General features: G+C 67.6%; 57 protein-coding genes (1 of these 57 running past the window's edge). 30 read left to right on the forward strand and 27 right to left on the reverse strand.

Annotation, left to right across the window (positions count from 1 at the left end):
• The coding region (locus tag IB256_RS29315) for an OprD family outer membrane porin (protein ID WP_192404889.1) at positions 1-268 on the reverse strand (268 nt) is incomplete at its 3' end.
• A 193-nt stretch (positions 269-461) separates the two neighbouring features.
• Between IB256_RS29315 and IB256_RS29320 the strand changes: the two genes are divergently transcribed.
• Positions 462-752: a DUF6021 family protein gene (locus IB256_RS29320; protein ID WP_192294915.1), complete on the forward strand. Its 291-nt coding sequence runs from the start codon at positions 462-464 to the stop codon at positions 750-752.
• Between the two features lie 213 nt (positions 753-965).
• Here the strand turns inward: IB256_RS29320 and phnX are convergent, their stop codons facing one another.
• The 7 genes from phnX to phnD all read right to left on the reverse strand — a co-directional run bounded on the left by phnX (position 966) and on the right by phnD (position 8,017).
• Positions 966-1,793, reverse strand: coding sequence for a phosphonoacetaldehyde hydrolase (phnX, locus tag IB256_RS29325; RefSeq protein WP_192404890.1), 828 nt, complete (start codon positions 1,791-1,793; stop codon positions 966-968).
• A gap of 102 nt (positions 1,794-1,895) precedes the next feature.
• Positions 1,896-2,756: a LysR substrate-binding domain-containing protein gene (locus tag IB256_RS29330; RefSeq protein WP_151187626.1), complete on the reverse strand. Its 861-nt coding sequence runs from the start codon at positions 2,754-2,756 to the stop codon at positions 1,896-1,898.
• 56 nt (positions 2,757-2,812) lie between these two features.
• Positions 2,813-4,108 (reverse strand): MFS transporter, encoded by a 1,296-nt coding sequence (locus tag IB256_RS29335; RefSeq protein ID WP_081518509.1) that lies wholly within the window; start codon positions 4,106-4,108, stop codon positions 2,813-2,815.
• A 110-nt stretch (positions 4,109-4,218) separates the two neighbouring features.
• The gene (gene psrA, locus IB256_RS29340; RefSeq protein ID WP_192295080.1) at positions 4,219-5,307 is read right to left on the reverse strand and encodes an iron-containing alcohol dehydrogenase PsrA; all 1,089 of its coding nucleotides are present in this window, start codon (positions 5,305-5,307) and stop codon (positions 4,219-4,221) included.
• Between the two features lie 225 nt (positions 5,308-5,532).
• Positions 5,533-6,351: a phosphonate ABC transporter, permease protein PhnE gene (gene phnE / locus IB256_RS29345; RefSeq protein WP_192404891.1), complete on the reverse strand. Its 819-nt coding sequence runs from the start codon at positions 6,349-6,351 to the stop codon at positions 5,533-5,535.
• Complete coding sequence (gene phnC, locus IB256_RS29350; RefSeq protein WP_192404892.1) at positions 6,348-7,148, reverse strand: phosphonate ABC transporter ATP-binding protein; 801 nt, start codon at positions 7,146-7,148, stop codon at positions 6,348-6,350. The genes phnE and phnC overlap by 4 nt, the downstream gene beginning before the upstream one ends.
• Positions 7,145-8,017 carry a phosphonate ABC transporter substrate-binding protein gene (gene phnD / locus IB256_RS29355; protein ID WP_192404893.1) on the reverse strand — a complete coding sequence of 291 codons (873 nt, stop codon included), beginning with the start codon at positions 8,015-8,017 and terminating at the stop codon, positions 7,145-7,147. The genes phnC and phnD overlap by 4 nt, the downstream gene beginning before the upstream one ends.
• Before the next feature lie 111 nt (positions 8,018-8,128).
• Here phnD and IB256_RS29360 point away from each other — a divergent pair, with 111 nt between their 5' ends.
• The 4 genes from IB256_RS29360 (at position 8,129) to IB256_RS29375 (ending at position 11,633) form a co-directional block, all read left to right on the forward strand.
• Positions 8,129-8,986, forward strand: coding sequence for a LysR substrate-binding domain-containing protein (locus IB256_RS29360; RefSeq protein WP_192294910.1), 858 nt, complete (start codon positions 8,129-8,131; stop codon positions 8,984-8,986).
• 86 nt (positions 8,987-9,072) lie between these two features.
• Positions 9,073-10,200, forward strand: a complete 1,128-nt coding sequence (locus tag IB256_RS29365) for an MFS transporter (protein ID WP_192294909.1) — start codon at positions 9,073-9,075, stop codon at positions 10,198-10,200.
• A 39-nt stretch (positions 10,201-10,239) separates the two neighbouring features.
• Entirely contained in the window at positions 10,240-10,617 is a 378-nt protein-coding gene (locus IB256_RS29370) for a c-type cytochrome (protein WP_192404894.1), read from the forward strand.
• A 119-nt stretch (positions 10,618-10,736) separates the two neighbouring features.
• Positions 10,737-11,633 (forward strand): sterol desaturase family protein, encoded by an 897-nt coding sequence (locus tag IB256_RS29375; protein ID WP_192404895.1) that lies wholly within the window; start codon positions 10,737-10,739, stop codon positions 11,631-11,633.
• 236 nt (positions 11,634-11,869) lie between these two features.
• Here IB256_RS29375 and IB256_RS29380 read toward each other — a convergent pair whose 3' ends face one another.
• On the reverse strand, positions 11,870-12,553 hold the full coding sequence (locus IB256_RS29380) for a helix-turn-helix transcriptional regulator (protein WP_192404896.1): 684 nt from the start codon (positions 12,551-12,553) through the stop codon (positions 11,870-11,872).
• On the reverse strand, positions 12,550-13,440 hold the full coding sequence (locus IB256_RS29385; protein WP_192404897.1) for a LysR family transcriptional regulator: 891 nt from the start codon (positions 13,438-13,440) through the stop codon (positions 12,550-12,552). The genes IB256_RS29380 and IB256_RS29385 overlap by 4 nt, the downstream gene beginning before the upstream one ends.
• A 169-nt stretch (positions 13,441-13,609) precedes the next feature.
• On the opposite strand from IB256_RS29385, the gene IB256_RS29390 reads away from it, so the two are divergent.
• Positions 13,610-14,599, forward strand: coding sequence for a zinc-dependent alcohol dehydrogenase family protein (locus IB256_RS29390; protein WP_192404898.1), 990 nt, complete (start codon positions 13,610-13,612; stop codon positions 14,597-14,599).
• Here IB256_RS29390 and IB256_RS29395 read toward each other — a convergent pair.
• Genes IB256_RS29395 through IB256_RS29405 form a run of 3 tightly spaced genes read right to left on the reverse strand, consistent with a single transcriptional unit; the run spans position 14,589 to position 16,847 of the window.
• Positions 14,589-15,665 (reverse strand): flavin monoamine oxidase family protein, encoded by a 1,077-nt coding sequence (locus tag IB256_RS29395; RefSeq protein WP_151187616.1) that lies wholly within the window; start codon positions 15,663-15,665, stop codon positions 14,589-14,591. The genes IB256_RS29390 and IB256_RS29395 overlap by 11 nt on opposite strands.
• Before the next feature lie 58 nt (positions 15,666-15,723).
• Positions 15,724-16,059 (reverse strand): carboxymuconolactone decarboxylase family protein, encoded by a 336-nt coding sequence (locus IB256_RS29400; protein ID WP_192404899.1) that lies wholly within the window; start codon positions 16,057-16,059, stop codon positions 15,724-15,726.
• Positions 16,060-16,073: 14 nt separating this feature from the next.
• On the reverse strand, positions 16,074-16,847 hold the full coding sequence (locus tag IB256_RS29405; RefSeq protein ID WP_192404900.1) for an SDR family NAD(P)-dependent oxidoreductase: 774 nt from the start codon (positions 16,845-16,847) through the stop codon (positions 16,074-16,076).
• A gap of 179 nt (positions 16,848-17,026) precedes the next feature.
• Here IB256_RS29405 and gcvA point away from each other — a divergent pair, with 179 nt between their 5' ends.
• Complete coding sequence (gene gcvA / locus IB256_RS29410; RefSeq protein WP_192404901.1) at positions 17,027-17,959, forward strand: transcriptional regulator GcvA; 933 nt, start codon at positions 17,027-17,029, stop codon at positions 17,957-17,959.
• Here gcvA and IB256_RS29415 read toward each other — a convergent pair.
• The 7 genes from IB256_RS29415 to IB256_RS29445 form a co-directional block, all read right to left on the reverse strand.
• Positions 17,948-18,589 carry a cupin domain-containing protein gene (locus tag IB256_RS29415; protein WP_151187613.1) on the reverse strand — a complete coding sequence of 214 codons (642 nt, stop codon included), beginning with the start codon at positions 18,587-18,589 and terminating at the stop codon, positions 17,948-17,950. The genes gcvA and IB256_RS29415 overlap by 12 nt on opposite strands.
• Positions 18,586-19,329: an SDR family oxidoreductase gene (locus IB256_RS29420; protein WP_192404902.1), complete on the reverse strand. Its 744-nt coding sequence runs from the start codon at positions 19,327-19,329 to the stop codon at positions 18,586-18,588. Before IB256_RS29420 ends, IB256_RS29415 begins: the two co-directional genes overlap by 4 nt.
• A 113-nt stretch (positions 19,330-19,442) precedes the next feature.
• Positions 19,443-20,393, reverse strand: a complete 951-nt coding sequence (locus IB256_RS29425; protein WP_192404903.1) for a LysR family transcriptional regulator — start codon at positions 20,391-20,393, stop codon at positions 19,443-19,445.
• A gap of 49 nt (positions 20,394-20,442) precedes the next feature.
• The gene (locus IB256_RS29430) at positions 20,443-21,417 is read right to left on the reverse strand and encodes a quinone oxidoreductase family protein (protein ID WP_192404904.1); all 975 of its coding nucleotides are present in this window, start codon (positions 21,415-21,417) and stop codon (positions 20,443-20,445) included.
• Positions 21,418-21,531: 114 nt separating this feature from the next.
• On the reverse strand, positions 21,532-21,876 hold the full coding sequence (locus IB256_RS29435) for a bleomycin resistance family protein (RefSeq protein ID WP_192404905.1): 345 nt from the start codon (positions 21,874-21,876) through the stop codon (positions 21,532-21,534).
• 45 nt (positions 21,877-21,921) lie between these two features.
• Entirely contained in the window at positions 21,922-22,332 is a 411-nt protein-coding gene (locus IB256_RS29440) for a hypothetical protein (protein ID WP_192404906.1), read from the reverse strand.
• Positions 22,333-22,426: 94 nt separating this feature from the next.
• A complete protein-coding gene (locus IB256_RS29445) occupies positions 22,427-23,086 on the reverse strand; it encodes a hypothetical protein (protein ID WP_192294894.1) in 660 nt (219 codons plus the stop codon).
• A 276-nt stretch (positions 23,087-23,362) separates the two neighbouring features.
• Here IB256_RS29445 and IB256_RS29450 point away from each other — a divergent pair, with 276 nt between their 5' ends.
• Both IB256_RS29450 and IB256_RS29455 read left to right on the forward strand, forming a co-directional pair.
• Positions 23,363-25,291 (forward strand): LTA synthase family protein, encoded by a 1,929-nt coding sequence (locus tag IB256_RS29450; protein ID WP_192404907.1) that lies wholly within the window; start codon positions 23,363-23,365, stop codon positions 25,289-25,291.
• 88 nt (positions 25,292-25,379) lie between these two features.
• A complete protein-coding gene (locus tag IB256_RS29455; protein WP_192404908.1) occupies positions 25,380-26,306 on the forward strand; it encodes a LysR family transcriptional regulator in 927 nt (308 codons plus the stop codon).
• Here IB256_RS29455 and IB256_RS29460 read toward each other — a convergent pair.
• Both IB256_RS29460 and IB256_RS29465 read right to left on the reverse strand, forming a co-directional pair.
• Positions 26,297-26,740 carry a GlcG/HbpS family heme-binding protein gene (locus IB256_RS29460; RefSeq protein ID WP_192294891.1) on the reverse strand — a complete coding sequence of 148 codons (444 nt, stop codon included), beginning with the start codon at positions 26,738-26,740 and terminating at the stop codon, positions 26,297-26,299. The genes IB256_RS29455 and IB256_RS29460 overlap by 10 nt on opposite strands.
• 2 nt (positions 26,741-26,742) lie before the next feature.
• A complete protein-coding gene (locus IB256_RS29465) occupies positions 26,743-28,086 on the reverse strand; it encodes a metal-dependent hydrolase family protein (RefSeq protein ID WP_192404909.1) in 1,344 nt (447 codons plus the stop codon).
• A 261-nt stretch (positions 28,087-28,347) separates the two neighbouring features.
• On the opposite strand from IB256_RS29465, the gene IB256_RS29470 reads away from it, so the two are divergent.
• Positions 28,348-28,728, forward strand: coding sequence for a nuclear transport factor 2 family protein (locus IB256_RS29470; RefSeq protein ID WP_192404910.1), 381 nt, complete (start codon positions 28,348-28,350; stop codon positions 28,726-28,728).
• Positions 28,729-28,985: 257 nt separating this feature from the next.
• Here IB256_RS29470 and IB256_RS29475 read toward each other — a convergent pair whose 3' ends face one another.
• The gene (locus tag IB256_RS29475; RefSeq protein WP_192294889.1) at positions 28,986-30,143 is read right to left on the reverse strand and encodes an alpha/beta hydrolase family protein; all 1,158 of its coding nucleotides are present in this window, start codon (positions 30,141-30,143) and stop codon (positions 28,986-28,988) included.
• A gap of 181 nt (positions 30,144-30,324) precedes the next feature.
• On the reverse strand, positions 30,325-31,263 hold the full coding sequence (locus IB256_RS29480; RefSeq protein WP_192294888.1) for a LysR family transcriptional regulator: 939 nt from the start codon (positions 31,261-31,263) through the stop codon (positions 30,325-30,327).
• 281 nt (positions 31,264-31,544) lie between these two features.
• On the opposite strand from IB256_RS29480, the gene IB256_RS29485 reads away from it, so the two are divergent.
• The 18 genes from IB256_RS29485 to IB256_RS29570 all read left to right on the forward strand — a co-directional run bounded on the left by IB256_RS29485 (position 31,545) and on the right by IB256_RS29570 (position 50,656).
• On the forward strand, positions 31,545-32,486 hold the full coding sequence (locus IB256_RS29485; RefSeq protein WP_081518486.1) for a VOC family protein: 942 nt from the start codon (positions 31,545-31,547) through the stop codon (positions 32,484-32,486).
• Positions 32,487-32,489: 3 nt separating this feature from the next.
• Entirely contained in the window at positions 32,490-32,837 is a 348-nt protein-coding gene (locus IB256_RS29490; RefSeq protein ID WP_138214667.1) for a Rieske (2Fe-2S) protein, read from the forward strand.
• A gap of 140 nt (positions 32,838-32,977) precedes the next feature.
• A complete protein-coding gene (locus IB256_RS29495; RefSeq protein WP_192404911.1) occupies positions 32,978-34,102 on the forward strand; it encodes an FAD-dependent oxidoreductase in 1,125 nt (374 codons plus the stop codon).
• Between the two features lie 99 nt (positions 34,103-34,201).
• Positions 34,202-35,872 carry a DUF1302 domain-containing protein gene (locus tag IB256_RS29500; RefSeq protein WP_192404912.1) on the forward strand — a complete coding sequence of 557 codons (1,671 nt, stop codon included), beginning with the start codon at positions 34,202-34,204 and terminating at the stop codon, positions 35,870-35,872.
• A gap of 14 nt (positions 35,873-35,886) precedes the next feature.
• Positions 35,887-37,254, forward strand: a complete 1,368-nt coding sequence (locus tag IB256_RS29505; RefSeq protein ID WP_192404913.1) for a DUF1329 domain-containing protein — start codon at positions 35,887-35,889, stop codon at positions 37,252-37,254.
• Positions 37,255-37,380: 126 nt separating this feature from the next.
• Entirely contained in the window at positions 37,381-38,442 is a 1,062-nt protein-coding gene (locus tag IB256_RS29510; RefSeq protein ID WP_192404914.1) for a WD40/YVTN/BNR-like repeat-containing protein, read from the forward strand.
• A gap of 3 nt (positions 38,443-38,445) precedes the next feature.
• Entirely contained in the window at positions 38,446-40,932 is a 2,487-nt protein-coding gene (locus IB256_RS29515; protein ID WP_192404915.1) for an efflux RND transporter permease subunit, read from the forward strand.
• Between the two features lie 119 nt (positions 40,933-41,051).
• On the forward strand, positions 41,052-42,236 hold the full coding sequence (locus IB256_RS29520) for an MFS transporter (protein WP_192404916.1): 1,185 nt from the start codon (positions 41,052-41,054) through the stop codon (positions 42,234-42,236).
• 28 nt (positions 42,237-42,264) lie between these two features.
• Positions 42,265-43,329: a Rieske 2Fe-2S domain-containing protein gene (locus tag IB256_RS29525; RefSeq protein ID WP_192404961.1), complete on the forward strand. Its 1,065-nt coding sequence runs from the start codon at positions 42,265-42,267 to the stop codon at positions 43,327-43,329.
• A complete protein-coding gene (locus IB256_RS29530) occupies positions 43,322-44,275 on the forward strand; it encodes a PDR/VanB family oxidoreductase (RefSeq protein WP_192294882.1) in 954 nt (317 codons plus the stop codon). The genes IB256_RS29525 and IB256_RS29530 overlap by 8 nt, the downstream gene beginning before the upstream one ends.
• A 10-nt stretch (positions 44,276-44,285) precedes the next feature.
• Positions 44,286-45,350 (forward strand): aromatic ring-hydroxylating dioxygenase subunit alpha, encoded by a 1,065-nt coding sequence (locus tag IB256_RS29535; RefSeq protein WP_192294881.1) that lies wholly within the window; start codon positions 44,286-44,288, stop codon positions 45,348-45,350.
• Positions 45,347-46,120: an SDR family NAD(P)-dependent oxidoreductase gene (locus IB256_RS29540; RefSeq protein ID WP_192294880.1), complete on the forward strand. Its 774-nt coding sequence runs from the start codon at positions 45,347-45,349 to the stop codon at positions 46,118-46,120. Before IB256_RS29535 ends, IB256_RS29540 begins: the two co-directional genes overlap by 4 nt.
• Positions 46,121-46,131: 11 nt before the next feature.
• Positions 46,132-46,704, forward strand: a complete 573-nt coding sequence (locus IB256_RS29545) for a cupin domain-containing protein (protein WP_192404917.1) — start codon at positions 46,132-46,134, stop codon at positions 46,702-46,704.
• Positions 46,701-47,693 carry a fumarylacetoacetate hydrolase family protein gene (locus IB256_RS29550; RefSeq protein WP_192294878.1) on the forward strand — a complete coding sequence of 331 codons (993 nt, stop codon included), beginning with the start codon at positions 46,701-46,703 and terminating at the stop codon, positions 47,691-47,693. The genes IB256_RS29545 and IB256_RS29550 overlap by 4 nt, the downstream gene beginning before the upstream one ends.
• Positions 47,684-48,667, forward strand: coding sequence for an NAD-dependent epimerase/dehydratase family protein (locus IB256_RS29555; protein ID WP_192294877.1), 984 nt, complete (start codon positions 47,684-47,686; stop codon positions 48,665-48,667). The genes IB256_RS29550 and IB256_RS29555 overlap by 10 nt, the downstream gene beginning before the upstream one ends.
• Positions 48,664-49,464: a cyclase family protein gene (locus tag IB256_RS29560; protein WP_081518472.1), complete on the forward strand. Its 801-nt coding sequence runs from the start codon at positions 48,664-48,666 to the stop codon at positions 49,462-49,464. Before IB256_RS29555 ends, IB256_RS29560 begins: the two co-directional genes overlap by 4 nt.
• An 85-nt stretch (positions 49,465-49,549) precedes the next feature.
• Positions 49,550-49,894, forward strand: a complete 345-nt coding sequence (locus IB256_RS29565) for a cupin (RefSeq protein ID WP_192404918.1) — start codon at positions 49,550-49,552, stop codon at positions 49,892-49,894.
• 99 nt (positions 49,895-49,993) lie between these two features.
• Complete coding sequence (locus tag IB256_RS29570; RefSeq protein WP_192294875.1) at positions 49,994-50,656, forward strand: VIT1/CCC1 transporter family protein; 663 nt, start codon at positions 49,994-49,996, stop codon at positions 50,654-50,656.
• 79 nt (positions 50,657-50,735) lie between these two features.
• Here IB256_RS29570 and IB256_RS29575 read toward each other — a convergent pair whose 3' ends face one another.
• Complete coding sequence (locus tag IB256_RS29575; protein ID WP_192294874.1) at positions 50,736-51,386, reverse strand: HAD family hydrolase; 651 nt, start codon at positions 51,384-51,386, stop codon at positions 50,736-50,738.
• Positions 51,387-51,537: 151 nt separating this feature from the next.
• The gene (locus tag IB256_RS29580; protein ID WP_192404919.1) at positions 51,538-52,437 is read right to left on the reverse strand and encodes a LysR family transcriptional regulator; all 900 of its coding nucleotides are present in this window, start codon (positions 52,435-52,437) and stop codon (positions 51,538-51,540) included.
• Positions 52,438-52,576: 139 nt separating this feature from the next.
• Between IB256_RS29580 and IB256_RS29585 the strand changes: the two genes are divergently transcribed.
• Together IB256_RS29585 and IB256_RS29590 are read left to right on the forward strand one after the other, a co-directional pair.
• A complete protein-coding gene (locus tag IB256_RS29585; protein WP_192404920.1) occupies positions 52,577-53,230 on the forward strand; it encodes an NADPH-dependent F420 reductase in 654 nt (217 codons plus the stop codon).
• 79 nt (positions 53,231-53,309) lie between these two features.
• Complete coding sequence (locus tag IB256_RS29590) at positions 53,310-53,954, forward strand: DUF998 domain-containing protein (RefSeq protein WP_192404921.1); 645 nt, start codon at positions 53,310-53,312, stop codon at positions 53,952-53,954.
• A gap of 58 nt (positions 53,955-54,012) precedes the next feature.
• Here the strand turns inward: IB256_RS29590 and IB256_RS29595 are convergent, their stop codons facing one another.
• A protein-coding gene (locus IB256_RS29595) for a TonB-dependent siderophore receptor (protein WP_192404922.1) crosses the window boundary here: on the reverse strand, positions 54,013-55,394 show its 3' portion. Its footprint extends 1,099 nt past the window's final position; only the last 1,382 of its 2,481 coding nucleotides appear in the window; its start codon lies beyond the right edge, outside the window; its stop codon occupies positions 54,013-54,015.

Genomic DNA, 55,394 nt, shown 5'->3' on the forward strand with positions numbered 1-55,394 from the left:
GGGCATCGACACCGAAGCCGACGGTGCCTTCGGTGTAGCCCGACTGCAGGTTGAGAATGAAGCCCTGCGCGGTTTCCTCGCGCTTGGAGGCACCCTGCGGGTTGGACGAGCTGCCGTCGCGGAAGTCGCGGTTGAAGTAGAAGGTGCGCGACTCCAGGCGCGCGCTGCTGTCCTCCAGGAAGTCGGCGCTGGCCGGGGCGGCGATGCCACCGAGCAGGGCGAGGGCGCTCAGGCGGGCGAGCGGGCTGGAGGAGAGGGGCGAGGGCATGCGGTGACTCCGGGGGCGCTAAAAAAGCGCGCGAAGGTGTCACAGATGGGCGGTCGGGTCTTTGCGACCATGGTCTAGATCGGGGTTTTCGCCTGGGCGAATCCACCGGCGGTACCGTCGGACAATCGGCTGAAACCTTCGGCGCAGTCCCGCGTCCACCGTCATGCCATTACCCGAACCGCTGGAGGTGAACATGAAAGGCCACGGTGAAATCACAGAGCGCCCGGGCGTTGCCCCTGAACGCTGGCCGGACAGGTCCAGCCCCGGGGACAAGCGCGGGCTGCCCGGCTACCCGCAGCGCCAGGTGCCCCTGGGTGGTTCGCGGCATATTGATCCGGAGCTGGGTTTCGACCCGGATTCGCCGGACCTCGCCGACCCGCAGATCGACCCGCCGCATCCGCCCCACGTTCCCCACGACGGCCCGGACCCGCAGCGCCAGCGGCGCGTGCCGGGGGACAAATATCCGCCGTATTCGGGGCACTAGAGCAACGGCAACGGCCCCTCACCCCCACGCCGTAGCTCCCTTGAAAGCACTTGTGGGATGGGTGGAGCGCAGCGATACCCATGCTGATGGCGTGTGGGTGTGATGGGTATCGCTGCGCTCCACGCCATCCTACGTCGAGTTCAGCCGGCGATTAATCAGCGGGCCGGTGTTCGCCGGGCAGTCAATTGCCGGATGGGATCAACTGGCGAGTGCTCAGCAGGCCTGCGGCATATCACCCCGCGCCAGGCGTGCATCGATGTCGGCAAGCACCGCTGGCAGTTCGGCGATGGTGTCGATCAGGTAGTGCGGGCGCGAGCCTTCGAACATCTGGCCGATGCGGCGACGTTCCTGCTCCAGCTTCTCCGCCGGCAGCGCCTTGTACTGCTCATAGGTCAGCCCCAGGGCGTTGCCCGAGCAAGTCAGCGCCACGGTCCACATGCCGGCACTGCGGCCTTCGAGGATGCCCGGCCAGGTGTCATCGACCTTCACGCAGGCCGCCACGTCGTTGATGCCCAGGGCAATCACGTTGGCCAGCGCCTGTGCCGGGTGCGGGCGGCCGTTGGGCACTTCATCGGTAGCGACCACGTGGTCGGCGACGTAGCCGTTGGTCTTCGCCAGGGCAACGACCTTCTCCATCACCACCGCCGGGTAGCCGGAGCAGGAGCCGATCTTCAGCCCTTGCTTGCGCAGTGCGGCGATGGCGTCCAGAGCGCCGGGAATCAGCGCCGAGTGCTCGGCGATCTTCTCGATCTGCAGCGGCATAAAGCGCTCGTAGATGGCGGTGACGTCATCGTCGCTCGGTACGCGGCCGAACTTGGCCTTGTAACGTTCGGCGATGGCCGGAATGTCGCACAGGGTGCGGATGTGGTCCCACTTGCCCATGCCCATCGGGCCGCGGGCCTCTTCCAGGCTGACCTGGACGCCGAACTCGGCGAAGGCCTCGACGAAGATCTGCGTCGGTGCAAAGGAGCCGAAGTCGACCACGGTGCCGGCCCAGTCGAGGATGACGGCTTGCAGTTGCTTGGGTTGCTGGTAGTGCATGGTGATGCTCCTGTGAGGGGATTACTTGTGAAGTCGAAGGTGAGCGCAGCCCGCCCGGCGTGGTGGCAGGCTCGCGGTTTCAGGGTTGGTCCGGGTTGAAGGTCAGGCCGTGGAGTCGAACAGCTCGGCGATGATCGGTCGCTTGCGGCGGATGCCCAGGCAGCACAGGTAGTAGCTGATGTGGAACGGGTCCTCGGCGAAGGCGATGGAGCGCGTGCCCGGCCGGTCGGCGTACTCCACCGCCGAGACGAAGCCCACGCCGATGCCGTGTACCACCGCATGCACGATGGCCTCGCGGCTGTTCAGCTGCATCGCGCAGTCCAGTTCCACGCCGTGCTGGCGACAGCCTTCCTCCACCAGCTGGCGGGTACGCGAGGCCGGCTCGCGCAGTACCACACGCTCCTTGGCGATCTCCTGCACGCTGACCGATTCCTGCCGTGCCCAGGGGTGGTCGTCGCGTACCACGGCGAGGATCGGGCAGGTGCGGTACAGCTGGGTACTCAGGCGCTGGTCGAACTCGGAGAGGGCGAGGATCGCCACGTCGATGTCGAAGTTGTACAGCCGCTCCAGGGTGCCGGCCTCGCTGGTGAAGGAAGTCTCCAGTTCGATGTCCGGGTAACGCTGCATCAGCGAGTAGGTCAGGCTCATGGCGATCGGCGGCGACACCGCGCCGAGGCGCAGCATGCCCTGCTTGCGCTGTTGGAAGCTCTGCAGCAGTTGCAAGGCTTCGTCCTCCTGGCCGAACAGGCCCTGGGTGATCGCGTAGAGTTGCTGTCCGGCCGGGCTCAGCTCGATGAAGCGGCCGCGGCGGTGGAACAGCTCCACGGAAAAGCGCTTCTCCAGCCCGCTGACCTGCTCGCTGATGGTCGGCTGGCCGACGCTCAGCAGCGCCGCGGCCTGGGTGAAGCTGCCGGTGCGGGCCACGGCATGAAAGGAGCGCAACCACTTGTGGTACTGGTACATGGCTTCTCTTTTTATCGGGGGCGTCTGGCATCGGGGCTTGCCACATGGCCGTGCCCTCAGCGCCGGACGAACAGGGCGACCACCGCACTGCACACGCAGGCCGTGGTGACCACGATGAAGATCAGTGAAGTATTGCCGGTCGTGTCCAGCATGCGACCGATCAGGGGTTCGGCCAGACCCGCAAAGAGGTAGGAGGAGAAGTTCATGATCCCGGTGGCGGTACCGGCGCGGCGCGCGCCGACCAGGTCCGGGCAGAGCGCCCAGAAGCTCGACGCCGGGCCGTAGACGAAGAAGCCGCAGAGGAACAGCGCGAGCAGGCCGACGCCGCTGTGTGCCGGCAGGCTCCACATCCACAGGCTGGTGAGGGCGCCCAGCACCATGTAGAGCATGATCGCGCGGTAGCGCTTGCTGCCGAACAGGCGGTCGGATACCCAGCCGTTGCTCAGCGCGCCCACGGCCATGCCGACGGGCAGGGCGATGGTGATCCATTTCGGGTCGATGAAGCTCTGGCCCTTCTGCCAGTCGGCGCCGAGGAAGTGCACCGGCACCCAGACGATCAGCCCGTAGCGCGCGGCGTTCTGGAAGCCCAGCGACAGCGCCGCCACCAGCAGGCGCGGGTTCTTCAGCACGGCGAGGTAGCGTTGCGTCGAGGTCTCTTCCTCGCCGTGGGCGGCTTCGCTGGCGCGGTCCTCGGCGTTGGCCACGCCGGTGTCGGCCAGCGGTTCGAAGCCCATGTCCTGTGGGCGTTCGCGGGCCACCAGGTAGAACACGATGCCGCCAGCGAGCATCAGCAGCACCGGCAGGCGGAAGATCCAGCGCCACTCCAGGTGCATCACGTCGATCACTATCACCGAGGTGACGTAGGACAGCACCGACGCGCAGCCGGCGGCGAACACATAGAAGCCGTAGACCTTGCCGCGCTCAGCGGCGCTCCACCAGTTCGACAGGAGGCGGCTGCCCGGCGCCCAGCCCAAGGCCTGGAAGTAGCCGTTGATGCCCCAAGGCAGCACCAGGCTGACGAAGCCGCCGGCGAAGCTGGTGACCCAGTTGGCCCCGCAGGACAGCGCTGCGCCGAGGCTCATGATGCGCCGGCCGCCGAACTTGTCGGCGAGATTGCCGTTGATGGCCTGGCCGATGGCGTACATCCACAGCATGGCGCTGGAGGCCCAGCCGAGGGTTTCCTTGCTCAGGCCGAACTCGGCCTGGATGCCGGGGATGGCGAAGCCGAAGGTCTGGCGGCCGGTGTAGAAGAACAGGTAGCAGAACATCGCGGCCAGCAGCATGCGCCACTGGGCGAGGCGAAACGGGGTGACGGCGGAGACTGGCCCAGACAGGGTTTGTGCACGGTTCATGGTGTTTTCCTTCTTGTTCGCTCGCGCCGGCTGGAAGCTCGGCGTGTCGGCACTCTTATTCGGTGCAACAGGAAAAGGCGGCCGCCAGGGCCGCCCGGTGAGGAGCGGCGTCAGGCGGCCTGGGAGCCGATGAAGTTGCGGCCGCGGGCACCCTGCATGGCAAAGTCGATCATCGCTTCGGCTTCGGCGGCAGTCACGCCGTAGTCGCCGAACTCGGTCTTGACCCCGAGGCGATGGAGGAATTCACGCAGGCGCTTCTGCGCGCCGGCAAGGTCGTGGCCGAACACCCGCTGCAGGGTGCGGTCGCGGTCGGCGTCGCGGCCCCAGGCCAGGCCCAGCACCAGCGGCAAGGTGAAGGAGCAGGCGATGCCGTGGGGCAGGCCGTGGCGCAGGGTCATCTCATAGGAGATGGAGTGGGCGAGCGCGGTCTTGGTGTTGGAGAAGGCCATGCCGGCCTTCAGCGCGGCCAGGGCCATGCGCGAGCGCAGTTCGCGGTTGGAAAGGTCCTGTTGCAGGCGTGGCAGGCAGTCGAGGATGTCCTCGATGGCGGAGAGGGCGAAGGTGTCGGAGATGGGGTTGGCGTTGTGGTTCCAGATCGATTCCAGCGCGTGGGACAGCGCGTCCAGCCCGGTGGAAACCGTCACCCCGGCGGGCACGCTGAGCATCAGGTCCGGGTCGATCAGCGCGACCTTGGGCCAGGTGCAGTCCAGGTGCAGGGAATACTTCTTCTGCTGCTGCGCGTCCCAGATGGTCGCCCAGGGCGTGACTTCGCTGCCGGTGCCGGCGGTGGTCGGCGCGGCGATCAGTGTCTTGCTGCGCGCCGGAGTGAAGGGCTTGCCGGCGGCCAGCAGATCGAGCAGTTCGTCGAAGTGCCCGGATGCGGTGCCGACGATCAGAGCCTTGGCGGTGTCGATGGCGCTGCCGCCGCCGAGGGCGAAGACGGTGCTGCAGTCGGCTGCTTCACGCCAGAAGCGCTCGTGCACATCGCGCAGCCAGGCGACGTCGGGGTTGGGCTGCACGTTGTCGATGACGTAGGCGAGGCGGTCGCCGAGCAGGTTGCGAACACGGTCGATCAGCCCCAGCTGCGCAGCTTCGGGGAAGGTCACCAGGGCGACCTTGCCTTCGCACAACTCGGCGATGTGGTCCAGGCTGCCGCCGCCGAAAACGGTGGCGACCGGATTATGGAATCGGGCAGGCATGGGCAGTTCCTTGTTGTTGTTTGAACGTGCGGCCATGCTCGGGGCCTCTTCGGTTTCGTTCCAATCGATTGATCGCAGGTGGGCATCGGCCAGACCGATAACGGCGGGTGCGGGCATTTGTGCAAACTCCGGGCGTGCGCCTGCCCGGCGCGCGCCCTCCAGGCTGAAATAGCAGGCGCACGCGGCAGGGGGTTGGGGCGGAAGGGAGAGGCAGGTGCCGGGCGGTCAGTGCCGCCCTTTACCCTGGATGGCGTGGCGCAGGCGGTTCGAGAGCAGGTCGGCAAGCACCACCATGACGGTGATGACGACGATGCAGGTGGCGGTCTCCTGGTATTTGAACAGCTTCAGGCTGCTGACCAACTCGAAGCCCAGGCCGCCGGCGCCGACCATGCCGAGCACGGTGGCCGAGCGCAGGTTGACCTCGAAGCGGTAGAGCACCACCGCGATCCACGCGGTGATCACCTGCGGCAGCACGCCGAAGACGATCACCTGCAACGGCCGCGCACCGGTGGCCTGCAGCGCCTCGATGGGGCCCTGGTCGATCTCCTCGATGCTCTCGGCGAAGAACTTGCCGAGCATGCCCACGCCGTGCAGTGCCAGGGCCAGCACGCCGGGGAAGGGCCCCAGGCCCACGGCGGAGACGAACACCAGGGCGAGGATCAGTTCGTTGATGCTGCGGATGACGTTGAGCAGCTGGCGCGTGGCGAGGTACAGCCAGCGGTTGCCGTGCAGGTTGCGTGCGGCGAGAAAGCCCAGCGGCACGGCGAGCACGATGCCCAGCAGGGTGCCCCAGAGGGCGATCTGCAGGGTCTCCAGCGCCGGGCCCCAGAGGCTCGGCAGGATGCTCAGGTCCGGCGGCAGCGAACGGCTGAGGAAGTCGCCGATCTGCGGCAGGCCGCTGGCCAGTTCGCTCCAGCTCAGCTGCGCGCCTTCGGCGCTCCAGTGCAGCAGGTAGAGCACCGCCAGCACGGCGGCGCCGGTGGTCAGCCAACCGCGCTTGGTGTGCGGGGATTCGACCATCCAGTGGTGGCTGCGCAGGTTCATGCTCCGGCTCCTGTTTCGCTGGCGTAGACCGCGCGGGCGGCGGTCTGGTAGGCAGTTGCCTCGCTGCTCGGACGTTGCTGGTAGATGCGCCGCAGGGCGTCGTCATCCAGTTGTTCGCGGCTGCCGTCGAACACCAGACGGCCGTTGGCGAGGCCGACGATGCGGTCGCCGAACTCCCGCGCCAGGTCCACCTGGTGCAGGTTGCACACCACGGTGATGCCTAGCTTGCGGGTGGCCTCGCGCAGGTAGTGCATGACCAGTTGCGCAGTCTTCGGGTCGAGGCTGGCCACCGGTTCGTCGGCGAGGATCACCTGCGGCCGCTGGGCCAGCGCACGGGCGATGCCCACGCGCTGCATCTGTCCGCCGGAGAGGGAATCGGTGCGCGCTTCCGCCTTGTGCTCCAGCTCCACCCGGCGCAGGCATTCGCGGGCCAGGGCGACGTCGTCGCGGCTGAACAGCTGCAGCACCGAGGCGAGGGTGCCGACGCAGCCCAGGCGCCCGGTGAGCACGTTCTTCAGCACCGACAGGCGCGGCACTACGTTGTGGTGCTGGAAGATCATCGCCACCCGCCGCCGCAGCTCTCGGGTATCGCGCGCCTGCATGGCGTCGACGCCGGCCACCTGCAATTCGCCGCCGTCGGCCTGGGCCAGGCGGTTCATGCAGCGCAGCAGGGTGGACTTGCCGGCGCCGGACTGGCCGAGGATCACCACGAACTCGCCGGCCTCGATGCGCAGGTCGATCCCGCGCAAAACCGGGTTGTCGCCGTAGCCCTTGGTCAGTTGGGCGACGCGGATCATTTCAGGCTCCGCAGGTCGAGGTCGAGCACCTTGGCGGTGTCGCGCACGACGTTGTAGGCGGCGTCGTTGGTGGGCTGGAAGCCATTGAGCTGGCCCTGGTCGCCCCACGGCACGTCCTTGATCGAGGCGAACGCGGCGACCAGTTTCTTCTGCAGTTCCGGGTCGAGGTTCTTGCGCCAGACCATGGGCGATTCGGGGATGTCGTCGGACTTCCACACCACCTGTATGTCGTCCTGCTTGACCTGCCCCGAGCTGATGGCGCCGGCGAGGATGCGGTCGGCCACGGCGGCGGCGTCCACCTTGCGGTTCGCCACGGCGAGGATGCTGGCGTCGTGGGAACCGGAGAAGATCACCCGCGAGAACAGCGCCTTCGGGTCATGGCCGGACTGCTCCAGGCCAGCCTTGGGGAACAGGTGGCCGGAGGCGGAACTGGGGTCGACGAAGGCGAAGGTGTGGCCCTTGAGGTCGTCGAGGCTGCGGATGCCGCTGTCCTGACGGGCGATGATCAGGCTGTGGTAAGCGCTGGTGCCGGTCTTCTTGGTCACCGCCACGGCGAAGGCGTCGGCACCGGCGACCTGATGCGCCAGCACGTAGGAGAACGGGCCGAGGTAGGCGACGTCGAGCTTGCCGGCGCGCAGCGCTTCGATCACGCCGTTGTAGTCGGTGGCCACGAAGGGCTTCACCGGCATCCCCAGGCGTTCCTGCAACTGGTCGAGCACCAGCTGGCTGCTCTTGATCATGGCCTGGGAGTCCTCGGAGGGAATCAGGCCGACGGTGAGGGCGTCCTGCGCCTGGGCGGTCGGCAGCAGGGCGGAGGCGAAGGCGAGCTGCAGCACGGCGAAGCGGAACAGTCTGGTCAGCGAAGTCATGGCGTTACCCGGAGGTTGTGTTCGGTAGCGCCAAAGCTAGGGCTGTCATGTGACAGTCACGCCATCAAATCAATATGGGTTAAAGCACTAATCCATTGATAGGAGCTATGGATGTCCACCGCCCGCCTGCGCACCTTCCTCGCCGTGGCCCGCCACGCCAGCTTCAGCGCCGGGGCCAGGGCCATCGGCCTCAGCCAGCCGACCGCGACCACGCAGATCCAGGGCCTGGAGCGCGAGTTCAACGTGGAGCTGTTCCACCGCCGTGGTCGGCGCATCGAGCTGACCGCCGTGGGCCGCGCGCTGCTGCCCATCGCCCAGCAGATGTCGATGCTCGAATCCGAGGCGACCAACCTGCTGCGCGATTCCGGCCAGCTCAACCGCGGGCAGCTGAAGGTCGGCGCGGTGGGGCCGTTCCATGTGATCGAGATGGTCGACCTGTACCGCCGCGACTACCCGCAGATCGACGTGTCGATCCGCATCGGCAACTCGGCCTCGGTGCTGGCCGACCTGGAAAACTATGTCACCGACGTCGGTGTGCTCGCCGGGCTGCATGACGATCCGGCGTTCGTCGCGCAGTTGTATGCGCGCCATCCGGTGATCCTCTTCGCCCACATCGACCACCCGTTCGCGCGTAACCACGAGGTGCGCCTGCAAGCCTTGCAGGGCCAGCCGCTGCTGCGCCGCGAGCAGGGCTCGACTACCCGCGTGGCGCTGGAGCGCGAGCTGGACAAGGCCGACGTGACGCCGCGCATCGCCATGGAGATCGGCAGCCGCGAAGCCCTGCGGGAGGCGGCGATCCGTGGCATCGGCATTGGTGTGGTGTCCGAGGCGGAGTACATCGCCGACCCGCGGCTGAAGGCCATCCGCATCAGTGGCGACCCGGTGTGTACCGAGACCTACCTGTACTACCTCGCCGAGCGCCGCAGCAGCCAGGTGATCGCCTCCTTCCTGCGCTCGCTCGCGCAATAGCACAGCTGCCGGCGCCGGCGTAAGGCTTGTCCTGCGGGGCGGGGCGCGGGTTATCCTGCGGCCCCCGTCGTTGTCACGAGGCTGTCATGTCGTCCGCTTCCGCGCCTGCCCTGCAGCGAGCCGACCGAGATTCGCGCAACTCCGCCCAGGTACTCAGCCTGTGCCTGCCCAGCGACGTGCTGCTGTACCTGCTGCTGCCGATGTACGCTGCCGATTTCGGTGTGACCCTGGTGGAGGCGGGCATCCTGCTGGCGGCCAACCGGCTGGTGCGCATCGTCGGCTATGGCTGGGTGGTGCGCTTCTACGGCCGCTACGGCGACCGCGCCGCGTGCAGCCTTGCGGCCTTCGCGGCGGCGGCCTGTGCGCTGGGCAACGCGACCCTGTCCGGCTTCGCCGCGCTGCTGGTCCTTAGGCTGGTCTGGGGCCTGTGCTTCGCCACGTTCAACCTCAGTACCCAGACCCTCGCCACCGCTGAAGCACAGGGCGCTGCACGCCGCGCCGGGCGCTCGCGGGCGACCCTCTCCATCGGGCCGATGCTGTTCCTCCCGCTGGGCGCGGTGATGGCCCAGTCGCTGGGCCCGCGCAGTATCTTCTTCGTCCTCTGCGTCAGCGCCCTGTGCGGCCTCTGGCGTGCCCGCGCGCTGCCCGACAGGGGGCACGACATCCCTTCCAATAGCGGCCGCCGCCTGCGCCTGCCGGACAGCATCGCCACCTGGTCCTTCATCGAAGGCGTGACCCTCGACGGCCTGTTCATCTTCGGCCTGTCGCTCTACGCGCAGACTCACCTGGGCGGCACCGGCGTGCTGGTGGCCGGTGTGCTGATGGCGGTGCGGTATCTCAGCGAGATGCTCTTCAGCCCCTTCGGCGGGCGCCTGGCCGATCGCTTCGGCGCACTGCGCATGCTGGTCGTGCTGTCGCTGGCCACCTCGCTGGCGCTGCTGATGTTCGGCAGCTACTGGCTGTTCGTCGGTGCCTTCTTCGTGCTGGTGCTGCGCGCGTTGCAGCTGCCACTGGTGGTCACGCTGGTGGCGCAGCGCAACCCGCAGGCGCGTATCCAGGCGCTGGCGGGCAACGCGGTGTGGCGCGATATCGGTGCGGGGCTCGGGCCGATCCTGGCCGGCGTGCTGCTGCCGCAGGTGCCGGCGCTCTGGGCCTACGCGGGTGCGGCTGCGATACTGGCGCTCAGCGCGCTGGGCTGTGCCTGGCGACGTTGATTGAATCAGGATGGATTGGCACGGCAAGGAAGCAGGAAAGTGAAAGCATTATTCATCGGTCTGACCGGGATTCTGTCGCTCGCGCAGTCAGCGCCAGCCCTCGCGGACAACCTCAACGGCAAGAACCTCTTCACCCAGCGCTGCGCGGTCTGCCACGGTGCAGACATCAAAGCGACCGGGCCGCTGGCCCGCAAGAGCAACCCGCCCACGCCCGATCTCACGACGCCCGCGTTCAAGAAGCGGCTGAGTGACTATCCGGGCGTCATCGTGTCTTCGGTGGTGTTGCGCCCCAACGGCAGCCTGATCCCCCGGACCCTGCGCGAGAACGGTGTGAAGCTGCCGCCGCACGCCTGGAACATCGATGACCTGCGCGATCTGAACCAGTACATGGTCGCGGTGATTTCCAAGAGTCGCTGAGGCTGCCCGTGGGGCACGGAAATCCGCGCGCGGTGTCGGCGCCGAATGCGCGGATTGTTCAAGCGCGGCTTGTGGCTCGGCGGGAACACTGGCGGCTCCCACCGTACTGGAGCTGCCTCATGCGATACCTCTATGCCCCTGCATTCTTCTTCGGCTTCATCGGCCTGGCCCTGTACCTGGTCGGTGAAGGCGTCTCGCTGCTGTGCCTGCCGGCGCTGTTGCCGCTGGCGATCCTGCTGGCCTTTCTCGCCGAGCGATTCTGGCCCTATCGCGCAGGCTGGAACGAGAGTCGCGGCGACGGCGCCCGCGATCTCATCCACGCGCTGGTCAACGAGACGTTGAATGCGCTGGGCATTGCGGCGATTCCGTTGATGGCCCTGTGGTTACCGCACTTCGAACTGTGGCCAACGGATTGGCCACTGGTGCTGCAATTGCTGGCGGCGCTGCTGATCGCCGACCTCGGCATCACCCTGGTGCACTACGCCAGCCACCGTTCGCCGCTATTGTGGCGCCTGCATGCGGTGCACCACAGCGTCACGCGCATGTATGGCTTCAACGGGCTGATGAAGCATCCGCTGCACCAGATGCTGGAAGCCCTCGGCGGCACGCTGCCGCTGCTGTTGCTGGGTATTCCCGTGGAGGTCGCGGCGCTGCTGGCGTTCGCCATCGCTATCCAGCTGTTGCTGCAGCACAGCAATGTGGCCATGCGCATCGGCGCGCTGCGCCACCTGTTTGCCTGGGCGCCGCTGCATCGCCTGCACCACTTGAAATACGGCACGGCAGGGGACGTGAATTTCGCGCTGTTCTTCAGCTTCTGGGATCGCCTGCTGGGCACTGCGTTGCATCTGCCTGACTACGCGCTGGCGGAGGATGACCTGGGGATCGGCGACCGCCCTGACTACCCAATGGCGTACTTCGATCAGCTGGCCGAGCCGTTTCGCCGCGTGGCGCTGGCGCATCCGTCGGCGCCGTTGCCGGCGGAGCTGCGGCGTGCGGGAGTGGGTGGGCGTGGATAGCCCGGCTCGCGGAAAAGGTCCGCTTCAACCAGAGACTCCTGCGCTCGGATCGGCCCTCACCCTAACCCTCTCCCAAGGGGAGAGGGGACTGTGCGGTGCAGGATGAAACCACAGCGTCAGCCGGCACCATCTGCTCCCTCTCCCTTTGGGAGAGGGCTGGGGTGAGGGGAAAACGCAAACACCGATCTATCCGGGGAAAGGCAATTGGTCCTACCAATCCGCACAGGCGGTCGGGCTTAGCTGAGCAAGCGCAGCTTCAGCTGGCGCAATGTCAGGTCGGCGCGAATCCCGAACTGGCTGCGCACGCTACGGGAGAAGTGCGCGGAATCGGCGAAGCCCGCGGTGACGGCAGCAGTGGTCAGGCTGTCGCCGGCCATGGCCAGCCGCAGTGCCTGGCGCAGCCGTTGCCAGAGCACCAGCCGGCGCACCGACAGGCCCAGCGTGCCGCTGAACAGCCGTTCCAGCTGGCTCAGCGAGAGTGAGGCTGCCTCGGCCAGCGCCTGGGCGGGCAGGGCGCCGTCGTCCAGCGTGCGGATGCGTTGCAGGGCTTTCTTCAGGCGTGGGTCGAGCTGTCGGCGCGGCAGTTCGCGCAGGCCTGATGTGAGCCCCTGCAGGTCGGGCCCGGCCTGCCGGCAAAGCTGCTCCAGATCGGCCAGCCCGAACGCCAGCGGCTCGGCGAACAGGGTGACGGCGCGCTGGTCGCTGTCGAGGATCGCGTGGCGCTGGTTGGAGGCGATCACCAGCAGCGCAGCCTGCTGCGGCTGCTCGTCGATCAGCGCGTTCACTTCACCTTCGCAGGCCATCAGCAACTGGTGCGCGTAGTGGGCGTGGGGGCGCGCATGGCCTGTGGTGCCGGCCACGAGGCAGAAGTCCGCGCCCAGCCAGAGCTCGCCCTGCCAGGCCTGCTCACGAGCGCTCATGCGCTACGACCGAAAGCGGCGATGGCGAAGTCGAGGAAGCTGCGCAGCTTGGGTGTGAGGCGCCTGTCCGGGGCGTAGAGGATGTGCATCGGCGAGGTCGGCACGCTGTATTGCGGCAGCAGCTGCACCAGCGTGCCACTGCGCAACGCGTCACCGACCAGCTCCTGGGGTTGCTGCACCACGCCCAGCCCGGCCACCGCCGCTGCCAGCAGCGGGTCACCCTGATTGATCGTCAAACGGCTTGTAATCGGCACCTCGATGCGTCCGTCCGGCCCATCGAAGGTCCAGCTGGAGCGGCCATCGGAAAAGGCGAAGCCCAGGCATTCGTGCTGGCTCAGGTCCTCGGGAGTGCGGATCGCCGGGCGCCGTGCGAGGTACGCCGGCGCGGCGCACAGCACGAGCCGGTAGGGCGCCAGTGGCACGGCCTTGAGGCGGCTGTCGGCCAGTTCGCCGATGCGGAAAACCACGTCGTAGCCGTCGTTGACCAGGTCCACCAGGTCGTTGGAGAGCGTCAGGTCCACCGCCACTTGCGGGTAACGCACCATGTACTCGAGCAGGCGTGGCGACAGGACGCGCATGCCGAAGGTCACCGGCGCGTTGATCCGCAGCCGCCCGCTGGGTGTGCCACGGGTGACGGCGGCGAGGCTTTCCGCCGCCTCCATGTCCGCCAGGATCAGTTTGGCGCGCTGGTAGAAGGCCCGGCCGAAGTCGGTGAGGCTCTGCCGCCGCGTGGTTCGGTTGAGCAGGGACAGGCCCAGGTGCTGCTCGAGCATCTTCACCTGCTTGCCCACCAGTTGCGACGACATCTGCAGCTCTTCGGCCACCGCGCTGAAGGAGCCCAGCTCCACTGCCCTGACGAAGATGGCCATCTGTTCGAGACGGTCCATTGCAAACCCTGTGTTTCAAGTGTCTGGCCATCCTAGGCCTTTATCCGAGCCCAGCCAACGCCTAGATTTTCCCCCTGTCGCGAACGGTCGAGCACTGCTGCCGCGACTTTCTACACTCCCATTCCGGCCTGCGCTTTCACGCTGGCCCCAGCTCTGAAGAGAGGTTTCCATGGCCCGCATTGTCAGAATCCACCAATACGGTGACGCCAGCGTCCTGAAGCTGGAGGCGGTGGACGTGCCCGCCCCGGCAGCGGACGAGGTGCAGATCGCGGTCAAGGCCATCGGCCTGAACCGCGCCGAAGTGATGTTCCGCAACCACGCCTACCTGCAGGAAGCCGAGTTCCCCAGTCGCCTGGGCTACGAGGCGGCCGGTGTGGTGAGTGCGGTGGGCAGCTCCGTGAAGGCGGTCGCGGTGGGCGATGCAGTGAGCCTGATCCCGCCGCTGGATATCGCCCGCTGGGGCACCTACGGAGAAGTGGCCAACGTGCCGGCGCACCTGGTGGTGAAGCATCCGCAGAACCTCAGTTTCGAACAGGCCGCGGCGTCCTGGATGCAGTACGTCACTGCCTGGGGCGCGCTGGTGGAGCAGGCGAAGCTGGCCCGGGGCGAGTTCGTGCTGGTCACGGCGGCATCCAGCAGCGTCGGTCTCGCAGCGTTCCAGATCGCCCGCATGGTCGGCGCCACCTCGATTGCCGTGACCCGCACCCAGGCCAAGAAGCAGGCATTGCTGGAAGCTGGCGCCAGTCATGTGATCGTCAGTGACGACGAGGACATCGTCGAGCAGGTGATGGCGCTGACCGGAGGGCAGGGCGCGCGCGTGGTGTTCGACCCGATCGGCGGCCCCGGCTTCGAGGTGCTCACCCAGGCCATGGCGCGGGGCGGCATCCTCCTCGAGTACGGCGCGCTGAGCCCGGAACCGACGCCTTTCCCGCTGTTCACCGTGCTGGGCAAGAGCCTGACGCTGAAGGGCTACCTCTACGCCGAGATCGTTGCCGACCCGGCGGCGCTGGAGCGCGCCAAAGCGTTCATCGTCAAGGGACTGGAGTCCGGCGCGCTGAGCCCGGTGATCGCGCGGACCTTCACGCTGGACGAGATCCAGGACGCGCATCGCTTCCTCGAAGCCAACCAGCAGGTGGGCAAGATCGTCGTCACGGTCTGAGGCGTTCATCCGACGGCAGTGCCTGGACGGCGCGCTCGACAGCCAGCAGCGCGCCTTCCATGTAGCCGGCCTGCTCGCCACCGGCTTCGCTGCCGATCAGGCGCAGGCGATGCTGTGAATGCCTGTCCAGCAGGCCGGTCAGGTCCTGCAGACCGTGCCAGCGTGGCGCAATCTGGTCGTCCTCGGTGGCAGTCAGTGGCTCCTGCGCCCAGTCCTGCAGGCTTTCGTCGATGGGGTGCGCAGCCGCTTCGCCGAACAGCCGGACCAGCTGCGCACGGCAGGCCGCCATGAGCGCCGGGCCATCCAGCGCCCGGCGCTGTGCGGCGCTCGGTCCAAGGAAGCCGAACAGCGCGGCGCCACCCGCGTGGCCGGCGTCATGTACCTCCGCGAGCGGGCCGGTGCCGCTGAAGGCGTCGCCGGAGAGCCCCGACTCACGCCAGAACGGCCGCGCATAGCGGGCCACGTACTTGGCGTGGGAGGCCATCCAGGTCGGTACTTCGACGAGCCTCTTCACCACGTCGGCCGGCAACGCCGGGGTAAAATGCAGGCGGGCCGCCAGGCGCGGCGGAATGGCGAGCCAGACGGCGCGGAAACCTTCCCGCACGGGGCCGGAGCAGGCAAGGCTCAGGCGCGCGCCGCTGTTCTCGAGCACGATCTGTTGCAGTTCGCTGTGCAGGAAAAGCCGTTGCGCGGGCAAGCGCTCGGCCAACGCCTGAACCAGGCGGCCGGTGCCGCCTTCGATGCGCAGCGAGAGGTTCCCGGAGGTGTAGCCCGGTCGGCGTTGCACCTGGGTACCCCAGCGCTCGATCAGCGCATCGCCGTCTTCATATTGCGCAAACGTTTCCAGCCCCAGCTCGCTTGCGAGATCTTGCAGGCGTGGCTGGCAATCCGGCCAGAACCAGGTCGGGCCAAGGTCGATGCCGCCAGCCGGCGTTGACAGGATGCGCCCGCCAAGGCGCGGGCGCGCCTCGAACAGCTCCCAGTCGATACCCAGCCGTTGCAGGCGATAGGCCGCGTACAGGCCGGCCAGCCCGCCACCGACAATGGCGATCTTGCGTGAGGACATCAGGGCTCTCCGCTCGGGTCGATTCGCAACCGGGGCGCCATCTGGCGCCCCGGCTCGTTCAGGATTTGTCGAACGCCGCCACGGCGTCGAACACCCGTGCCGTGTAGGTCAGAGCGGCGCCGGCGTTCAGCGCGATGGCCACACCCAGTGCTTCGGCGATTTCCTCGCGGGTTGCGCCGTGCTTGAGCGCCGCCTGTACGTGGGTGGCGATGCAGCCATCGCAGCGGGTGGTGATGGCCACCGACAGGGCGATCAGCTCATGCACCTTGGGCTCCAGGTGCGTGGCTGGCAAGTTGCCCAGGGTGTTCAGGCCGCGCATGGCCGCCGGGGCCAGGCCGGCGAACTCGCCGACGCGTTCGATCAGGCTGGTGAAGTAGTCGTTCCAGTTCATCATGTTCTGTTCTCCTTTCATTGACGTCCGGCGGTCACGCCGCCATCCACCGGCAGCACGATGCCGGTAATCCACGAGGCCTCATCGGAGGCGAGGAACAGGATCGCCGCCGCCACGTCGCCCGGCTGGCCGTTGCGGCCCAGCGGGTGGAAGGCGTTGAAGGTCGGCAGCACCTGCCTGACCTGCTCGGCGTCCATGAAGCTGCCGTAGACAGGGGTCTCCACTACGGCAGGGGCCACGGTGTTGATGCGGATGTTCGAGCCGGCCAGTTCGATGGCCAGGTTACGGGTCAGCGCATGCACGCCGGCATTGGCGGCGGAGTAGGCCGCCGACGGCGTGGCGCCGATGGCCTGGATGGCCCACAGCGAGCCGGTTTGCACGATGGCGCCGCCGCCGCGCTGGAGCATGGCTTTGGCCGCTGCCTGGGCCATGAAGAACTTGCCCTTGAGGATGGTATCGAGGAAGGCGTCGTACTCCTGCGGGCTGACCTCCAGGAACGGCTTGGGCGTGAAGATGCCGGCGTTGTTGATGAGGACGTCGACGCCGCCGAATTCGCGTTGCGCCAGGTCGACCAGCGCCTGGGCGGTGGCCGGGTCGGCGATGCTGCCGGCGAGGGTGCGCACACGCTGGCCGCTGGGGTCGATCTCGCGGGCCGCTGTATTGAGCTTGACGCCGTCGCGGCCGCCGATGACGACGCTGGCGCCGGCCTCGACCAGTCGCCGCGCGACTTCCTTGCCGATGCCCGAGCCGCCGCCGGTGATGATGGCAACCTTGTTAGAAAAACTATTCATGGTGGGAGTCCTCGTTGTGTCAGGGAGGAAAGCTGCTGTTGATCGCCGGAGCCTGTCTGGGGATGCCGTATCTGCTATCTTTCAGGCTTCAAGTGGCTCCGGCCTGGTGCGCATTGTCGAACCGGGCCGGGGCGGCAACAACGCAGAAGTTCTTCGCTGGCGGAATAGAAAAACTATCCATGACCACACCGGCCTACCTGAATGCACTGCGCGCCTTCGATGCGGCGGCGCGGCACCAGAGCTTTTCCGCTGCGGCGGCGGAGCTGAACGTCACCCCGGCCGCGGTCGGCCAGCAGGTACGCAATCTCGAGTCGTGGTTGGGCATTGCCTTGTTCGCCCGGGCGAGCAGCGGCAGTGCGCGACTGGTGCTGACCGATGCGGCACGCGCGGCGCTGCCGGATATTCGCGAAGGCTTCGAACGGTTGACGGTGGGGCTAGCGCGGCTGAAGGACGCCGGTGTGCACGCCGGGCTGACCATCACCGTCAGCCCGGCTTTTGCCGCCAAGTGGCTGTTGCCGCGCATCGAGCGCTTCCAGCAGGCCTATCCGGACCTGGATGTGCTGCTGGACACCAATGCGCGTTCGGTGGACTTCCAGGCCGAGCGAATCGATGTCGGCGTGCGCTATGGCGGCGGAAAATGGCCCGGTCTGACGGCGGTGCGGCTGATGGACGAGGTGATGTTCCCGGTGTGCTCGCCGGACTTCGCACAGCTCATGGGCGGAACGCTCTCTGCCGCGGCGCTGGAGGGCAGCACGCTGATCCATGACCTGTCGATGGCCAACGAGCCGGATTACCCGACCTGGCGCATGTGGCTGGATGCGTCGGGCTACCCGCAGATCAAGGCGAACCACGGGCTGCGCATCAACAACTCGGCGGCGGTGCTGCAGGCGGCGATGGAAGGGCAGGGACTGGCGCTGGCACGCAGCGTGATGGTACGCGACGACCTGGCGGCGGGCCGGCTGATCCGCCCCTTCGCCGACAAGGGCCTGGATTGCCCGTTGACCCAGGCCTACTACGTGGTCTATCGCCCGGAGTGCGGCGAGCTGCCCAAGGTACGGGCATTCCGCGACTGGGTGCTTGGCGAGGCCGGGGCGTTGGCGTCAGAAGCCTAGGTCGGGCGCCGCGTCCTTCACCCACAGGCAGGCGCCCCGGTTGCCCGCCACGCCGGCCAGCTCCATGCCGGGAGGCAGGCGCATCCAGCTCAGGGGATGCAGCCGCAGCTCGCTGAGCGTCATCCAGCCCTGCAGGACCAGTACTTCCAGCCCACGTGGATTGGCGTGTCGCCAGTGGCCACCGGGTTCGATGACCTGCAGCCAGACCCGCTCATCGTCACTTTCGAACAGCGGCTGGCCATGGCCTGGTAGCGTCGGCACGACGACCTGTTCGTGGTCATGGTCGGGGAATTGCCGCAAGCGGACGAAGATTACACAGCCCTCGGTCGAGCCCGGCGAGTGCCGGCTGCCGGGCGGGTTACGCACATAGGTGCCGCCCGGGTAGCGGCCGTGCTCGTCCTCGAAGGTCCCTTGCAGCACGAGGAATTCCTCGCCGCCAGGATGGCCGTGGCCAGGGAAGCGGCTGCCCGGTGCGTATCGCACCAGACTGGTGGCACGGGCACGCTCGCCGCCCACGCGATAGAGCGGCAGCCGCTCCACGCCGGGCTGCGGAGAGGCGATCCAGGGCTGGGCGGCGCCGTGGCGGATCGCCCGTTGCGACAGGTCGTCGTGGAGGCGTTCGGGAATCACAGCTCGGCCCTGCCGCCATCGACGAGGATTTCCGCGCCGAGCATGTAACTGGAGGCATCGCTGGCGAGGAACAGCACCGCGGCGGCGATTTCCTCGGGGCGCCCCATGCGTCCGATTGGCGCCTGGCGGCCGACACGCTCGGCGTATGCGCGGAAGTCCTCTTCGGTCTGCCCCGGACTGCGGTGGATTGGCGTTTCGATGGCGCCGGGGCTGACCGCGTTGACGCGGATCTGCCGCTCCAGCAGTTCCGCCGACAGTGTGCGGGCCAGCGAGCGCACCGCTGCCTTGGATGCCGACAGCAGGGCGCGGCCGGGCGTGCCCACCTGGTTGAGCCAGGAGGTATTGAGGATGATCGAGCCGCCGTTGCGCAGGATCGGCTCCACGGCTTGCACGGAGAAGAACAGGCCCTTCAGGTTGATGTCCATCAGGCCGTCGTACTGCTCTTCGGTGGTGCTCGCCAACGGCGTCCCGTAGGCGACGCCGGCGTTGGCGAAGAAGATGTCCAGGGCGCCGAAGGCATTGCGGACTTCGCCGGCCATCTCCTGCAACTGCTCGCGCGAGCGCACGTCGCAGGCCAGGGTAAGCAGGTCGGCACCGAGCTCCTTGCGGGCGGCGGCCAGCCTTGCGGTGTCGCGTCCGGTGATGGCGACGCGGGCGCCGTTGTCGAGGAGCAGGCGGGCCGTAGCGAGGCCGATGCCGGAACTGCCGCCGGTGATGAGGGCTGTCTTGCCTTTGAGCATGGAAATCTCCTGTCGAGTGGGGCAACCGGTGCGAGTCCGGCGCAGGAACCATGATCGACAGGGGCGGGCAGGGCCGCGACCGATTAAATCTTCGCGCCCGGCAAAGAAAAGCTTTATCGCGGGGGCGAGGGCTGGGTGTCCGGCCCGATCTCCCATGGCGCACCGTCGGCGAACTGCGCCTCGATCCATGCCTTGAACACTTCGCTGGTGGCCGAGCTGTAGCGCGCCGAAGGGCGCACGAAGTAGATGCCGGCGGCGGCGTCCAGTTGCCAGTCTGGCAGCACCCGCACCAGGCGACCGGCGTCGAGGTCGTGCTTCATCAGCCATTCGCCGCCAGCGAGGATGCCTACGCCCAGGCGCGCCGCCGAGAGCAGGGCCTCGTTGTCGTTGCTGTGCAGGTTGCCGCTGACGCGGACGGTCTGCTGCCGGTTGCCGTTGGCCAGCTTCCAGTCCGGCCAGGAGTGCAGGCCGGTGAAGCCCAGGCAGTTGTGGGCGGCGAGCTCAGCCGGCGCTCGCGGGGTGCCGTGGCGCTCCAGATAGTCGGGTGCTGCGCAGAGGATGCGCCGCAGGTCGCAGAGCCGGCGGGCCAGCAGTCGGCTGTCGGCCAGCTCGCCGATGCGGATGGCGGCGTCGAAGCCTTCGGCGATGAGGTCGACGAAGCGCTCCGAGTACTCCACTTCCAGTGTCACCTGCGGGTGCTTGAGGACGAAACGGGAGAGGATCGGGCTCAGCCACAGCCGGCCCATGGCGGCCGGCACGGCGAGTTTCAGGCGGCCCTGGACCTGCGCCGCGCTGCGGGTGGCCTGGTCCTGGGCTTCGGCGATCAGGCTGGCGGCCTGGCGCAGGCGTTCCACCAGGCGCTGGCCTTCGTCGGTGAAGCGCAGCTGGCGGGTGGTGCGCTCCACCAGCCGCACGCCCAGGCGTTGCTCCAGCGCGCCGAGGCGTTTGGACAGCACCGATGGGTGGCGTTGCAGGGCGCGGCCGGCGGCGGCAAAGGAGCCGTGCTCGGCAAGCGCCAGGAGGGTGGCGAGTTCGTCGGCCTGGCGACTATCGAACAGATCCATAGGGCTCCCGATTCGGCGAATCCACCAGGGCGGCTGCTCGCGGTGGTGGTCATGGCGTGAGCACGAGGGCCCCTTCGGAGCGGCCTTCGTGCAGGTCGGCGTGGGCCCGGGCGACTTCCGCCAGCGGGTAACGACGCCACACACGAGGCTGGATGATACCGTCCGCGACGGCTTGCAGGACGTCGTTTGCACGCTGCTGGTATTCCTCGGCAGAGGCGGTGTGCGCGGCGAGCGAGGGGCGGGTGAGGAACAGCGAGCCCTTGGCGTTCAGCGTGGCGACTTCCACGGCCGGCGGCGCGCCGGAGGCCATGCCGAAGCTCACCAGCAGGCCGCGCGGGCGCAGGCAGTCCAGCGAGGCTTCGAAAGTGGCGCGGCCAATGGGGTCGTAGACCACGTCGACCTTGTGCCCGTCGGTGATCTCGCGGACCTGATCGGCGAGCGTCGCGGCATCGAACACCAGCACTTCATTGCAGCCGGCGGCGCGGGCGCGTTCGACGCTCTGCGGCTTCGACACCACACCGGTGACGAAGGCGCCCAGGTGGCTGGCCCAGGGCACCATCAGTTGCCCCAGCGCGCCGGCGGCGCCATAGATCAGGACGCGGGAGCCGGGGCCGACCGGCCAGGTGGACTTGAGCAGGTATTGCGCGGTAATGCCCTTGAACAGCACGGCGGCGGCGTCCTCGAAGCTGACGCAGTCCGGCAGCTTCACCAGGCGCTCCGCCGGGTACAGGCGGGCGCTGGCATAGGCGCCCAGCGGCCCGGTGGCGTAGGCGACGCGGTCGCCGACCTGCACGTTGGTCACACCTTCGCCGAGGGTGGCCACGGTACCTGCGCCTTCCAGGCCGAGCGTGGAGGGCAGCGGCACCTTCACCGCGCCGGAGCGCTGGCTCAGGTCCAGCGGGTTGACGCCAATGGCGGCCTGTTCCAGCCAGACTTCGCCGGGACCGGGTTGTTGCACCTTGGACTGTTCGAGTTGGAGGACTTCCGGGCCGCCGAAGGCTTGCAGTGATACGCGGGTGGGCATGGTGTTCCCCTGACTGGTGATGGTGCCCACCAGTCTAGGGATGTGCCCGTAATGAACCAGACAGGGCGGATGCAGGACATAGCTGCACGCTGTGCAGTAATCCGCCGGGCCTGCTCAGGCTTTGACGTGCTGGGCGAAGGCCAGGTGGTAGCCGTTGCAGTCGCGCACGCCGAATTCCTGCGAGCCGTAGGGCATGTCCTGCAGCGGCCAGGCGATCTGCGCCCGGTCTTTCACGGCGGCGAAGTTGCGTGCGACGTCGGCGAGTTGCAGGTAGATCGTGCCCGAGCAACCTGCCTCGCGGTCCCACAGGTCCTGGGCGGTGAACAGCAGTCGGCAGTCCTCCAGTTGCACGGTGAGCGTGCCCTCGGCGGAGTCGGTCACGCTGAAACCGAGCGTGTCGCGGTAATGCTCGCGGGTAAGCCCGAGGTCGTGGCAGCGCAGCAACAGGGTCAGCGGCATGGGAGCTCCGGCGGTGGGCGCGAAGCCGCGATCATGGCACAGGGGTCAGCGCAGAATCACCCGCAGCAGCGAAACCAGCGCCGCGCCGAACAAGGGCGAAATCCAGATGCCGAAGGTCTGCAGGACGAACTGCCGGGCGTACGTCAGCAGTTCCATGTCCGCAGAGGGGACACCGAGGCTGTGCCGGCAGTAACCCAGGATGGCGACGATGAAGCAGGTGCCTGCCAGCACGCCAAGCGCTCGCCACATCAGCCCTCGTTCACTGGCATAGGACAGCAGGGCGCCACAGAACGCGCCGCTGAGCGCCACCAGAATCTCGAAGGTGAATTCGGGTTCGGCAAACCATCGGTTACCGTTCAGCCCGATGATATTGCCGATCTGCCAGCCGGCGAGGCTGCCCACCAGCAGCGCCAGGGCGAGCCACGGGAAATAGCGCATTACCGTGTTGTTCTGCATCGGGGAGGCCCCCTGAAAATCATCGATGATGGCAAAAGAGCAGTATAGCGGGCGCCCCGGCGTGCGCCGGTTCAGCGACGGATGGTGAAAGCGCTTACTTGCGCAGGATGTAGACCCGCACGCCGTCCACGCCGGGGACGACGTTGTAATGGCGTATCTGCGAGAAACCCAGGCGCTGGAACTCGCGCTCCAGGGAGCGGGCGCTGGCGAAGTCCGGGCCGCCGGGATGCGGATCCGGGCCGCAGGGGCAGGCCTGGTCCGCCGCGAGGGCAGGGCTGGAGTGGTCGACGCGGGCGAACAGGATCACGCTGTCGCGGGTCACGGGAATCCACTGGTTCAGCAGCCGGATGTTCTGCCGGTTGCAGGCGCTGTGCGGGATTTCCGGGAGCAACAGGCAATCGACCGAACCCTTGCGCAGTTCGGCGTTTTCCTGCGGGGCGGGCAGGTCCCTGATCCGCCGCTTCATCGCCTCGGGCAGTCGCCGGTGGGCGTCGGCCAGCGTGTCGCCGGACGGGCAGGTCGCCACGATGACGCGGTTGCTGTGCTCCAGCAGCACCGGCCAGGCGGCGCCGGGCAATTGCGAGACCTCCAGCACCAGGATCGGCTCCTCGGCCATGCGCAGGGCCAGGCGCAGCAGGCGCCTGAGGCGCCACTGACGGACGCGTTGGCAAAGACCTGTGCCGAATGCGCCGCCGGCAACGACGCCGTTCTCTCGAGGAGTGATGGAGGAAAACACGCGTTGGGGTTCGTTCATGGAGGCGGACTCGTCAATTGCCTCCATTGTCGAATCGCGCGATCAAGGTCTCGTCAAGGACATGTGAAAAAGACGTGGTCGCCGGGGAATTTCGAACCCTGTAGCGCCGTCGCTGAACGTGACCGGTTTCAGGTCGCCGGTAATTCACGAAACCGGCAGCTCCATTTGACGAATTCTTTTCCTTTCGACTTGTAGAGTCCCGCCCCGACTGCCGCTTTCGGCCACCTCCTGCGCTGCCTTTCGTCCAGTGCGACGGACCTTTACAAGGGACACCCCATGCAACTTTTCCGCTCGGCCCCGACGCGCTTCCTGGCGCTGGTTGCCTTGCTCTGGCTGATCGTCTTCTTCCTGACCCGCCTGGTCCTCCTGGTGAGCCACTTGCCCGAGGTGGGCGCCGGCCATGTCGGGGTCTTCGTCATCGGCCTGCTCTATGACCTGAGCTTCCTGGTCTATGCGTTGTTGCCGATGGGCGTGGTCCTGTTGCTGATGCCCGCGAGGGTCTGGCGCAGCGCCACCTGGCGCTGGTTGCTGACGACCACGTTGTTCGTCAGCGTCTACGTGATGCTTTTCACCGCGGTGGCCGAATGGCTGTTCTGGGACGAGTTCGGCGTGCGCTTCAACTTCATCGCGGTCGACTACCTGGTGTACTCGGACGAGGTGCTGAACAACATCCTCGAGTCCTACCCGATCGGCCTGCTGCTGAGCATCCTCGCGGCCATTTCGCTGGTTGTGACGCTTGCGCTGTTCAAGGTCATCGGCCGCCTGCGTGACGCTGAGGTGGCGTCCCTGCCGCGCCGCCTGCTGGGCTGTGTTGGTCTGGTGGTGCTGGCACTGGTGGCCGGCCTGCTGGTGGACCAGGATTCCCCGCGCGGCCAGGGTGGCAACACCTACGCCCGCGAACTGGCGAGCAACGGGCCCTATCAGTTCTTCGCCGCCTTCCGTAACAACGAGCTGGACTACCCGCAGTTCTACGCCACCCTGCCGGCGCAGCAGGTGACCCAGGAGATACGCGCCGAACTGGCCGAGCCCAACGCCCGCTTCACCGGCGACGATCCGATGGACATCCGCCGCACTATTGCCAACGCCGGAACACCCAAGCGCTACAACATCGTCCTGGTGACCATCGAGAGCCTGAGCGCCAAGTACCTGGGCAGCAACGGCGACGGTCGCAACCTCACGCCCAACCTCGACGAGCTGCGCCGCAACAGCCTCTACTTCAACAACTTCTACGCCACTGGGACCCGCACCGACCGCGGCCTGGAGGCCATCACCCTGTCGATCCCGCCGACGCCGGGCCGCTCCATCGTCAAGCGCGTCGGCCGCGAGAGCGGCTTCGCCAGCCTCGGCCAGCAACTGAAGAACGTCGGTTACGACGCCGTGTTCCTGTATGGCGGCCGTGGCTACTTCGACAACATGAACGCCTTCTTCGGCGGCAACGGCTACCGCATCGTCGACCAGTCCAGCGTCCAGGAGTCGGACATCCACTTCAAGAACGCCTGGGGCATGAGCGACGAAGACCTCTACGCCCAGGCCATCAAGCTGGCGGACGAGGATCACGCGCGTCAGCAGCCGTTCCTGCTGCAGCTGATGACCACCTCCAACCACCGCCCGTACACCTACCCGGACGGCCGCATCGACATTCCCTCCGGCGAGGGCCGCGAGGGTGCGGTGAAGTACACCGACTACGCCATCGGCCAGTTCCTCAAGGCGGCGAAGGGCAAGCCCTGGTTCGACAACACCCTGTTCGTGTTCGTCGCCGACCACACCGCAGGCAGCGCCGGCAAGGAAGACCTGCCGGTGGCGAACTACCAGATCCCGCTGTTCATCTATGCGCCCAAGCTGCTGCCGACCGGTGAGCGCGGCGAGCTGGCGAGCCAGCTGGACCTGGCGCCGAGCCTGCTGTCGATCCTCAACCTGAGCTACACCTCGACCTTCTACGGGCGCGACCTGATGGTGCCGAACGCGCTGCCGCCGCGCGTGGTGATCGGCAACTACCAGCACCTGGGCCTGTTCGACGGCCAGGACCTGGCGATCCTCAGCCCGCGCGGCGAACTGCGCCGGCACAACCAGGCGCTGGGCGCGAGCACGGAAGTGCCGGCGAAGACCGACGATCCGCTGGTGGATCGGGCGATCAGCTACTACCAGTCGGCGAGCTACGGCTTCACCCATCACCTGCTGGACTGGAAACCGGCGGCGGGGCAGTAAGCCCCCAGCTGGCAGGTATCGCGCCATGCGATACCTGCCAGCGCGAAATACGCCACTTGCCGGCGCGGCGCTTGGGTATAAGTCGCCCATGCGCTACCGACGTCTGGACCTCAACCTGCTGGTCGCCCTGGATGTGCTGCTCGAAGAGGGCAGCGTCAGCCGGGCGGCGCAGCGTCTCAACCTCGGCCAGTCGGCGACCAGCGCCGCGCTGGGCCGCCTGCGCGAACATTTCCAGGACCCGCTGCTGGTGCCTCTGGGCCGGGGCCTGGAGCTGACCGCGCTGGCACGTCAGCTGGCGCCGAAGGTGCGCGAGGTGCTGAGCCTGGCCGGGGAGGTGGTGGATACATCCACTGCCTTCGACCCTGCACGCTGTGATCGGCGGTTCACCCTGGTGGCTTCGGACTATGTGGCGGCGACCCTGCTGCCGGCGGTCAGCCGTGAACTGGCGCGCCGGGCCCCGGCTGCCTCGCTGGTGCTGCGTGACCTGCCGCTGCCGCGCGACGGTGATGTGGTGGCCGAGGCGCTGGAGTACCGGCGCAGCGACCTGGTGATAGTCCCGCAGCGGCGGATCAACCCGCGTTACCCCCATGAGGCGCTGCTCAGCGATGAGCTGTGCTGCATCGTCTGCTCTCATTCGGCGCACGATGAGCTGCTGAGCCTCGGCGGTTATTGCGCAGCCGAGCACGTGGTGCGCGAGTTCACCGATGGCCAGAACCTGTCGCTGGATACCCAGCATCTGCGCGAGATCGGTATCGAGCGGCGGGTCGCAGTGACGGTGCAGAGCTTTGCCCTGATGGCCGAATTCGTCGTCGGCACGCCGCGAATCGCCACGCTGTTCCGCCGCCAGGCCGAGTCGCTGGCGCGGCGTTATCCGCTGCGCGTGTTGCCGGCGCCCATGGAGTTCCCGGCGGCGGCGCAGGTGCTGCAATGGCACCCGCAGCAGGCGTTCGATCCTGCACTGGCCTGGCTCCGCCAGGTGCTGGCGGAGCAGGCCGCGCTGCTCGATCAGGATTGAGTATCGCCCGTCTCGCCGTGCAGCCCGAGTTCCGCAATGGCCAGTAGGGCGCAGCGCTCGTCGTTGTCCGAGGTATCGCCGCTGACGCCGATGGCGCCCAGCAGCCGGCCTTCGTCATCGCGCAGGAGAATGCCGCCGGCCACCGGGATCACCTCGCCGCCAGTGAGGCTGTTGATCGCATCGAAGAACGCCGGCATGGCCTGGGCGCGGCGTGCCAGTTCGCGGCCGCCGAAGCCCATGCCCAGGCAGCCGCGCGCCTTGCCGGTGGCGATCTGCGGACGGAGGAAGCTGGCCTGCTCGTCGCGCAGCACGGCCAGCGGGTGACCGGCCGCATCCAGCACGGCGGCGGCCAGCGGGCGCACGCCCTCGGCGCGGGCGTGACGCAGGGTGACAGCGGCCAGGCGCGTGGCCAGTTCGAAGTCGAGATGGGTCATGTTCACTGGCTCCATTTGCCCAACTGAGCGACCCGGTCGCGTGTGTAGAGATCGGTCCACTTCAGCGAGTTGAAGTCCGAAACCTGCTTGGGGTTGTAGGGGGTGCGTTGCAGGCGTACCGGCTCGCCGGCCTTGTACACGGCCTGCAGGCGGTTGCGGTCCTGAAGGATGCGGATGTCTTCCAGTGGCGAGCCGTCGAGGATCAGCAGGTCGGCCTGCTTGCCCGGCTCCAGGGTGCCGAGGGTTTCGCCGCGGGGCATCAGGCGCGAGCCGACATTGGTGGCGGCATAGAGCGCTTCGGCGGGGGTGAAGTCCAGCCGGCGCACCAGCAGTTCCAGTTCGCGGGCGTGCCATTCGCCATAGGGCGTCACGGCGAAACCGCTGTCGCTGCCGCAGGCGAAGGGAATGCCGGCGGCCTTGGCGCGCTTGAGCACCGGGGTGCCCAGCTCCAGGGTACGCGCGCAGTAGCCGGCGTAGCCGGTGGCGATGGCCGGATCGTGGGGCTGGCAGAAGTCCACGGTGTTCTGCGGGAAGGTCATGGTCGGTGCGAGCACGCTGCCGGCTTCGAGCAGCGCCTCGATGCAGGCGTCGTCCATGTAGAAGGCATGGAAGACCAGGTCAACGCCGGCCCTGGCAGCGTACATTACCGCTTCGCGACCGTAGGCGTGGGTCGCCACGCGGCAGCCCAGGCGATGGGCTTCCTCGACCATCTCGCGGGTTTCGTCGGCGGTGAAGGCGGCGATGATCTCGCCATTGGGCCGGCGGTGTGTGCCGTCCATGGCGATCTTGATCAGGTCGACGCCGTCCTTGGCCTGCTTACGGATTTCCGCGATGGCCTCGGTGCGACTGGTGACCAGCGCGGCGGTGAAGTATTCCGGTGCGCCGACGCGGCTGGGGAACCAGTCGTTGAGGCTCTGCCGGTTGGTGATCACGCGGCTGCTGGCGGCGATGCGCGGGCCTTCGAAGAGCCCGGCGTTGACCGTGTTGCGCACGGCGATGCTGAGCTGGCCGCTGTCACCGGGGCAGACCATGGAGGTGACGCCGGCGGCTAGTACGTGCTGGGCGAAGAACAGCCCGCGCAGGGCGCGGAATTCGTCGCTGGTCCAGATATCGATGTCTTCCTCGCTCTGGGCGTTGCCGAAGGCCAGGTGGGTGTGCACGTCGACCAGCCCCGGCATGACGAAGTCGCCGTGGACCTCGCGGTCCCCCGCTGCCGGGCGCGGCGCCCCGGCAGTCGGCCCGACGTGGCGGATCACGCCGTTCTCGATGATCAGTGTCTGTCGCTGGCGCGTTTCCAGGCCGGTGCCATCGAACAGGGTGGAGCAGTGCAGGTGCAGGGCGCCCATGGTCGGACTCTCCTCGTCTTGTTGTTTGCCGGCAGGCTAGGGCGGGCGTGCCGGTCGGCACCATCAGATGCTGTCGATGGCCGTCCATCGATGCTGTCGATACCTGGCGCAGGCCTCGTAGTGCGCGGGATGCAGACGAGGATGCGGTGCGGCAGGGCGGGTATCGGGAGTGGCGATGCCTGGCATGGCGATCGGCGATTTTCCTCGGGCGCCGGCGGGGGCGAGGATGCGCCCGCCCATCAACCACCAAGGGAAAATCCCATGAAGGCTATTCGTGATCTGTTGCTGAACCTGGAAGCCGAACGCCAGCGCGCCCTGGTCGAGGAGGACCACACACGGCTGGACGAACTGTTTGCCGATGAGTTGCTGTACGTGCACACCACCGGTCTGGTGCAGGACAAGGCGCAGTACCTGGACTACGCCCGCCACGCTGTGCGCTACCTGGCAGTGGAGCGTGGCGAGCTGGCGGTTCGTCTGTTCGGCGATGGCCTGGCGCTGATGAGCGGCCCGCAGTGCAACCTGCTGCAGAAGCGTGGCGGCGGCGAGCCGGTGCGTGCCGAGGGTTTTGCCACGCAGCTCTGGGTGAAGGGCGAGGAGGGCTGGCGCATCGCGTCGTTCCATGGCACCCGCGCGCCGGCCTGACCCGACCTGAACCTGTAGCAGCGAGCTTGCTCGCGAACAGAATCTTGCGCCGGGGTCGTTCGCGAGCAAGCTCGCTCCTACGAAAGCGCTCAAGTTCAGCGTGGGAGCCAACCTGTAAGAGCGGGCCATGCCCGCGATCGCGCCCATGGGGCGCTCCTGCCGGAAAGCGTGCAGCAAGAAAACGGCGCCGATGGGCGCCGTGGAGTGCGGGGCCGACACCCCGCGGGAGCAGCGCCGGGTGACCGGCGCAAGGGAGGTCAGGCGGTGTGGCCGCCCAGGGTTTCGGCGATCCAGTCGGCGATGTAGTGACCGGCGTTGATGCTGTTGTCGAAGCTCGAATGCTGCACACCGCCTTCGCGCTCGGTGAAGATCTTCAGCTCGCGTTTCGGGCTGTTCACCAGCTGTTCGTAGGTACGGTGCGCCCACTTCAGCGGAATCTGCGAGTCCTTCTCGCCGTGGGTGACCAGGAAGGGCACGCGGATGCGCTCGAGCACGCCATCCAGGTGCACGTTCTCGGCGATCGTCATGAATTCGTCCATATCCTTCGCGCCCCAGACCCACTGCACGTGCGCCCAGTAGTGCGGCACCGGGAAGTTGCCTTCCTTCTCCAGACGGCGCTTCTGCACGTCGCGCCAGTCGTGGTTGGCGCCCCAGACCACGCCGCAGGCGAAGCGCGGCTCGAAGGCCACCGCGCGCGGGCAGTAGTAGCCGCCCAGGGAGACGCCTTCCAGGCCGATGCGCTTGGGATCGACTTCGGGGTGGGTTTCCAGCCAGTCCACCACGCGGCTGGCCCAGTGTTCGCTGTCGTAGCGCGCAGTCAGGCCATGCAGGCGCAGCGCCTCGCCGGTGCCGGGCTGGTCGATGATCAGCGAGGACACGCCGCGCTTGGCGAGCCACGCCGGCAGGCCGACGCGGTATTTCATTTCCTTGGTCGAATCCAGGCCGTTGACCTGCACCAGCAGCGGCGCCGGGCCGTCGACGCCCTCGGCGCGCACCAGCAGGCCGGAGAGGTGCTTACCCTCATAGGGGATTTCCACCCGCTCGCAGTTTTCCTTCGACAGGTCGATGCCGCGCGCGAAGGTCTCCAGGAACCGCTGGTACAGCGCCTCGCGGCCGGCAGCGCCGTGGGCTTGCAGGCGTTCGCAGGTGAGGTAGTAGGTGGCGGCGCGGTTGTATTTCTCCCCGGCGGAGAGGCGGCGGCCGGCGGCCTCGTCGTCCTCTGCCAGGGCGCAGAGCTTGTCGGCCATCTTCGCCCAGGTCTCGCGGAAGGCCTGGGTACCGGCGGCGTCGGGCTGTTTGGCGGCCTCCTGCAGCGGAGCACACATCTCCTCGATTTCGCCCAGGCGGGCGCCCATCTCGATGGCCAGGTCCACCGAGAGATTCCAGACGTAATTGGTGGGGAAGTAACGGAACATTCTTCTTGTCCTTCTGCGGTCGTTGAGTCCGGCGCCCGGAAACAGCGGCAGGCACGCAGGGCGCGGTTCGAAGGCAAGGTACGCAGGCGGGCAGGGGCGGGGCCAATCGTGAGTGGGGATGCGAGGTATCGTGAAACGCGATGCCCCGGCGCCGTTGCGGCGGCCGGGGTGATAACTGGCGTCAAGCGCTGGCGCGCAGGGCATCCGGTGGCTGGTCGACACTCTGGATGAAGTCGCGGATGCGCTCTCGCAACCAGCGGTGCATGGGGTCGCCCTCCATGCTGCGGTGCCAGAGCATGAACTCGCGCATCACCGGGATCTTCACCGGCGGCGGCAGGATGCGCAGCGGCAGGTAGCGCGCGTACAGCTCGGCCAGGCGACGGTGCATGGTCGCCACGCGCTGGGTGCCCACCAGCAGTTGCGGCAGGGTGTTGAAGTCGTTGGTGATCACTTCCAGGCGGCGATTGAAGCCGTACTGGCTCATGAACCAGTCTTCGATGCTCAAGTGCCGGTTGCGCCCGAAGCCCACCGAGATGTGGCCCATCTGCATGTACTGTTCCAGTGTCAGGACGTCGCCGACCTCGGGGTTGTCGCGCCAGACCACGCAGACGTGATCCTCCTCGAACAGCAACTGCGCCGGATGGCCGTCGATGACGTAGCGCTCGGGCGCGATCATCAGGTCGAGCTCGCCGCGCATCAGCATCTCGGCGGTGTTGTCGCCGGGGCTGAGCATCTCGAAGGTGATGTGCGGCGCCTCCTGGTGGATCTTCTGGATGACCTGGGCGAACAGCACGCTGATCAGGTAGTCCGAGGTCACCAGGCGGAAGTGGCGCTTGCTGCTGGCGGGGTCGAACACCGGCTTGGAGGTGATCGAGGAGCGGATGGTCAGCAGCACTTCGCGCACCGGCACGGCCAGCTCCAGGGCATAGGGCGTGGGCTGCATCTTGCGCCCGACCTGCACCAGCAGTTCGTCCTCGAAGAAGGTGCGCAGGCGCCCCAGCACGCCGCTGGTGGCCGACTGGGTCATGTGCAGGCGTTCGGCGGCACGGGTGATGTTCTGCTCTTCGAGCAGTACATCCAGCGCCACCAGGAGGTTCAGGTCCAGGTGGTGAAAACGCATGGCGATGGCTCACGGTTCTTGTAGTTATTTTCGCGATACCTTCGGGCCGCATTGCCGATACGTCAATAGCACTCTGCCTTCCCTGCGCGGCTAACGCCCTGCGTCATGGGCCGCGCTGCAGGTATCGCGATTGCCGATGCCTCGCATCCCCACACGCGATTGGTCAGGTTGCCGGGCGAGCCATCAACCTGCGCTCCAGTCGAGCGGCCGACGAGCCGCGGCGACCCACCACCGGCGACCCCCTGCCCGGCGCCGAACATAATTTCAATGGAGTGGTAGCCATGAACATTCTTGGACTCGACGCGCTGGTATTCGGCGTCGACGATATCCAGGCCTGTGCCGATTGCCTGCGTGACTACGGCCTCACGGCCGCCCAACTGGATGCCGACGGAGGCCGTTTCGAGGCGCTGGACGGCACCGCGATCATCATTCGCCGGGGTGACGATCCGAGCCTGCCGCCGGCGCTCGGGCCAACCCCGTCGCTGCGCGAAACCCTCTACGGCGTGGCGTCCACCGCAGACCTGGAAGCCATCGCCGACGAACTGGGGCGTGACCGCGAGGTGCGCCGCGACGAGAACGGCGCGCTGCACAGCGTCGACGACCTGGGCTTCGCCATCGCCTTCCAGGTTTCCTGGCGCCGCACCTTCGAAGCGCCGGCCGACCTGACCAACGCCCCCGGCAGCGCGCCGCAGCGCCCGCTCAACCAGCTGGGCATCACCCCGGACATGCCGGCGCAGCCGCGCACCCTGTCCCACGTTGTCTACTTCGTGCCCGACGCGGCCAAGGGCGAAGCCTTCTACCGCGACCGCCTGGGCTTCGTCACCACCGACAGCTTCGTCGGCGTCGGCCCCTTCATGCGCACCGCCGGCATGGACGACCACCACTGCCTGTTCATGATCCAGACCCCGCCGCACATGCAGGGCTGCGAGCACTTCACCTTCCACATGGGCAGCGGCACCGAAGTGCTGCTGGCCGGCACGCGCTTCCAGCAGAAGGGCTGGACCAGCTTCTGGGGCCCCGGCCGCCACCTGCTGGGCTCCAACTGGTTCTGGTACTTCAACAGCCCGCTGGGTTGCCACATCGAGTACGACGCCGACATGGACAAGCACGACGACGCCTGGGCCGCGCGCCAGGCGCCGATGTCGGCGGACAACTCGCAGCTGTTCCTCTTCACCTCGCGGGAGAAATGGGCGCCCGGCGGCCCGCCGCCCAAGCAGGGCTGAGCCGTGGATTGCGTGGCGCTGTGCCGGCTCGACGAGCTGGGCGAGGGGCAGTCGCGCGGCTTCGACCCGCAGGGCCGGGGCGCGGACAGCCTGTTCGCCCTCCGTCACCAAGGTCAGGTGCGCGTGTACCGCAACCTCTGCCCGCACCTGTCGGTGCCGCTGGAGTACCGCAAGGACCGCTTCCTCAGCGCCGATGGCCAGTGGGTCATCTGCTACGCCCACGGCGCGCGCTTCCGCCCGGTGGACGGCGCCTGCGTGCACGGCCCCTGTCGCGGGGAAGTGCTGCCGGCGCTGCAACACCGCGAGGCCGACGGCTGGCTGCTATTGCCGCTGGCGCAACTGGACGCCTGAGGTATCGCGCCGCGCGATAGGTCGCATCCACGGACGCGATTAGTCAAAGCCCGGCCCCGCCGGGAAGCTGTGCCCCGGGCACGCAGAACGGCCGCCGCGCAGAACGTGGCGGACAACAAGAACAAGACGTGAGAGATGCCATGAATACTGTGAGCAATGTGCTGATCGTGGGCGGCGGGATTGGCGGGCTGTGCGCCGCCATCGCCCTGCGCCGCAAGGGAGTCGCGGTCGATCTGGTCGAGCTGAAGACCGAGTGGACGGTCTACGGCGTCGGCATCATCCAGCAGAGCAACGTGGTGCGCGAGATGCACCGCCTTGGCCTGCTCGACGCCTACCTGGATGCGGCCTACGCCTTCGAGGACGTGGCCATCTACACCACGCAGGGCGAGCAGCTGGCGCGCATTCCCGGCCAGCGCCTGGCCGGCCCGCAGTACCCGGCCAACGTCGGCATCTCCCGTCGTGCGCTGCACAAGGTACTGAGCGAGACCGCCATCGAACTGGGCACCCAGGTGCGCCTGGGCACTTCGGTGGAAAGCCTCGAACAGGACGCCAGTGGCGTCGATGTGCTGTTCAGCGACGGCAGCCAGGGCCGCTACGCGCTGGTGGTGGGGGCCGACGGTCTGTTCTCCAGGGTGCGCGGCCTGCTCTTTGGCGATAAGTACCAGCCGCGCTTCACTGGCCAGTCGGTGTGGCGCCACAACTTCCCCCGCGCCACCGGCATCGATCACCTGGCCAACTACCAGGGACCGTCGGGCAACGCCGGCCTGGTGCCGCTGGCCGACGACCTGATGTACCTCTTCACCACCTCCCACGAGCCGGGCAATCCCTGGATGGACCCGGCCAGCCTGGCTGACGGCCTGCGCCAGCGCCTGGCCGGCTTTGGCGGGCTGATCGGCGAGCTGCGCGAGCAGATCGGCGACAGCAGCGAGGTCGTCTACAAGCCGCTGGAAGCCGTGTTCGTCGATGAACCCTGGTACCGCGGCCGCGTGCTGCTGATCGGCGACGCCGCCCACGCCACCACGCCGCACCTGGGCCAGGGCGCCGGCATGGCCATCGAGGATGCCGTGGTGCTGGCCGAGGAGCTGACCGCTGGCGGCGAGCTGGAAGACCAGCTGCAGCGCTTCATGGGCCGCCGCTTCGAACGCTGCAGGTTCATCAGCGAGATGTCCCTGCTGGCCGGCGAGAAGGAGATCCAGCGCGACCCGTCCTTCGATCGCATCGGCCTGGTCAAGCAGATGCTGGAGGTCACCGCGCGCCCCATCTGATCTCTCCGCCCGGCGCGCCCTGCCTAGATGGCGCGCCATGGCCCGGGTCACCCACAACCGCCAACACCGACGCACAAGAACAAGAAAGAGGAAACCCCGATGTTGACTCGCACGCGTGCAACCGCGCGGCCGCTGCCGCCGCTCAAGCCCATCACCCTGGCGCTCCTTGCGCTGGCCGCCAGCCACGCCCAGGCCTTCGAATTCGACACCGGCAACCCCGACCTGCGGGCGCGCTGGGACAACACCCTGAAGTACAGCGCCGCCTGGCGCACCCAGGATGCCAGCAGCAAGCTCACCGAAGGCCAGACCGCGCTGAACCTGGACGATGGCGACCGCAACTTCGACAAGGGCCTGATCTCCAACCGCCTGGACCTGCTCTCCGAGCTGGATATCACCTATGGCAACGTCGGTGCGCGGGTCAGCGGCGCAGCCTGGTACGACGACGTCTACAACCGCGGCACCGACAACAACGATCCAAGCCGCGCCAACAGCTACTCGGTGGATTACGACGAGTTCACCGACGACACCCGCGCCCTCCACGGGCGCAAGGGCGAGCTGCTGGATGCCTTTGTCTTCGGCAAGACCGAGATCGGCGAGATGCCGGTTTCCGGGCGCCTGGGCCGCTACGCCATGCAGTGGGGCGAGAGCCTGTTCTACGGCATGAACGGCATCGCCGGCGGCATGGCGCCGATCGACGTGGTCAAGGGCCTGTCGGTGCCCAATACCCAGTTCAAGGAACTGATCCGCCCGGTGCAGCAGGTCTCCGGCCAGCTGCAGCTGACCCCGGATGTGTCCCTGGGCGCCTACTACCAGTTCGAGTGGGAAGCCAACCGCCTGCCCGCCGCCGGCAGCTACTTCTCCAACGACGACTTCTTCGGCGACGGCGGCGAGCGCATGTTCATCGGCGCGCCGGTGATGCCCGGCGGCCAGCCGCTGGCCTTCTACCGTGGCAACGACAAGGAGGCCAAGGACTCGGGGCAGGGCGGCGTGCAGTTGCGCTGGCGCACCGAGACGGTGGACTGGGGCGTCTACGCCATCCGCTTCCATGACAAGAACCCGCAGCTCAACGTGCGCCCGGACTTCGCCAGCCTCAACCCGGTGACCGGCAAGGCCGGCGAGTTCTACTGGGTCTATCCCGAAGGTATCGAGGCGTTGGGGGCGAGCTTCTCTACCACCCTGGGTAACTTCAACGTGGCGGGCGAGCTGTCCACCCGCTGGAACCAGCCGCTGGCCTCCACCAGCCAGCATGCGCTGGCGGTGGGCGAGGCGATCGACAACGACGACGACCCGGTCTACGCCACCGGCCGCACGCTGCACGCCAACTTCTCCTGGCTGGCGAGCCTGGAGCCGAGCTTCATCGCCGCCGAGTCGAGCTTCCTCGGCGAGATCGCCTGGAACCGGGTGATGAGCGTGAGCCAGAACGCCGATGCGCTGGACCCCAACGCCGACCGCGACGCCACCAGCCTGCGCCTGGTGTTCGAGCCGATGTACCGGCAGATCTACCCCGGCCTCGACCTCTCGGTACCCATCGGCGCGAGCTACACCAACGGCGCCTCCGAGGCACTGGGCACCGGCTTCGGTACCGACCATGGCGGCGACCTGAACATCGGCCTGAAGGGCAACTACCTCAACACCTGGAGCCTGGGCCTGACCTACACGCACTACTACGGCCCGGAGAACACCTTCCTCGACGCCGACAACCACTACACCTTCGAACAGTCGCTGAAAGACCGCGACTTCATCGCCTTCACCGTCAGCCGCACCTTCTGACCGAGGACTGCCCGATGAAACACAACAAGAAAGTCGTTTCCCTGCTCACCGCTTTGAGTGCCTCCCTGCTGTTTGCCCATGGCGCCTTTGGCGCAGTGTCCGCCGAGGAGGCGGGCAAGCTGAAAACCACCCTGACCCCGCTGGGCGGCGAGCGCGCCGGCAACGCCGACGGCAGCATCCCGGCCTGGACCGGCGGCTACACCCTGGTCGACCCGGCCTACAAGGACGGAGGCAAGCGTGGCGATCCCTTCGCCAGCGAAAAGCCGCAGCTGACCATCACCGCGCAGAACATGGCGCAGTACGCCGACAAGCTGACCCCCGGCATCCAGGCGATGCTGAAGAAGTACCCGGACAGCTACCGCCTGGAGGTCTACCCGACCCACCGCAGCGCTGCCGCGCCGCAGTCGGTATACGACGCCACCTTCGCCAATGCCACCAGCGGCAAGCTGGTGGAGGGCCCCGCCGGGCCGATGCCCGAAGGCGCCGCCGGGGGCATTCCGTTCCCGATTCCGGGCAACGGCGTGGAGGCCATCTGGAACCACCTGCTGCGCTGGCGCGGGGCTTCCTGGCACTCGAACTTCAACCAGTACCTGACCACCGCCGACGGCAAGCACGTGCTGACCAACGACTCGCGCGGTGATTTCCAGATGCCCTGGTACCTGCCCGGCGGCAGCGGCGAGAAGGGCGTGTTCTGGTCCATCCGCATGATCAACGACGGCCCGCCGCTGCGCGCCGGCGAGGCCATTACCGGCCTTGAGAACCTCAACGCAGACAAGGCTGCCGTGTGGACCTACCTGCCCGGCCAGCGCCGCGTGCGCCGCCTGCCCAACGCCTGCTGCGATACACCGACGCCGGCCACCGCCGGGGTCATGAGCTTCGACGAGCTGTACGTGTTCAATGGCCGCGTCGACCGCTTCGACTGGAAGCTGGTGGGCAAGAAGGAGATGTACATCCCCTACAACGCCAACAAGGTGTTCACCGCCGCCAGCGCCGAATCGATGCTCGATGCGCACCACCTGAAGTCCGACGCCATCCGCTGGGAACTGCACCGTGTCTGGGTGGTGGAAGCGACGCTCAAGGACGGCCAGCGCCATGTGATGCCGAAGAGCACCTACTACCTGGACGAGGACACCTGGGCCGCCGTGCTCGGCGAGCGCTACGACGCCCGCAACCAGCTGGCCAAGGTGGTCTGGACCTCGCCGGTGGTGATGCCCGACCTGCCCGGCGTGGTGACCCTCACCAACGGCTTCTACGACCTGCTCTCCGGGGCCTGGTTCGCCGGCGACCTGTTCGCTGGCAAGAGCGAGCAGTACCGCATCGTGCCGCCCTACAAGGACTCGGTGTTCACCGCCGACGCCATGGCCGGTGAGGGCGTGCGTTAAGAGGGGTAGGTCGATCACCTGTAGGAGCAGGCCCAGCTCGCGATTGCGGGCACCGCCCGCTCCTGCAGGGAGCTACGTCGCGATCCCGGCTGTACCGATTACAAGAAAAAAGAAAGGTTGCGTGCGATGAAGAAGAGTCTCTCCGCCTGGCTGCTGGCAGCCTGTTGCGCGGTGCCCGCGGCGTTTGCCGGTGGCAGCGTGGATGTCCTGGCGCAGCCCGCCGTGCATGGCCCGCAGGCCCTGCGTGCGGTGCTGCAGGATGTGGCCCGCGCTGGCGAGCGTCTGGTGGCAGTGGGGGAGCGTGGCGTGGTGCTGCTCTCCGACGACAACGGCACTACCTGGCGCCAGGCCACGGCGGTGCCGGTGAGCGCCGGCCTGACTGCCGTACAGTTCATCGATGCGCAGAGTGGCTGGGCCATCGGCCACGCCGGCGTGGTGCTGCACAGCGAGGATGGCGGCGAGCACTGGACCCTGCAACTCGACGGCAAGCGTGGTGCTGTCCTGGAACAGCAGGCCGCCGAGGCTTCCGGAGACGCTGCGCGCGTCGCCGCTGCGCAAAGGTTGGTGGCCGACGGCGCCGACAAACCGCTGCTGGCGCTGAGCTTCGCTGATACCCATCACGGTTTGGTGGTCGGCGCTTACGGCGTGGCGCTGAGCACTGCCGATGGCGGTCGTAGCTGGCAGTCCGAGATGGGCAGGCTGCCGAACCAGCGCGGTCTTCACCTGTACGCCCTGGCACGCGCCGGCAGTGACCTGTACGTCGCTGGCGAGCAAGGCCTGTTGCTGCGTTCGCGCGATGACGGCGCCCACTTCGATGCCCTGCAAAGCCCCTACGACGGCAGCTACTTCGCCGCCGCCGTGCTGCCCGGTGGGCGCCTGCTGGTGGGCGGCCTGCGTGGCACCCTGTTGGCTTCCGACGATGCCGGCGAAAGCTTCCAGCCGCTGGCCAATCCGATTCCCGCATCGCTCAACGGCATCCGCGTCACCGGCGGCCAGCTGCTGCTCGCCAACCAGGCCGGGATGCTGCTGCGCAGCGGCCTGGATGCCTTCGCCGCGCAGCCGCTGCCGGTCTCCGACGGCCTGCCGCTGACCGCTGCCACCAGCGCTGCCGACGGTGCCATCGTCGCCGTCGGCATGGCCGGTGCGCGCCGCCTGGCGCCTTCTTCCCAACCCCTTCGCGCGGACTGAGCCATGCACGCCACGACTTCCCCTGCGCCGTCCAGCGGCCGCCTCGACGACTTCGACAGTGCTTCCGGCTCGCTGCTGGAACGCGCGCTGTTCAACCACCGCGCCCTGGTCCTGCTGCTGTGCCTGGCGGCGACCCTGCTGCTGGGCTGGCAGGCCACCCGCCTGACGCTCAACGCCAGCTTCGAGAAGATGATTCCGCGCGAGCACCCGTTCATTCACAACTACCTGGAGCACCGCCAGGAGCTGGCCGGGTTGGGCAACGCCGTGCGCATCGCCGTGGCCAACCCGCGCGGCAGCCTCTACGACAAGGACTACCTGCACAGCCTGCAGCAGCTCAACGATGCGGTTTACCTGCTGCCCGGCGTCGACCGTGCGGCGATGAAGTCGCTGTGGACACCCTCGACCCGCTGGACCGGTGTGACCGAGGACGGCCTGGAAGGCGGCCCGGTGATTCCAGACGGCTACGATGGTGGCGTCGCCAAACTCGAAGAACTCAAGCGCAACGTCGAGCGCTCCAACGAGATCGGCCAGCTGGTGGCCTTCGACCAGCGCTCGAGCATCGTCTACGTGCCGCTGCTGGAGAAGACCCCGGACGGTCAGGCGCTGGACTACACGGCCTTCGCCCATGAGCTGGAAAGCCTGCGCGCGCGCTTCCAGGGGCAGGGCGTGGACATCCACATCACCGGCTTCGCCAAGGTGGTGGGCGACCTGATCGACGGCCTGAAGCAGATCCTGCTGTTCTTCGCCGCCGCCATCGCCATCACCGCAGCGGTGCTCTATTGGTACACCCGCTGCGTGCGCAGCACCGCGCTGGTGGTGATCTGCTCGCTGGTCGCGGTGGTCTGGCAACTCGGCCTGCTGCCGCTGCTGGGCTACGAGCTGGACCCATACTCGGTGCTGGTGCCGTTCCTGGTGTTCGCCATCGGCATGAGCCACGGCGCGCAGAAGATGAACGGCATCATGCAGGACATCGGCCGTGGCATGCATCGCCTGGTGGCGGCGCGCTTCACCTTCCGCCGGCTGTTCCTCGCCGGGCTCACCGCGCTGCTGTGCGACGCCGTGGGTTTCGCCGTGCTGATGATCATCCGTATCCAGGTGATCCAGGACCTGGCGGTGATCGCCAGCCTGGGCGTGGCGGTGCTGATCTTCACCAACCTGATCCTGCTGCCGGTGCTGCTCTCTTACGTGGGCGTCAGTGCCCGCGCAGCGCGGCGCAGCCTGCGCGCCGAGGAGGCCGAGGCGAGCGGGGCGGACAAGCACGCCATGTGGCGCTTCCTCGACCTGTTCACCCGTCGCCGCTGGGCCGCCGCGTGCATCGCCGTGGCCGCGCTGATGGCCGCTGGCGGCTATGCCGTGAGCCTGCACCTGAAGGTCGGCGACCTCGACGCCGGCGCTCCCGAGCTGCGCCCGGATTCGCGCTACAACCGTGACAACGCCTTCGTCACCCGGCACTACGGCGCCAGTAGCGACGTCTTCGCGGTGATGGTGCAGACCCCGGCCGGCGCCTGCTCGGCCTACGACACCCTCAAGCGTGTCGATGACCTCGACTGGCAACTGCGCGGCCTGCCGGGCGTGGATTCGACCAACTCGCTGGCGCTGCTCAACCGCCGGGTGCTGGTCGGCCTCTCCGAGGGTAGCCCGAAGTGGTACGAGCTGGTGAACAACCAGGCGACCCTGAACATGGTCACCGCCAACGCCCCGCGCGGGCTGTACAACGACGACTGCAGCCTGCTGACGCTCTACGCCTACCTCACCGACCACAAGGCCGACACCCTGGCGCGGGTGGTCGATAGCGTGCAGGCCTTTGCCCACGACAACGACAGTGAGCAGGCGAAGTTCCTCCTCGCTGCCGGCAGCGCCGGCATCGAAGCAGCCACCAACCAGGTGGTGAAACAGGCCAACCGCGACATGCTCTGGTGGGTCTACGGCGCGGTGATCCTCCTCTGCCTGGTGACCTTCCGCTCCTGGCGCGCGGTGCTTTGCGCAGTGCTGCCGCTGGTGCTCACCTCGATCCTCTGCGAGGCGCTGATGGTGGCGCTGGGCATCGGCGTGAAGGTCGCGACCCTGCCGGTGATCGCCCTGGGCGTGGGCATCGGCGTGGACTACGCGCTCTACGTCATGAGCATCGTGCTGGCGCAGCTGCGCCAGGGCGCCAGCCTGTCCGAGGCGTATTACCGCGCGCTGCTGTTCACCGGCAAGGTGGTGATGCTCACCGGCGTGACCCTGGCCATCGGCGTCGGCACCTGGATCTTCTCGCCCATCAAGTTCCAGGCCGACATGGGCGTGCTGCTGGCCTTCATGTTCGTCTGGAACATGGTCGGCGCACTGATCCTGCTGCCGGCGCTGGCGTATTTCCTCCTGCCGCAGCGCCAGGCACGGGTGGAGACGCAACCCACCGTGGCGGCGCACCACCTGCAGGAAGTCCACCACGACCGCGACTGCTGCCAGCAGCACGCCGCCACGCCCCTGGCCTGCAGCCAGGCGCGCTGAGTCCACACAACGAAAACAAGAGGACGACCCCATGCCCTGCCTGAAGACCCTGTGGCGCGAGCTGCGCGCCGGCCTGATCCAGTACGGCGCCACCCATTGCCTGCTGGTGGAGGTGCCCCATGAGCGCTGATCGCCGCGCGGGTGGCGCGCAAGCGCTGTTGCTGCTGTTCGGCAGCTGCCTGCCGGTGCTTGGCGCGGTGCTCATCGCGCCGGTGCTGCCACGCATGCAGGCGCACTTTGCCGAGACTCCCGGCGCCGCCGTGCTGGTGCCGGTGGCGCTGACCCTGCCGGCGCTGGTAATCGCCTTCCTCGCGCCGCTGGCCGGGGTGCTGGCCGACCGCGTGGGACGGCGCTCCCTGCTGCTCGCCAGCATGCTGCTGTACAGCCTCTGCGGCGTGCTGCCGCTGTGGCTGGATTCGCTCGGCCTGATCGTCGCCAGCCGCGCCGGCATCGGCCTGGCGGAAGCCGGGATCATGACCTGCTGCACCACGCTGATGGGCGACTACTTCGACGGCCAGCGCCGTGAGCGCCTGTTCGCCCTGCAGATGGTTGCCACCTCGCTGTCCGCCGCGCTGTTCATGGGCCTGGGCGGCGCGCTGGGGGAGAGCAGCTGGCGCACCCCGTTCGTGCTCTATGCCGTGGGCATGCTGTGCCTGCCGCTGATGGCCGCCTTGCTCTGGGAGCCGCAGGCACACCGCGTCGAGCATGCGCCAACCAGCGCCTCGCGCTTCCCCTGGGCGGCGCTGGCGCCGCTGTACCTGCTCACCGGGCTGGCCGGCGTCAGCCTGTTCATCGTGCCGGTGCAGGCGGGCTACCTGCTGCAACTGCTGCACGTCGACGGCCCGCAGCAGATCGGCCTGACCATGGGCGCCAACCAGCTCGGCGTGCTGGCCGGTGCGCTGACCTTCCGTCTGCTCGCCGGGTTGCCGGCGCGTCGCCTGCTGGCGCTGGGCTTCGCTACGGCGGGCCTGGGAGGCGGGCTGATGGCGCTTTCGTCCAGCCATGCTCCCGTGGTCCTCGCCGTGCTGTTGAACGGGTTGGGCGTGGGCCTGCTGCTGCCGACGCTGATCACCCAGGTGATGCAGCAGGTCGGCTTCGACCAGCGCGGCCGCGCCACCGGTGGCTTCACCGCGTCGATCTTCGCCGGCGAATTCGTCAGCCCGTTGCTGGTGCTGGCGCTCACCGGCGGCATCGCCACCCAGCTGCCGCATGCGCTGCTGCTGGTGGCGCTGGCCCAGCTTGCACTGGCTCCGCTGTGCCTGGTGCTGCTGGGGCGGCAGATCAAGGCTCAGGCACTGGCCTGATCACGACAACAAGAACGAGGACATGACCGTGAGCTACTTGCGCAACACCTGGTACGCCGCTGCCTGGGACACCGAGGTCGAGGCCGGGCAACTGTTCCCGCGCACCCTGCTGGACGAGCCCGTGCTGCTCTATCGCGACAGCCAGGGCATCGCCCGGGCCATCGGCAACCGCTGCCCGCATCGCTTCGCACCGCTGCACATGGGTTGCCTGAAGGGCGACGAGGTGCAGTGCGCCTACCACGGCCTGCGCTTCGACAGCAGCGGGGCCTGCACCCACAACCCCCACGGCGACGGTGTCATCCCCCGGGCGGCCAAGGTCAGGGCCTATCCCCTGGTGGAGCGCCACAGCCTGCTGTGGATCTGGATGGGCGAGCCGGCGCTGGCCGATCCGCAGCGTATTCCCGACTTCAGCTGCATGGACGCCGGGCACTGGTTCGTCGGCAAGGGCTACCTGCATGCCAAGGCCAACTACGTGCTGGAAACCGACAACATCATGGACCTCAGCCACGTCGAGTTCCTGCACCCCGCGACCCTCGGCGGCGAAGGTGTGAAGAGCGCGATCACCAGCGTCGAGCAGGAGGGCGACAGCGTCTGGTCGAACCGCCAGACCGTGGCCGAGATCATGCCGGACTTCCTCTACCAGGCGATGAACATCCCCCACGGCACCCCGGTGGACCGCTGGATCGATGTGTGCTGGGACGCCCCCGCCAACATGCTGCTGTACGCCGGCGCGGTGCCCACCGGGCGGCCGCGCAGCGAAGGGGTGAACACCCCGATCCCGCACCTGTTCACGCCGGAAACCGGCAAGACCACCCACTACTGGTTTGCCATGTGCTTCCCCAAAGCCATGGGCCCGATGGGCGAGCAACTGGCCCGCGAACAGGTCGAGGCGATTCGCCGGCCATTCGCCACCGAAGACCTGCCGATGCTCGAAGCGCAACAGGAAATGATGGGCGACGCCGAGTTCTGGTCGCTCAAGCCGGTGCTGCTGGTCGGCGATGCCGGTGCGATCCGTGCCCGTCGCGTGCTCGACCGGCTGATCGCCGAAGAGCGCACGGCTGCCGAAGTAGCGAAGGAGGCCGGCCATGCTTGAGGTCCGCGTCAGCCGCCGCCAGCACGAGGCGCAGGACATCCTCGGCTTCGAGCTGCGCTCGCTGGACGGCGCCAGCCTGCCGCCGTTCAGCGCCGGTTCGCATATCGACGTGCACCTGCCCAACGGGCTGGTGCGCCAGTACTCGCTGTGCAACGACCCGCGCGAGCACGACCGCTACCAGATCGGGGTGCTTCTCGACCCGGCCTCACGCGGTGGTTCGCGCTGCCTGCACGAGGCGGTGGAAGAGGGCACGCGGCTGCGCATCAGCGAACCGCGCAACCTCTTTCCGCTGGCCCATGAAGCCGGCCGCAGCCTGCTGTTCGCCGGCGGCATCGGCATCACGCCGATCCTCTGCATGGCCGAACGACTCGCGCAGAGCGGCGCCGCTTTCGAGCTGCACTACTGCTGCCGCTCGGCCGACCGCGCGGCGTTCCTCGAGCGCCTGAGCCGGTCGAGCTTCGCCGACCAGGTGCAGCTGCATTTTGACGACGGCCCCGCCGGGCAGCGCCTGGATGCTGCGCGCCTGCTGGCAGCGCCGGCGGACGGCACACACCTCTACGTCTGCGGGCCCGGCGGTTTCATGGCCCATGTGCTGGACAGTGCGCGCCAGGCCGGCTGGGACGAGTCGCGCCTGCACCGGGAGTACTTCGCGGCGGCGCCCGAGCCCGAGGCCGCCAGCGGTAGCTTCGAGGTGCAACTGGCGAGCAGTGGGCAGTGCTTCCTGATTCCTCCTGAGCGCAGCGTCGCCGACGTACTGCTGGAGTGCGGCGTGGACATCCCGTTGTCCTGCGAGCAGGGCATCTGCGGCACCTGCGTGACCCGCGTGCTGGCCGGCGAGCCGGAGCACCGCGACCTGTTCATGACCGATGCCGAACACGCCCGCAACGACCAGTTCACACCCTGCTGCTCGCGCTCGAAGAGCCCGCGCCTGGTACTCGATCTCTGAGGAGCCACCGATGATTCCCAGCCCCATCGCCACTTTCGACCCCGCTGCGCCCACCGGCCAGCCCGATTTCCCGCAGGACCGCTGGTACGTCGCCGGCTTCGCCTGGGAGCTCGCCGACAAGCCCCTGGCGCGCACGCTGCTCGGGCAGCCGCTGGTGCTGTTCCGCACGGCCGATGGCAGCGTCGCCGCACTGGAGGACCGTTGCTGCCACCGAGCGTTACCGTTGTCACTCGGCACCCTCGAGCAGGACGGTCTGCGCTGCGGTTACCACGGCCTGCTGTTCGGCGCCGATGGCCGCTGCCTGGAGATTCCCGGCCAGGCCAAGGTGCCCGGCAAGGCGCTGGTGAAGGCCTTCGTCCTGCGCGAGCGTGACCAGATTCTCTGGCTCTGGCATGGCAGCGGCGCCCCCGACCGGGAACCACCGGCCTACCCGCACCACGACAGCGGCCAGTACCGTTTCGGCGGTGACGTCTACCACTACGCGGCGCCTTGGCAGCTCATCCACGACAATCTGCTCGACCTCAGCCACCTGGGCTACGTGCACCTGCGTACCATCGGCGGCAACGCGCGCATCCACATGAACGCGCAGATGCAGGTCAGCGGCGATGAGCAGTCGGTACGGGTGGTGCGCCACATGCTCGACTCCGAGCCGCCACCCACCTACCGCGACGCCTACCCGTTCACGGGGCGCATCGACCGCTGGCAGGAGATCGAATTCCAGCCGTCGCACCTGTGCATCTGGACCGGCGCGGTGGATGCCGGCAGCGAGCCCATCGATACGCCCGAGCGGGGTGGCTTCCACCTGCGCGGCTTCCATGGCGTTACCCCGGAGACGAAAGAGACCTGTCACTACTTCTGGACCCAGGCGACCAATCCCCAGGCCGACCCGGAAGAGAACCTGAGCCGGGTGCTGGAGCAGACGCGCCTGACCTTCGACGAGGACAAGCAGGTGATCGAGGCGCAGTACGCTAACCTGCTGCGCTTCGGCGAACGGCCTATGGTCGACATCCATGTCGATGCCGGCGCCAACCGCGCCCGGCGAATCATTGCCAGTCTGCTGGCGGGCCAGGCATGAGCTCGCTGTTTTCCCTGGCCGGCAAGACTGCTCTGGTCACCGGCGCCACTCGCGGCATCGGCCTGGCCGTCGCCCGTGAATACGGCCTTGCCGGCGCGCGTCTGGTGATCAGCAGTGAGAGTGCCGAGGACTGTGCGCGAGCGTTGCAGTCGCTGGCGGAGGAGGGCATCGACGTGATCGCCGTACCCGCCGACCTGCGTGACGCTCATGCCGTGCAGGCACTGGCGCAGCGGGCTCTGGAACATCTCGGCCAGCTCGATGCGCTGGTCTGTAATGCCGGCGTCGCGCCGCACCTGGGGCCGCTCGGCACGGCCAGCGATGCCGACTGGGAGCTGACCTTCACCGTCAACCTGCGCAGCGCGCTGTGGCTGACCAGCGCCTTGCTCCCGGCCATGGCCGACGGTGGCGGCGGCAGCGTGGTGCTGATGGCCAGCATCGCCGGCGTGCGCGGCAACAAGAGCCTGGGCCTTTACGGGTTGTCCAAGGCCGGGCTGGCGCAGCTGGCGCGCAACCTGGCGGTGGAGTGGGGCCCGGCGAACATCCGCGTCAACGCCATCAGCCCCGGCGTGATTCACACCGAATTCGCCCGTCCGCTCACCGACAACCCCGACGTCCTGCAGCGCCGCCTGGCGCTCACGCCGCTGCGCCGGGTCGGCCGGCCCGAGGAAGTGGCGGCCCTGGCACTGCTGCTGGCCGCCCCGGGTGGCGCCTTCATCAGCGGACAGAATCTCATCGTCGACGGTGGCACGACCATCGGTGACGGCAATTGAAAGGAGACAGCATGCAACAGCTTCCCACCTTCAAACGTGTGGTCACCGGCCACGATGGCCAGGGCCAGGCGGTGGTCGCCAGCTGCGGCCCGACGCCGAACAACTTCCCGCTCAAGGCGGTGCCCGGGACCCTGTTCTACGAGGTGTGGAACAGCCTCGGCAGTCCCGCGCCGCTGGACAACGGCGACGACCCCACCGCGCAGCCGCTGCAGCTCAGCCCCGGGCCGCTGGGCAGCGTCATCCGCGTGGTGGATATCCCGCCGGACAGCGTGCAGAACCAGGTCAGCGCCGAAGACGCCGCAGCGGTCTTCGCCGAAATCGGCGAATCCCATGCCGGCACCGGCAAGGCCGACTCGAAGCACAAGCTGATGCACCGCACCCAGACCCTGGACTACGGCATCGTCACCGAAGGTGAGGTCTGGCTGGTGCTGGATGACGGCGAGGTGCACCTCAAGCGCGGTGACATCGTGGTGCAGCGCGGCACTAATCACGCTTGGAGCAATCGCACCGAAGCGATGGCGCGGATGGTCTTCATTCTTCTCGATGGCCGTTACGCGGCTGACTTGAAGGAGCTGCTGCCATGAAGTTCGCCACCCTCGATGACGGCAGCCGCGATGGCCGCCTGCTGGTAGTCTCCCGCGACCTGACGCGGGCGGTGGATGCCAGCGGTATCGCCGCCACCCTGCAGGCCGCTCTGGACAACTGGGAGCTGCTGGAGTCCGACCTGCAGAGGCTGTACCAGCGGCTCAACGCCAACGCCGTCGCCGGCGCCTTCGACCTCGACCCGGCGCAACTCGCCGCGCCGCTGCCACGCGCCTGGCAATGGCTGGACGGCTCCTGCTTCCTCAGCCACGGCGAGCTGATGCAGAAGGCCTTCAACCTGGAACCTATCGAAGGCGTCGAGCGCATTCCGCTGATCTACCAGGGTGCTGGCGACGACTTCCTCGGTCCCCGCGCGGATATCCCGCTGCCCAGCGAAGCCCACGGCATCGACTTCGAAGGCGAGTTCGCCGTGCTGCTCGGCGCGGTGCCCATGGGCTGTCCGGCGGAGCAGGCGTTGCAGCATGTGCGCCTGGTGCTGCAGCTCAACGATGTCAGCCTGCGCGCGCTGGCGCCTCGCGAGATGAAGACCGGCTTCGGCTTCCTCCAGGCCAAGCCGGCATCCAGCTTCGCCCCGGTGGCAGTGACCCCGGACGAGCTGGGCCATTCTTGGCGCGACGGCCGCGTGCATCTGCCGTTGAAGGTGGAATGGAACGGCGAATGGTTCGGCCATCCCCATGGCGGCGCCATGCACTTCGGCTTCCATGAGCTGATCGCCCATGCCGCCCTGACGCGGCGCCTGAGCGCCGGCACGCTGATCGGTTCGGGCACCGTGTCCAACGCCGATCGCTCGGTGGGCTCGGCCTGCATCGCCGAGCGCCGCGCCATCGAAACCATCGCCCACGGGGCACCGCGTACCGCCTTCATGCACTTCGGCGACCGTGTGCGCATGGAAGCGTGCGGCAGCGAAGGCGAGGTGCTCTTCGGCGCCATCGACCAGCGCGTGGTGCAAGGGGGCTGGCCATGCGCGTGATGGTCAGCGGGGCCAATGGCTTCGTCGGCCGCCTGCTGGTGCGTCGCCTGCTGGAAGTGGGCGAGCTGCGCGGCAGGCGGATCGGAGCCTTGCTGTTGCTGGACCAGAAACTCGACGGCCTGCCTGACGATTCGCGCCTGCGCCGGCATTACGGCAGCGTCACCGATCCGGCCTTGCTGCGCCGTGTGCTGGCCGATGGTGTCGACGTGGTGTTCCACCTGGTGAGCGTGCCCGGCGGTGCCGCCGAAGCGCAGTACGAACTGGGTTACCAGGTCAATCTGCAGGCCAGCCTGGAGCTGCTGCACCAGCTGCGCAATCCCGCGCGGCCGCCGGTGCTGGTGTATGCCAGCAGCGTGGCGGTCTACGGCGGCGAGCTGCCGGCGCGGATGGACGAGGAACAGCCGGCGGCGCCGCAGCTGTCCTACGCGGCGCACAAGCGCATGGTGGAGATTGCCCTGCAGGACCTGTCCCGTCGCGGCGAAGTCGACGGGCGCGCGCTGCGCCTGCCCGGCATAGTCGCCCGGCCGCGCGAGCCCAACGGGCTGCGCTCGGCCTTCATGAGCGACCTGCTGCACGCCTGTGCGGCGGGGGACAGCTACACCTGCCCGGTGTCGCCGCAGGCCAGCGCCTGGTGGATGTCGGCCCGCTGCTGCGTGGACAACCTGCTGCACGCCGCCGAACTCAGGGAGCCCGGCAGCCAGCGGGTATGGCAGCTGCCGGTGCTGCAGCTGTCCATCGCCCAGGTGCTTGCCGGGCTTGCCGCCTGTTTTGGCGAGGCCAGCTGCGAGCGCATCGCCTTCGAACCCGATCCGCAACTGGAGGCGCTGTTCGGCGCCTATCCGCCACTGCGCACACCGCAGGCCCGCGAGCTGGGCTTCTGCCACGACGGCACGGTGGCCGGCCTGCTGCGCAACGCCCTCGACCTTCCGCCGCGTCGCAGCCGCGCCGCCGCCCGCAAAGGAATTTCCGCATGAGCCTGAACCAACGCCGCCTGCTGGACCTGTCCGTGACCCTGGACAACAACCCCTACACCGACCCGCCGCCCTTGCTGCCGAAGATCGACTACATGGACCACCAGCAGGGCTGGCCGGAAATGGCCGCGATGTTCCCCGGCCTGCGCAAGGAAGACCTGCCCGGCGACGAGTCCTGGGCGGCGGAGCGCCTGCAGATCACCACCCACAGCGGCACCCACATGGACGCGCCGTGGCACTACGCGTCCACCACCGACGGTGGCAAACCGGCTTTCGGCATCGACGAGCTGCCGCTGGAGTGGTGCCTGCAGCCGGGCGTGAAGCTGGACTTCCGTCACTTCCCGGACGGCCATGTGGTGACTGCCGCCGAGGTCGAGGCCGAACTGGCGCGCATCGGCCATGCTCTGCAGCCGCTGGACATCGTGCTGGTGAACACCCGAGCCGGCAGCCTGTTCGGCCAGCCGGGCTACCTCGAAGCCGGCGTCGGCATGGGCCGCGAGGCAACGCTTTACCTGCTGGAGCGCGGCGTGCGGGTGGTGGGCACCGATGCCTGGAGCTGGGACGCGCCATTCAAGTACACCCGCGAGCGCTTCGCCGCCTCGGGTGACGCGTCGATCATCTGGGAAGGCCACAAGGCCGGGCGCGACATCGGCTACGGGCAGATGGAGAAACTCGCCAACCTCGAGCAACTGCCTGACCACGGCTTCCTGGTCAGCTGCTTCCCCTACAAGATCCGCCACGCCTCCGCCGGTTTCGTGCGCGCCGTGGCGATCCTGGAGCCCCTGCCAGCCGTGGGCTGAACGACCCTTTGTCGCCTCGCTTAGAGCGGCGCCATGCAACGTCTTTACTGGCACAGAGAACCTGTCGTTCAGCGAGGCGCGCGCGATGAACAGCCAAGAGGTGGCCCCCGAGACCCGGGGCGTGACGGTGGAGCTGTTGTCCTCGGTCGACCTCGGCCCGGAGATCGAGGGCATGGCCGGCCGGCAATTGCGGATGCGCCGGGTGACCATCGCGCCCGGCGGCGTCTTCGGGCCGTTGCATGACCACGTGGACCGCCCCGGCACGGTGTTCATCCTGCAGGGCACCATCACCGACCATCGCGACGGAATCGCCACCGACTACGGACCGGGCGTCGGCTGGCCCGAGGACCACACCACCACGCACTGGCTGGAGAACCGCGGCGGCGTCACCGCCGTGGAAATTTCGGTCGACATCGTCCGGCTGGGCTAGCCCCGGCCGGACGCGTTGCTTCGATCACCACTTGCAAGCGCTCACCCAATGGCATGAACGAGGGACGACGAGCCGTGCTCGCCGATCAGGAGGGAAGCGATGGACAAAGCCGAGAAGGGCACCTGGCAGCGGGTGCTGGAACCGATCGACCGCATCACCGAAGTGATCTTCGGCCTGCTGATGGCCATGACCTTCATCGGCTCGCTGAGCGTGGCGACCTCGGGGCGGGAGGAGGTGCGCACCATGCTGATCGCCGCGCTGGGCTGCAACCTCGCCTGGGGCCTGGCCGATGCCGTGATCTTCCTGATGCGCACCTGGACCGAACGCACTCGCAGCCGCACGCTGCTGGAGCGCCTGCAGGGCGGTACCGAGCCGCGGGCCGGGCAGAGCCTCATCGCCGCCGAACTGCCACCGCGCATCGCCACGGCGGCGGGTGCGGAAGGGTTGGAAGTGCTGCGCCTGCGGCTGCTGGGCAGCGCCGGCACGCCCATCGAGGCGCGGATCGGCTGGGCAGACATCAAGGGCGCGCTGGCAACCTTCCTGCTGGTGGTGCTGGCGACCTTCCCGCTGGTCATCCCCTTCCTGCTGATCGACCAGACCGGCCCGGCCATCCGCGCTTCCAATGCGGTGGCGCTGGTGATGCTGTTCATCTCCGGCTGGATGCTCGCCCGCTATTCCGGCGGTTCGCCCTGGGCGGGCGGGATTGCATTGGCGGTAGTGGGTACGGCGCTGCTGTTCGCCATCATTGCGCTGGGTGGTTGAGCCCGGTCCAGGTTGAACCCCGGTCGGGTGAAGCGCCCAGCAGCCGCTTGTACCTGCGTCCTGCGTGAGCGCTGGTGGCTCACTGCTCCGAGGGGGCGATCGGAAGGCCGAAGGCTTTCAGGTCGTTGCGCAATTGCCGTGCGCTGGCGAACTGGATGGCCTGCAGGCCCAGGGCCTGCGCCGCCTCCACATTCTTGCGGACGTCATCGATGAACAACGTGCGGGACGGCGCAAGACCATAGCGCCGGATCAGCAGCTGGAAGATCTCCGGTTCGGGTTTCATCCAACCTTCCTGGCCGGAGACCAGTACCGCTTCGAACTTGCCGAGGAACTCGAAACGTTCTTCGGCCACCGGAAAGGTCTCCGCCGACCAGTTGGTCAGCGCCAGTAAGCGTACGCCGCTCTGGTGGAGTTCATCGAGGACCTGCACGGTGTCTTCCAGGGCACCGCCGAGCATCTCGTCCCAACGCTCACGGTAGGCCCGGATATGCGGCTCGTGCGCAGGGTGCAGCGCGATGGCCTCGGCGATCGCTTCGGCCCAGGGCCGCCCGCGGTCCTGGCGTTCGTTCCAGGCCTGGTTGCAGACATGAGCGAGGAAAGTCTCCATCGCCTCTTCGTCGCCATCGAAGACCTTTCGGTAGAGGTAGCGCGGATTCCAATCGACCAGCACGCCGCCAAGATCGAAAACCACTGTGTCCACGCTGGTGCTGTCGTTCTGCACTGGCTGCATCTCCCGAGCTGCTGCTCATTCGCGAATGGTGGGTCTGCCCCTGACCTTATCGAACAAAGTGCTCGCGTCAACCATTGCCTGACCGCTCCTGCGGCGATGCAGCCTGACCGTCAGCTTCGCCGTTATTCTTGCGACGGCGCGAGCGTCCGCTTCAGGCCGGTCTGCTCCCCAGTTCGGCGACTACCTGGTCGACGAAACGGCGCAGCTTCGGCGGCATGCGGCGGTCGCTGGCGTAGAGCAGATGGACCTGCCGCGCCGGTGCCTGAAGGTCGGGGAACAGCTGCACCAGGCGGCCCTGCCGGAGGTCCTCGGCGAGCATCATCTCGGCGCCGAGGATGATGCCCAGGCCATCGCACGCGGCGGCGCGCTGCGCGCGGGCGTCGTTGACCTGAAGGCGGCTGCTCTGGGCCAGCAGCTGCAGGCTCTCACCCCCCAGCATCTGCCATCCCCCGGATACCGATGCAGGCCATGCGGTAAGTCCCAGGCAGTGGTGCCCTTGCAGATCGTCGGGCGTCTGCGGAGTGCCATGCTCGGCGAGGTAGGCGGGCGCCGCGCAGGCAATCAGCCGATAGGCCGCCAATGGCCGCGCGACCAGGCTGGAGTCGTCCAGCGGGCCGATGCGGATCACCGCTTCGAAGCTCTCGTCGATCAGGTCCACCAGACGATCATTGAGCGACAACTCGATCTTCACGTCCGGGTGCTGGCGCAGATAGCGGCCCAGCAGCGGCATCAGGCAGTAGGTGCCATAGGTGACCGGGGCGCTGATCCGCAATCGTCCCCGGGGGACCGCGAGATGATCCAGGGCCAGCGCATCCGCCGCTTCTGCTTCGGCCAGCACACGCTTGCAGCTTTCATAGTAGTGCTGGCCGATCTCGGTCAGGCTCTGCCGGCGGGTGGTGCGGTTGAGCAGTTTGACGCCCAGGCGCTCCTCCAGCGCGCTGACATGCTTGCCCGCCATCTGGGAGGACATGCCCAGCGCCGCCCCGGCGGCGGAGAACGAGCCGCTGTCGGCGGCCCTGACGAACACCGCCATGCTTTGCAGTCGATCCATGATTCGCTACCTGTGGTTTCGACACTTCCAAATGAAGGCCGATATTTCAGCTGTCTGATTTCAAATAGCATCCTGGCTTCCGGTCTGGCTGGCAAGCGCGGGCCGGTTCCCACTGCACTGCAAGCAAAGGAGTCAGGCGATGCGTATCGGAATCATCGGGGCGGGGTTCATTGGCCGCGCCATGGCGGCACTTGCCGGGAAGAACGGTTGCGAGGTCATGCTCAGCAATTCACGCGGGCCGCACACGCTGGCCAGCACCGCGGCTTCCCTGGGCTGCGAGGTTGGCACCGTGGAGCAGGCGGCGAGCTTCGGCGAGCTGGTGCTGCTGGCGATTCCCTTCGGCCGCTACCCTGAATTGCCGGTGGACGCCTTCGCCGGCAAGGTCGTGCTGGATGCCGGCAATTACTACCCGCAGCGCGACGGCCAGTTCGCCACGCTGGAGAGTCGGCAAACCTCCACCAGCGAAATGCTGGCGCAGCACCTGGTTGGCGCCAGGGTGGTCAAGGCGTTCAACGCCATTCTCGAGCGCGATCTGCTGACTGATGCCCGCCCGGCCGGTGCCGCCGATCGCCGGGCTCTACCCATTGCCGGCGACGACCTGCAGGCCAAGCAGGCGGTCAGCGATCTGCACGAGCGCCTGGGCTACGACGTGGTCGATGCCGGTGCTCTGGCCGAAGGTCGGCGTTTCGAGCGCGCCCGTCCGGCTTACTGCAGACGCCTGGACAGCGTTGGCCTGCGCGCCGCACTGGCCAATGTGGGCCCGGACCAGATTGAAGGCAGCTGGCGTGAATGAACCAGGCATGCGCCGCCAGTAGGCGGGTGCATCGCGAGAGGCGGGTTCGATCACCAACATGACAAGGGAGTGCCATCGCGTGACAAACATCGACCGGAATCTTTTGCGCCTGGGGCTTTTGATTCCACTCTGGCTGTTCGTGGGGGTGGCGCTGACCTCGCTGGGCTACCCCGGCTTCAGCCACCTCGACCAGGCGATGAGTCAGCTGGGGGCGGCGGGCGCGCCCACGCAAGGCTACTCCGCATGGGTGAACAACTTCCCGCTGGGGGTGTTGTTCGTGTTTTTCGCCGTGGGGGTCGCGCGAAGGTTCGCCAGCTCCCGCCTGGCGTTGCTCGGCGCCGCGTTGATAGCGCTGCACGGGCTGGCCAGCTTCGCGACCGGCTACTTCTCCTGCGACCAGGGCTGTGCGCCGGCGCAGCCTTCGACGTCCCAGCAGATCCACAACCTGGCGGGACTGGTGATGTTCCTCTCGCTGACGCTGGCCAGCGCGTTGTGGGCGTTCCTGGGCAAGCGACTGCTGTCGTCACCGGAGTTCGGCGGGTTCTCGGGGCTCTGCGTGGTGCTGGCTGTCGCGACGGTGGTGATGATGGCGAGTGCCTTCGCCAACGGGCATGGGTTCGGGCTGTATCAGCGGCTCAATTACGCCGTTTCCGTGATCTGGGTCGCCGGCCTGGCGTGGGTTGCTCTTTGCGATGAGTCACGAGCGCTGGTGAGCGAGGCGTGAGGGGAGGGGCAATCCCCCTGACGTGCATCGTCGGGGGGATTGCCGCTGCGACATCCGCTCAGAAGTCAGCCTTCAGGGTGACGGTGTAGTTGCGCGGGTCACCGTACTGGTTGCTCGCGTTCAGCCAGCCGATGGAGGAGTAGTACTTCTTGTCGAACAGGTTGTTGCCGTTCAGGGCGACGCTGAGGTTCTTGTTGATCTGGTAGCCCAGGCGCGCGTTCCAGATGGCGTAGCCGGATTGCTTGATATCGCCGACGCCACCGGTGCCGCCGAAGTTGGTGTTGTAGTTCTCGCTCTGGATGCTGGCGCCCGCGCCGGCGGTCCACTGGTTCAGTTCGCCCGGCAGCTTGTAATCGGCCCAGAAGCGCAGCAGGTGACGCGGCGTGTAGCTGTTGAAGGTGGAGCCGGAGGACGAGGTGCCGTCGCTCGGGTCGTTGAGGAACTTGGTCGAGGTGTAGGTGTAGCCGGCGAACAGCTGCAGGTCCCGCAGCACTTCGCCGCTGATCTCTGCGTCGAAGCCCTCGGCGCGAACCTTGCCGCCGGCCACGTAGCAGTTGTCTTCGCCGTTCTGCCCGCACTCCGAGGCGTAGTCGTACTGCGCGCGATTCTCCTGGTCCACGCGGAAGATCGCGAAGCTGGTGTTCACCCGCCCATCCATCAGCTCGCCTTTCAGGCCCAGCTCGTAGTTGGAGCCTTCGATGGGCTTGAGCGGAGCGCTGTCCTGGGTCAGCTCGGTCTGCGGCTTGAAGATGTCGGTGTAGCTGGCGTAGACCGACCACTGGTTGTTCAGCTCGTAGATCAGGCCGCCGTAGGGAGTGAACTCGCCGGTTTCCTTCGAATGCGCCGGGGCGGGGGAGGAGGTGGTGAAGCGGGTGAGTTCGTAGTCGTACTGGTAGTTGCTGGTGCGCCCGCCCAGGACCAGGGTCAGCGGCTCGGCCAGCTTGTAGCGAACCACGCCGTAGAGGCCGTTCTGGCGGATGTGACCTTTGGAGGTGCCGGCGTAGGTGGTGCTGAGCATCTCTTCCTCGGTCGGCTCGCGCGGGGAGACCGGGTCGTAGATGTTGATCGGCCCCAGGTTGAGCAAACCGCCCTGCAGGTCGTCGGTCTTCAGGTCGCTGGCGTTGGCGCCGACCACCACCTGGTGCTCCAGGTCGAAGGCACGCCACTTGCCGGCGAGGTTGATGTCGGCGCCCTTGTTGATGTTCTCGAAGTCGTAGAGGTAGGCGCGCGACTGCATGCCGTCGCCGGTGGCCGGGTCGACCGCGCCACGACCGAAGCTGTAGAGGATGTCGTTGGTTTCGCGGATGTAGCTGCCCGAGGCATTCAGGCGCCAGTCATCGTTGAAGTCATGGGTGACATCGGCGAAGTAGGTGGTCTGCTTGTTGTTCCATTTGTTCCAGTCCGCACCGGTAAAGGTGGAACGCCCCGCATGCACCGCGC

Source organism: Pseudomonas sp. PDM17, from assembly GCF_014851985.1.
Classification (GTDB): Bacteria; Pseudomonadota; Gammaproteobacteria; order Pseudomonadales; family Pseudomonadaceae; genus Pseudomonas.

Coding starts and splice junctions, on each gene's coding strand:
- IB256_RS29540 (WP_192294880.1), top strand. CDS start 45,347: ATGAGCTCGCTGTTTTCCCTGGCCGGCAAGACTGCTCTGGTCACCGGC.
- IB256_RS29500 (WP_192404912.1), top strand. CDS start 34,202: ATGTTGACTCGCACGCGTGCAACCGCGCGGCCGCTGCCGCCGCTCAAG.
- IB256_RS29445 (WP_192294894.1), bottom strand. CDS start 23,086: ATGAACGAACCCCAACGCGTGTTTTCCTCCATCACTCCTCGAGAGAAC.
- IB256_RS29565 (WP_192404918.1), top strand. CDS start 49,550: ATGAACAGCCAAGAGGTGGCCCCCGAGACCCGGGGCGTGACGGTGGAG.
- IB256_RS29560 (WP_081518472.1), top strand. CDS start 48,664: ATGAGCCTGAACCAACGCCGCCTGCTGGACCTGTCCGTGACCCTGGAC.
- IB256_RS29420 (WP_192404902.1), bottom strand. CDS start 19,329: ATGCTCAAAGGCAAGACAGCCCTCATCACCGGCGGCAGTTCCGGCATC.
- IB256_RS29405 (WP_192404900.1), bottom strand. CDS start 16,847: ATGAATAGTTTTTCTAACAAGGTTGCCATCATCACCGGCGGCGGCTCG.
- IB256_RS29470 (WP_192404910.1), top strand. CDS start 28,348: ATGAAGGCTATTCGTGATCTGTTGCTGAACCTGGAAGCCGAACGCCAG.
- IB256_RS29430 (WP_192404904.1), bottom strand. CDS start 21,417: ATGCCCACCCGCGTATCACTGCAAGCCTTCGGCGGCCCGGAAGTCCTC.
- phnD (WP_192404893.1), bottom strand. CDS start 8,017: ATGACTTCGCTGACCAGACTGTTCCGCTTCGCCGTGCTGCAGCTCGCC.
- phnX (WP_192404890.1), bottom strand. CDS start 1,793: ATGCACTACCAGCAACCCAAGCAACTGCAAGCCGTCATCCTCGACTGG.
- psrA (WP_192295080.1), bottom strand. CDS start 5,307: ATGCCTGCCCGATTCCATAATCCGGTCGCCACCGTTTTCGGCGGCGGC.
- phnC (WP_192404892.1), bottom strand. CDS start 7,148: ATGATCCGCGTCGCCCAACTGACCAAGGGCTACGGCGACAACCCGGTT.
- IB256_RS29360 (WP_192294910.1), top strand. CDS start 8,129: ATGTCCACCGCCCGCCTGCGCACCTTCCTCGCCGTGGCCCGCCACGCC.
- IB256_RS29450 (WP_192404907.1), top strand. CDS start 23,363: ATGCAACTTTTCCGCTCGGCCCCGACGCGCTTCCTGGCGCTGGTTGCC.
- phnE (WP_192404891.1), bottom strand. CDS start 6,351: ATGAACCTGCGCAGCCACCACTGGATGGTCGAATCCCCGCACACCAAG.
- gcvA (WP_192404901.1), top strand. CDS start 17,027: ATGACCACACCGGCCTACCTGAATGCACTGCGCGCCTTCGATGCGGCG.
- IB256_RS29335 (WP_081518509.1), bottom strand. CDS start 4,108: ATGAACCGTGCACAAACCCTGTCTGGGCCAGTCTCCGCCGTCACCCCG.
- IB256_RS29570 (WP_192294875.1), top strand. CDS start 49,994: ATGGACAAAGCCGAGAAGGGCACCTGGCAGCGGGTGCTGGAACCGATC.
- IB256_RS29530 (WP_192294882.1), top strand. CDS start 43,322: ATGCTTGAGGTCCGCGTCAGCCGCCGCCAGCACGAGGCGCAGGACATC.
- IB256_RS29320 (WP_192294915.1), top strand. CDS start 462: ATGAAAGGCCACGGTGAAATCACAGAGCGCCCGGGCGTTGCCCCTGAA.
- IB256_RS29575 (WP_192294874.1), bottom strand. CDS start 51,386: ATGCAGCCAGTGCAGAACGACAGCACCAGCGTGGACACAGTGGTTTTC.
- IB256_RS29520 (WP_192404916.1), top strand. CDS start 41,052: ATGAGCGCTGATCGCCGCGCGGGTGGCGCGCAAGCGCTGTTGCTGCTG.
- IB256_RS29395 (WP_151187616.1), bottom strand. CDS start 15,665: ATGTCCTCACGCAAGATCGCCATTGTCGGTGGCGGGCTGGCCGGCCTG.
- IB256_RS29535 (WP_192294881.1), top strand. CDS start 44,286: ATGATTCCCAGCCCCATCGCCACTTTCGACCCCGCTGCGCCCACCGGC.
- IB256_RS29390 (WP_192404898.1), top strand. CDS start 13,610: ATGGCCCGCATTGTCAGAATCCACCAATACGGTGACGCCAGCGTCCTG.
- IB256_RS29485 (WP_081518486.1), top strand. CDS start 31,545: ATGAACATTCTTGGACTCGACGCGCTGGTATTCGGCGTCGACGATATC.
- IB256_RS29555 (WP_192294877.1), top strand. CDS start 47,684: ATGCGCGTGATGGTCAGCGGGGCCAATGGCTTCGTCGGCCGCCTGCTG.
- IB256_RS29585 (WP_192404920.1), top strand. CDS start 52,577: ATGCGTATCGGAATCATCGGGGCGGGGTTCATTGGCCGCGCCATGGCG.
- IB256_RS29400 (WP_192404899.1), bottom strand. CDS start 16,059: ATGATGAACTGGAACGACTACTTCACCAGCCTGATCGAACGCGTCGGC.
- IB256_RS29460 (WP_192294891.1), bottom strand. CDS start 26,740: ATGACCCATCTCGACTTCGAACTGGCCACGCGCCTGGCCGCTGTCACC.
- IB256_RS29385 (WP_192404897.1), bottom strand. CDS start 13,440: ATGGACCGTCTCGAACAGATGGCCATCTTCGTCAGGGCAGTGGAGCTG.
- IB256_RS29435 (WP_192404905.1), bottom strand. CDS start 21,876: ATGCCGCTGACCCTGTTGCTGCGCTGCCACGACCTCGGGCTTACCCGC.
- IB256_RS29515 (WP_192404915.1), top strand. CDS start 38,446: ATGCACGCCACGACTTCCCCTGCGCCGTCCAGCGGCCGCCTCGACGAC.
- IB256_RS29475 (WP_192294889.1), bottom strand. CDS start 30,143: ATGTTCCGTTACTTCCCCACCAATTACGTCTGGAATCTCTCGGTGGAC.
- IB256_RS29580 (WP_192404919.1), bottom strand. CDS start 52,437: ATGGATCGACTGCAAAGCATGGCGGTGTTCGTCAGGGCCGCCGACAGC.
- IB256_RS29455 (WP_192404908.1), top strand. CDS start 25,380: ATGCGCTACCGACGTCTGGACCTCAACCTGCTGGTCGCCCTGGATGTG.
- IB256_RS29425 (WP_192404903.1), bottom strand. CDS start 20,393: ATGGATCTGTTCGATAGTCGCCAGGCCGACGAACTCGCCACCCTCCTG.
- IB256_RS29510 (WP_192404914.1), top strand. CDS start 37,381: ATGAAGAAGAGTCTCTCCGCCTGGCTGCTGGCAGCCTGTTGCGCGGTG.
- IB256_RS29465 (WP_192404909.1), bottom strand. CDS start 28,086: ATGGGCGCCCTGCACCTGCACTGCTCCACCCTGTTCGATGGCACCGGC.
- IB256_RS29375 (WP_192404895.1), top strand. CDS start 10,737: ATGCGATACCTCTATGCCCCTGCATTCTTCTTCGGCTTCATCGGCCTG.
- IB256_RS29440 (WP_192404906.1), bottom strand. CDS start 22,332: ATGCAGAACAACACGGTAATGCGCTATTTCCCGTGGCTCGCCCTGGCG.
- IB256_RS29365 (WP_192294909.1), top strand. CDS start 9,073: ATGTCGTCCGCTTCCGCGCCTGCCCTGCAGCGAGCCGACCGAGATTCG.
- IB256_RS29480 (WP_192294888.1), bottom strand. CDS start 31,263: ATGCGTTTTCACCACCTGGACCTGAACCTCCTGGTGGCGCTGGATGTA.
- IB256_RS29505 (WP_192404913.1), top strand. CDS start 35,887: ATGAAACACAACAAGAAAGTCGTTTCCCTGCTCACCGCTTTGAGTGCC.
- IB256_RS29495 (WP_192404911.1), top strand. CDS start 32,978: ATGAATACTGTGAGCAATGTGCTGATCGTGGGCGGCGGGATTGGCGGG.
- IB256_RS29380 (WP_192404896.1), bottom strand. CDS start 12,553: ATGAGCGCTCGTGAGCAGGCCTGGCAGGGCGAGCTCTGGCTGGGCGCG.
- IB256_RS29330 (WP_151187626.1), bottom strand. CDS start 2,756: ATGTACCAGTACCACAAGTGGTTGCGCTCCTTTCATGCCGTGGCCCGC.
- IB256_RS29545 (WP_192404917.1), top strand. CDS start 46,132: ATGCAACAGCTTCCCACCTTCAAACGTGTGGTCACCGGCCACGATGGC.
- IB256_RS29550 (WP_192294878.1), top strand. CDS start 46,701: ATGAAGTTCGCCACCCTCGATGACGGCAGCCGCGATGGCCGCCTGCTG.